Consider the following 57671-nt stretch of genomic DNA (forward strand, 5'->3'; position numbering starts at 1 on the left):
TCGTGTCCGGATTTTTAGGACCATATCAATTGTCTTGAGCTAACCTTTTGAACCCATTAGCACTGGTTGATTTGACAGGCTCAATGATAGGGACAATTTTACTTGTACGAGCGAAAACAGGTGCTAATTCGTGTAGGGCAAGCAGCTCAAATTGTCGGCCGCGTAGATATGGAAAATACATAGTCTGTTATGTGTAAGGGTGTGACTGTAAGCTTTGGGCGAGTTTACAGCATTGAACTTTTGTTAAATTTCTTTCTAAGAACAGTATTTTTAAGCTATAATTTACAGATTCGATGAGATTTATTTGATATTGACATAGTTGCCTTGTTCGGAGGGCATTTATAAAATAGGTTTGTACTTGATCTGTACTTAGTTCCTTAAACAGGGACAGGCACTCTGTAAATATCTTAGTGTTAGGCACTTGTGGAGTGTAGCCAAAGTGAGTATTGACTATATCTATATATTCGTTTTTTCTGAGTGCCGAAAAAATGTTCTCAATGTTAAACCTATGGATATTGGAAATAGCATCTCGCTCCGTTTCGATATTGTTGTTGCCGCTCAGTACTAGTATTCCCACTGCATCATCAACGATACCTTTAATCTTTTCTATATTCCTTTCGTGAGTAACAACATAGACTTTGTCAAACATCGATTGGTATGATTGCAGTTGCACGGGAAGCCTCTCCAGATTATCTAACTCTGTTTTAATTTCATAAGCAGTAGTTGTACCATTTACAATTAACACGTCTAGCTGCGATTGTACAGCACTAAATTCAGTAAATAGCTTGGCTTCACTTATGTGATGTTTGTTTATAAGTAGCTCATTAGCAATTGTATTTTTGTATATGTATTCTGATCTATAGTTTTTAGCTAGGTGGTTATAGATTTCAGATAATATCTGTTCAAGTGTATATTCTGCGGTAAAATACTTTTCTAGCTGAGAGATTTTTAACAGTTCAATTAACTTACTGTTGAATGTACCGTCTAGGCAACTTTTTACAAAAGAAGCAGTATAAAGAGTAGAGAGGAAATAGTTATGGCGTGATTCAACAGTTAAACACATGGTCTTTTTTCATGCATTATTATTATAGTTATATCTTTGCTTTGTATAGTTATATTTTGGCGGGGTCTATAATCGTGAAATAACTACAAAATTAATTTAAGAACAATATAGGAAAAATAAAAAAAATTTATACTAATGAAAGCTTTTAGAATGTGTTTGGGAATTTCTTACGCCTTATAAATCAATGCGTTGTAGCATAATTTGAATATTAACCAGCGTCAACCAATTCACTGAAGACGATACAGTATGTTCATAATCCTTGACCGTTCTTCTGAAATAATTCGTCCAGGCAATTGCCCTTTCCACTACCGCACGGGCGGCCCCGCCATCGCTTAGCCACAGGAACAAATCCCCCAACGTCTTATACACCCTTTCGGGAGTAAAGCCTTCCTAATCGAAGAAGTGGTCTATTGATACATACTGTCGCTTGTTGAGTCCGTAAGCCACGATACCGAGTCCTTCGACCGCTTGCCCTGAAAAAGCTTATACAAGTCTTCAACGAATAGGGAAATTGGTAATGGCATAATGTTTTGAATGGTAAGATGACGATGGACTGTACTCAAAAAATAACTGTTTTCGCCGATACACTTTTAAGCGTCCGAAAATGGCCGTTATGGCCTGAAAACGGGCCTTTGTCTGCATATACTTTTTTCGGTACACTTTCCGTAAGCTCAGACCGAGAAGGCATGTGCTTGTGGTCAGGGCCATAAGCATCGGATCAAAAGGATGATAGGGGGGGGTGAATACCCGTTCAGATAGTATGGGCAATGTTGGTAAAACGGGATAGGGAGATCCACTTTATCTTCATCATACACTCTTTGGCCTTCTATTTGTCTTCCAGATCAGCATTTTTCTGAAAGTACTTCATAACCAACGCCCCTGCCGATCCGGATGCGGCAAGCTTTAGCATGCTATCAATTTTCTCAAGCTGCACATCCGAAAGCCAAACACAGCTCGCAGGCAGAACAATAGACAGAAAACGGACAAAGGCAAAAATGGCACTAAGTCCGGAAAGCAAATACAATCCCCATACCATCAGGGAATTAAGTGTATTTTTAAGGGTCTGTTTTCTGGTGTGTTGATTATACATCGGGTAAATCAATTGGCAGTATGGTCCTGTTTTTTAGGCGCTTTAAGTGATTGTCGGGCTGCTTTTTTCTGTTGAATACCCTGCGATAAGTGGCCATAAACATTGACTCTGATGTTTGTGGCCGTAAACCTATCACCTGATATTGGAAGAAAAATGGTATCATGGCAGTAGCTTAACAGAACAGACTTAAAACGACTCTAACGGATTTGATACTAAGTTGATACCGGAACCAGTGAGACCAAAAAAGCCCGCAAATCATTTATTTACAGTCCATTACTTCCAATTTTAGCGGTCCGGACGGATCACAATCTGGCCTCAACCCTACCCTTCCGAAGGAAATCATCCAGATCCGAGCGCAGGATCCTGACAAATACATCATTATCCTTATGCCCCGTTTTAATGCGCGTTGCTGCTATCCAGCCTCTGTTTACGTAGTTCTTTACCGTCGACACTGATACGGACAGATATTTTGCAGCATCCTCATACGTCATCGGGCGGTCCTCCTCCATCTTCGTCCTCAGAAGCTGTAACATGGTTGACGTACCTTCAAGGGTTATGATAAGCTTCTTTAGAATGGCTTCATCGATGGCAATCAGCATGGTTAGTCATAGTTTATGCATATTTACGCTACCCTTTTTAAGCCAAGCATCTATATCGCCTTTAATGTACCAGATCTCTGCTTCTTTTCGAATATGAGGCATATTCTTAGCCTCACGACAATAACGGATTGATCTTGGTGTTTTTTTTAGGTGCCTGCAAGCATCTTCCTCTGACATGAGCGTCTTAGCGTCCATTTCCTCACGAAGTTGCTTTTCTCTGTTCCGTGCATGGCGCAACTCAATGGTTGCTTCATGTAACATGCTTTGGTACTCATTGAAGAGATCGGATAACACTTTGAATGTATCCATGGCTTCTCTGGCTTTAACCGGCCACATATCATATTGGCGGCACTAACTATGCCAGAATCTTTTATGAGGCGGGGAGTAGGATATAACTAGGAAGATCAGCCATTTTCGGCCGTTTATGTTGTTTTCAGACAAAACGGCCGAAATATTGATGTAATTTCAGTTATACAACTGAATATCAACTGAATTGATATTCACATTCATTAGCCAGATTATCATCCTCAACGGTCTGTTTTAAGCCAAAGCTGATATCGGTGAGACCGAGGGCACGTATTTAGGGGTGTCGTGGATACCGACACCATATATATCCGAAGCGAGTATGCTTCGAATAATAAGTGATTTGAATCAGAGTGTGACAATCTGCCTATTCATATAAACTGTATTCAAAGTCGCTAGCCACCCAGCTCCTCTATTCTTTTATCGAAGGACCTTATCACTTCATCACGGAGTTCTTTCAGGCGTTCTATTGTTACAACCGAGTCTATCTTTTCTCCGGTACCCGTTCCCGTTAATACATGCCATGCATCAAGGTCCGGATAAGCCTGCCAGATAGCGGCAAATTTGTCGACACCCATTGCTTTTACCCTGCCATACAAGATTTGCTGAAGCGTATCGTACTGTATACCCGTATCCCTTGACGCCTGGGCAATTGTAATCCGGTTTTTGAGCATGTAAGCGTAGAGTCGTTCAGCAATTGTTGAGGCAGCCATCAGTGTTTTAATTTTATAACACAAATGTATAAAACCTATGATTATATACAGTACAAATACCTATAATACACCGTATTTATACTAAAAATAAACAGCTATTCCATTTGTAGATTACTGTTTATTTACCGTAATTTGTTCAAATATTAAGCAGAAAAGGTATATAGTACTGTAGAGTTGCCTACCGAATGGTATGCTTAAAATGCAAACAAAACCCCGTACTGAGCAAGTTTGGCGACTGGCAGTACGGGGCCTGAGCTAACAATAAACTTTTCAGTTCCAATGTCAACAAGTCAAAACTACTTGGGGAAAGGGGGAAATGCAACCTTTTCCGGCCAAAAGGCCACAAAAGCCCGTTCAATGAATCCAAATCAGGATGAACGGCATGATCCGGCAACTGCTACATTGCCGCCCAGGCTACGCAGCTTAGAAGTCAACATCACCTTCTCTTTACAGGCCGATACACATGGTTCTTCTGAATTCAGTGTACTAAATGAAGCACTGGGCCACTATTCCAGCCACTTGGTTGATCTGATCATAACAAATGCAGAACGCGGTAATAAAGAGTACGTCCGGCAGCTGCGATCGCAATATGACCAGCTGGATGGCATACTTTCTGAGCTGATGTTTACGCTTTGTAATGACGAAAACGAGCGGGTAGCCCGGTTTAATCAGAAAGGAGGGTTAGCACGATGAATATCGATCTGAGTGTACGAACCGGCAACCAATTTCACCAGCTGTACTTTGCCCTAGTAGAACAACGGCAGGCTATGCTACGTGAAGCAGTGAAGCAATTAGGGCCTTACGATGATTGCCTTGAGCAGTTTGCCACATATATACAGGATGTCGAAGTAATTGATGATCTATTGAACAACATGGTCACCGCACTAAACTTCGCAGTTTCAAATGAGCAAAAAGGAGGTGATGGATTTAATGCTAATGATTGCCAAATGAACGAATGGTCTGCGCTCGTGAGTGAGGTTAAAGGTAACTTCAGCCAAACCAGCCAGCCGGCCTCAGCCATGCAGAAAGGAGGGCAGAAAAGTGAATAATGCTAAGTTTACCGGCTGGTTTGATATGGAGATCGACTGCCGCCCTGGCCAAACCCCGAATGGTAAATCTCAGGCCATGATTTTACTCAATGCTCTGTTTAACTACCGTGATCAGTTACTGGCTGCGATCGAAAATAAGCTGACATTCTGTGCGAATCCGGATGATGATACCGATGAGAAGCCATCGGTGTTTCTGAAAGCGATTGAGCAGCTTAACCCTCTTAAGGAAAGCCTGCATGAGCATGAGGGGATCGGTGAGAAGCTGGCAGAATTAAGCTGGATCAACGCACAAATCAACTTTGTGACTGACCAAATGTATTGGGAGCTCAAAGCTGCCTTAGAAAAGAAAGGAGGGCAGGATTAATGTGCACCAACGTTGCTACCATAAAGTTTACTCTGCCTTCTGATACACTGGCGCCACGGATTCCCAAAGGAGCTGAGCTACGCGGCCTGCCACTGGCTCTATCTACTTTGAGGAACAGCTTAACCCCTCGCCGGATCTACATCATAAAGGAAACCTCGGGAAATTACTGCATTGGCCGGCTCACGCATATAACGGCCGATGGCATAGAAATCACTCCCGATAATCCGGAGCTCAAAGCCGCCGGCTGCCGCCTGTTTCATTGGGATCAGCTATCGGAAGTATACCTGGTTAAATCCGGATCCTGGGAGTTGTAACCATGGCAGAAAAGCAAGAAATCCGAAAGCCGGTGGCCAATTTAGTCACCCGCTTCCGGGAGCCATATTCCGTACAGATTGAAATTGTCGACGAGAGCATGGTTCCGGATTTTCCGGTTGGCAGTATCGTTTACTGCTCCCCTATTAACCCTCATCGATTGAAAGAAGGGAAAGCATACGTCTTTGAAACCATGCACGGATTCCGGCTGGCGACATATGAATACCAGCATAAACGACTGATCCACCTCTCCTGCCTTAACAAAGCATACAGTTTTATAGAACCAATCCGAAGAGATCAGATGCTGAGGGTTTATAAGGTTGATCTTGTTGCCAGCAGAATGGAATATTAGGTTTTCGTGAGTAGCATTAGTTGTTACTCACGAATTCACATAATAGCGGATATAGAATCGCTGGTGAGTAGCTCCGGCCAGCTTATTAGTTGAAGGAAACAACATGAACAATATCACATACCGCTTTGAATTAGCCAGCCGTCCCAACCGTGACGGGCTCCATGTTATTTACCTGCGGATTACAGCAAACCGGAAGCATAAGCGTATCAAAACGCCGGTGGCTGTCAAAACCGCTGACTTCAATCCGTTCCCAAAGATAGTACCAAATCGCACACCGCAATGGATAAAAGGCGTGGGCCCGGCTGTTACGCAACAGAACGAACTGTTATACGGCGTCTGGAATAATGCCGTAAAGCAGCATGCTGAACTGGTAAAGGCAGGCGGAACGGAGACTGCTGAAACATTGGTAAACCATATCAAGCAGCCACCGTCGACGATCACTGTGGGCGTGTTTGCGGATCAGTTTTTAGAACTGGTGCAGCGCCACAGCATCGGGTATGAGAAGCAGGTCAAATCCAAGGTGAAGGCATTTGTGGCATGGATCGGACGAGAGGCACCCCTGAAAAATATCAGCCTGGATTTGTTACAGCGCTATGAGCTTTACCTGAACCAACAGGGGGTAAGCAAGACCAATCAGCATTATCACTTTTCCCGTATCAAGCGCATGACCAATGAGGCCATCCGTCTTGAGCTTCTGGAAAAGGATCCTTTTCTGCACTTTGAAATGCCGCCGGATAAGCCACAGCCAAGGCTGAAGCTGACGGATGCCCAGATACAGGCGATCGAGAATCTGGATCTGGGGAAAGGCCGGAAACGAACGGATGCAAAGGGGAGGAAATATGAACTGGGAGAATGGGTACCAGTTGCCAGGTCATTGTACCTGTTCAGCTTTTACAATGGGGGGATCCGTGCTTCGGATATTATCCAGCTGAGGTACTGTAACATTGTCGACGGCCGCTGTGAATACCAGATGAATAAGACCAGCAAGCTAATGTCATCAAAGCTGTCAGCAAAGTCAAAAGAGATCCTGAAACAGTTTCACCGTTCCGGAGCGCCGGCTTATGGCTTTCTGTTCGCCCTGCTGAGCGATGAGGCACCCTATGCCAAACAGGTGACCTATGATGAAAAGAAGCGCATGCCACGGGCAATACAGGTGCAGCTGGATAATGACGTGAGCAGCATTCTGGTCATGATCAACAGGGCCCTGAAAGACATAGCGAAACTCGCCGGCATTGAAGAGCGGCTTACCTTCCATACGGCCCGTCACAGTTTTGCCGATAAAGCCAGACGTAAGATGAAGGAGTCGAAGAACGTGAGCATCGATGATATCCGGAATGCCCTGGGCCATACACGTCTGGACACAACTCAACGGTACCTCAACAGCTTTGACAGGGAAGGCCTTGACAGTGCCATGGATGCCATCTTTGATGACTAACCCTTAACCCTGAGTCTAGCACGTTACTGTGTTTAGATACGTTTGGTCGTCAATTCTATACAGCAGATATAGACTGAAACTACCCCGACCAAAGGCCAATATATATTTGTTCAGTTCTGGAAATAGGTAGATTCGGCAAATATTATCTTCAATCAGTCAGTTAAAACAGGTAATGACCACAGCCACAATCCCGAATAAAAACTTTGGTTTTCTTATTATCATGAGTCCAGTATTTAGAACCAGGTTGAACATATACAAGATTCATAAGGTCATTCCAGTCATTTGAGGTCATCTTTAGGCTAGGCTGAATAGACAGCTGCCTCAGCCATTCATCAAAAGTGTTGACAAACAGCTCAAATTTGCCCCAATCAATATTATTACTGCCCATAAGTTGGTTTAGAACATTTACAGTAACCTCCTTATGCTGTACTCTTACCAGTGGATCATTCATTCTCTTTTTGTGAATAGCCTTTACCAATATTTGCTCCCGATGTTTTTCGACCATTTCCATAAATGGAATAACTGCTTTAGCTAATTCATCTGTATAACGCGAATATTCTGTACGAGTAACCTCAGACACTTGAAATTCTTCAGTATTTATCACTTCATCTAATTTCCTGTTCATCTGATCCCATCCTGGAATGCAGGATTTAAGATTGGAGAGCATTTTTATATACTCAACCGGCCATTCCCCAAAGTATTTCCTAGGGTATTGTTTAAAGGCTTTTACAGCATTACGAAATTTATTGTAATCCTTTAAGATATTGGGTGTACAACAAAACTCATATCCATTTATATAGGTGCCGATTAACTGCTCATCCTTTACGGATTCAGGTAATATCCTGCCATCCGACAGCATATACCAGATATTTATATCACAGATTATTGGTGTATTGGTGCTCATCACTGTTATTAGTCTTTAATCAAGTCGACTAAACTTCAACTTGATTGAATAATTATAAGCAAAGTTATGTCAAAAGTCAAAACAACGCTATTATCTGTAACATGTATACATCCTAAAAAATAACCCAAGAACTTATTAAAAAGAAAAGTTACTGATAATCAATCTATTAAAAAACATAAAACAAAAAAATCCCTTTTAGCTTGTGTATACAATATTATTTTTTTAATTTTGTATACATCAAACAAAGGCGATATGTTAAATACATTAGCAACCAATATTACCCGTGCTAGACAGCAGCTGGGGTTGACAATGGAGGAACTGGCGACGAAGGTGGGAATATCTAAGCAAGCAATAAGCCATTATGAAAATGGAGTGAGGCACCCTGATAGCACTACACTTTCATCTATTGCTAAAGTATTAGATAAAACTATAGATTACTTTTTCACTGCTCATAAGGTATCATTCCAGCTTAATAACGTAAACTATCGGGAAGGAATGGCTTTATCATTGCATCAGCGAGCTACAGTTGAGGAATTGGCAAATAACGCTCTGTCAGGATATATGGAGCTCGAAGCTCTTGCTAAAGAGAACAAGCCTTTCGAGAATCCTTTGAAAGATACTGCCCCTATTCAAACAGAACGCGATGCCGAAAAGGCCGCCACACTGCTTCGTAAACGATGGAAACTCGGCGAAGGGCCACTACACAATCTGGTCGATACGCTTGAAAAGAAAGGAGTTCGTATTATAAAAGTGAAATTTGGCTATCTCTACACTCACGAAGGTCTTTCTGGCTGGGCTGATGATAATAAATTCCCCGTTATCGTCCTCAACGACCGACCTCAGGACGTTTGTCGGGTCCGTTTCACCTTGCTGCATGAATTGGGCCATCTGCTTCTGATAATGGCCGAAGGGCTAACAATTGACATGGTAGAAAAGCTTTGTAATGTGTTTGCTGGCGAGATACTATTACCTAACGACATCTTGGTTGCTGAGTTTGGCCGTAACCGTACTGCTATTTCAATGATCGAACTTCTACGGATTAAGCAGCTCTACGGCATTTCGGTTCATGCTATTATGGTGGGCGCCCGACGAGCAAACCTAATTACCTTTGAAGCCTATCAAAGGTGGAAGGCCAGTGATCAGGATTATGAGTCCGGTTATTACTTGGGCGAAGAAGAACCGCAGCGTTTTCTACAAATGCTATACCGCTGCTTAAGTGAAAATAAAATTGGCTTTGATAAGGCAGCTCAATTAGCTGGTCGTAGTGAAGCCGAATTCCGCAACATTTACATTCAAAAACTAGTGTGAGATGAAGACTTTAGTAGTAACTGAGGTTGATTTACCGGTCAAGCTGCAGCGCTTTGGCATTCTTTCTTTTTTGAATACTAAGAGTGTCCAGTTTTATATCCCAGACTGGTGTTACGAGGCACAAAAAAATCGCAGCGATCTATCAAATGCTGATCTTTCTCTGGCAAAGCGGATGGTAGATGAGGGAAGTCTAAAGGTGGTTTCGCTGAGTAGCGAGCAAGTAGCCAATGTGATGAGATTAATGGCTGAGCAATGTTCTATTTTCTGCGTCCATTCGGTTGTGGCTGTGGTGTTTGCTAAAACGATGGGGTACACGCTCGTTAGTGAGAATCAGTTACTTCGGGTGGTTGCATTCCAGCAATTAGGGGTGTCGATTTCCCAGTACGAAAGTGTTGCGGCTGGGCTATTACAAGAAATCATTAGTCAAGGCATTAATCTTAAAATTGAACTCCTTCACGAGTTGGTTTAAAAAAAAATAACCAGGCGGAGACCACCCGGCTTGGAAAATTACCGAAGAAACGCGGAGCTTAGCGAGCTTCCCGGTAACAGAGAAATTGGACACTTCAAAGTTACTATCTTCCTTGATAAAATCCAAGTTTAGCTGTGGCTTAAACTATTGAACGGCCCTTTATCCGTTTGGTAGTGCCTGCATTGTTTCACTAACGTAAGTTGACGCTAAAAGAAAATTTGTAGCAATGGCTACGTGCCATTATCGACACCAGGTACTGCCTGGTGCGACAGTAGTTTCTTTATTCAACTTAAATGTTTACGACAATGTCGCAGACTAACAATGCCTTGGCTCAGCGTGAGCCGCAAGCGCCTTTTTTAGAATACATCGTTGAAGGAAAGCCCTTTACCACAAAAGAGCAGTACGTAACAGGCCGCCAGATTAAAATCGGAGCCGGTATTCCCATCGACACCGAACTCTTTCTTTCGGTAGCAAAGCCGTGGGTCGATGAGCCGATCGAAAACGATACCCGTGTGAATCTGGCAAGACCAGAAATCGAATATTTCTACGTCAAAAAGAAGCTGGAGTTGGCAATCAATGGGGTGGACTACCGTTGGTTCAAACAGTATATCTCGCTCGACGAGCTGAAGGAACTGGGCCAGATTGACGAGGAGGATGAAGTGTACCTGAAGATTGCCCCCCCGTTTGAAGACGAGTTAATCCGCCAGGGCGTGATTGTGAACCTTGCTCGCCCTAGTAAGGAAGAATTCTACGCTAAAGGACCGGCTCAGTATACGTTGATCGTGAACGCAACGCCCAAGCATTGGACGCAGAAAACGATTTCGTACGAACAGGTGATCGTGCTGGCCTTCGGGGCTTACACTCCTTCGGATGAGAAAGAGTATACGGTAGCATTCTCGAAAGGTCCAAAGCAAAACCCGAAGGGAACAATGGATGTCGGTAGCGTGGTAAAGGTTAAAAACGAAATGCAGTTCAATGCAAGCGCAACTGATAAGTCGTAGCCCAGACCTAAAGCGTCTCCGTGACGAGGGATATGAGATTGAGGTAAAAGGACCGTATTTGCTCGTACACCACATTCCCTACTTGAACGCGAACCAAGACCTCTGTTACGGAACGCTGGTAAGTTCACTTGACCTTAGCGGTTCAACGACCACACGGCCAAGTTACCACGTCATCTACTTTGCAGGCGAGTACCCGCATCGTGCCAACGGAAGTCGAATTACGGGAATCGAACACCAACAGTGCTTGCAAGAACTCTACCAAGGGGTAATTGTGCAGTACGCATTCTCTAACAAGCCGGCAGAGGGGTACGTCGACTACTACCAGAAGGTGTCGCGGTATGCCGATATAATTTCGGCCCCTGCTAAGGCGAAGTTCCCTGAAGCAACTGAGAAGACGCATAGAGTTGTAGCGACTGATGATGAAGATTCGCCCTTTCAGTATTTGGATACCAACTCGGGTCGAGCGAATATTTGCCAGTTAACGGCTAGATTTGAAGGCATGAAGATTGCGATTGTTGGTTTAGGCGGCACCGGGGCTTATGTTCTGGACCAGGTAGCCAAGACTCCAGTGGCTCAAATTCACCTGTTTGACGGTGACGTCCTGCACACCCATAATGCCTTTCGATCGCCTGGGGCAATATCCCTAGAAGAGTTGAGCGTAGAACCGATGAAGGTAGTGTATTACCGTGAGGTATACTCGAAGATGCACAAAGGCATTGTAGCTCACACAGCTTACGTTACGGCCGAAAATCTTGACGCGCTTGACGCCATGGATTTTGTGTTCATCTGTCTGGATCGTAATGACGCTCGTGGGCTAATTGCCAGCCATATTCGGCAGCGAGGCCAATCGTTTATTGATGTTGGTCTTGGGGTTAACCTGGTAGATGGGAAGCTAACAGGAATGGTGCGGGTGACAGCATCTACACCGGTTCAGAATGACCATCTGCATAAGCGTCTGCCTGTCGGAGAGCAGGGGAAAAACGAGTACGACGCCAACATTCAGATTGCTGATTTAAATGCGCTAAATGCACAATTTGCAGTGCTTAGGTGGAAAAAGCTTTGCGGCTTTTACCATGATCTGGAAAGTGAGCACAATGTACTGTACTCAATCAACAATTCGGAACTATACAATGAAGACCAAGTCCCTGCGGCACAGCTTCGTTAAGTATATTCCCGAAACGCTGGAAGACGGAGTGCTTTATATCTCCATTGACTATTGTACAGCCGCACATAAATGCGTGTGCGGCTGTGGCAATAAAGTCATTACGCCAATAACGCCTACTGATTGGGAACTTACTTTTAATGGGGAAGCTATTACACTAAGTCCATCTATCGGCAATTGGAGTTTCGACTGTCAATCACATTATTGGGTAAAGAATAGTGAGATACAATGGGCTGGAAAATGGTCTCGATATGAAATTGATGAAGGACGTCGAAATGATCAAATTAAAAAGCAGATACACTTCAGTAAAGTGGATAATTTAGCAGATGTCTCTGCCGAAAATGAAAAGAACATAACTAGGCAAGGCCACAGTCAAGGCTTCTGGCGAAAGCTCTTTCAAAGATTTGGGTTTTAAATTGAGCAGGGGTCACTGTACAAGAGCAATCGGTATTATCACACTTTTGTATACAAAGTCAGGGGGATTACAACTGAAAATTGCAATCCCCCTGCTTTACTTTGTGGGTGTGACAGGATTCGAACCTGCTAAGTCCGTAGACTCCAGATTTACAGTCTGGCCCAACCCTCCTGCGTTGGCGCACACCCGAACTAAGTGGTAACCCTGGTCAGATTCGAACTGACACTATCCAGATCCTAAATCTGGTGCCTCTTCCGGTTGGGCTACAGGGCTATAAAAAAGACTCTCAGCAATACCGAAAGTCCTTTATAATTCCCGCTAAAGAGTATTAATTAAAGACTTTCACCGTCTGAATTTCTTCAGTACGAGGTAATAATTCAGATGATATTTGTCAATATTCTTCATACTATTCAAGCCAGTTATTTTATTCAATTCTCCAGAAATAGTACATAGTTTTCCCGGCTCATATTCCGGGAAATATGTAATTATATTTTAATAAAAGCGGAGGTAGCAGGATCGCACGGGCGACCCCGTCGAACCTACAAGGGCCTTTCGCCCATGGCAGTTTTCAAGACTGCTGCCTTACCCGTTAGGCAGGCTATATCTCCGTATTCTATTCGTGCCGATCCGATAAGGCAGCAAATAACTACCTTAAAGTCAACACATAAGAGTCCCGTCGGGGAGTCGAACCCCGCCATACCTGTTTTGCAGACAGGCCCCAAACCGCATGAGTTACGGGACATTCAGGCAATAAAAAAGGGCCTCCCGGATGTACCAAGAGGCCCTTTTAATGAAATAAGTTTTCTATATACTTATTGCACATAAGCCCCTTGTCCTGCCTGTCAGCAGCGAACACGAATAGAGACAATATGTGCAGAGTGTTTTCATGCCGCAAATGTAAATCTAATTATAAATCACTTCCAAATATTTTCTGAAAATTTCCGGAAATATATTTTAAATAATTTGAAGATATTAATTACCTGTTTTGTTATTGGCTAACCCATCAGCCTTTTAGCTTTATCTCAATAGCCGGATTCACCTTCAGCAGTTCGCGGATAAAGCCAGCCTTGTCTTTGGGAGAGACCAGTACAAAATCGAACCGGTTGTAACGGATCTCAAGCCGGTCCAGCGACGTGGCCGGAGCTCCCAGCGGATTTCGGGTCTGCGTGACACTGCGGATTGATCCGATGTCGATGGTCTGATTAATAAAGAAGCTGCATTTTACCCGCAGTACGCTTCCCTCCAGCTGATACCAGGTTGTCAGAAACATATGGACGATAAATGCCGATACGGCTATAATTACAGCAATACCGCTCCAGTTACGGTCATAGGCAAACGAGATCAGCATCCCGCCGTTGATCAACGCCAGCGGAATGACTAATTCAGGACCTGGTTTTGAATAGAATCGTATCATATCATAATGTTTGGTTATACAGAGTGTTAATAACATATCCGGCAGGGTAAATAGCCGGATCCTGCAGCCTGCGCACGGGATACCCTGCTAACAGCCGACCGGCACCGGTTGAGGCCATGGCACATGTGGCCGTGATAAGCATACGCACTCCGGCTTTCACAGATCAGTACATAGCTTACGGCAGGCTCGGCCCGCTTAGGCTTTTTCCGGTGAAAGCGCCCGGAAGGGGCCTGAGTCGACAGGACCAGCAGCGGGCTTAACAGCAAGGCAAGGAGTGTGGCTCTCATACAGCAGGTTTAGTTGAGGTGTCAGGGTAGACTATCCCTCAAATATAATGTCTTACACAGGTAACTTTATTAATGTTTATTGGTATTTAGTGCTACTTGTTCTTTATTTGTTACAAATAAGCCATATTCATAAACAACTAGTTACCCTGCCATTTGATGAAACAACTGTTCCTCTGCCTTTTCCTGTTGATTTCGTTCTCCGTCCGCGCTCAGATTACCCTCACTACGCTTAAAACCGGCAATTGGAATGACCCTGCCGTCTGGTCCTGCGGCCGCATGCCGATGGCCGCTGATGCCGTGCAGCTGCTGCACACAATCACTATCCCGGCCGGCGTAACGGCAACCGCCTATACGCTCAGCTACGGTACCGGTAGCCGGCTCCTGTTTGCCGGTAGTGCTTCAGCACTTGTCTTTGCGCCGGCCAATCCGGCTATTGCGGCCATTATCCCCACGCGCGACGATCATCTGGCCATGGGTAACCCGTCGGCGGCCGTCAGCAGCACGCAGAGCGAGAATAATTACCTTATCCGCCGGCCGACCTACGCCGTCTCCTACAACCGTGCACGGGCAACGGCTAACTGGGCGTCGTGGCACCTGTCATCAGCTTGGAAAGGAGGTGTAGTCCGTTACTCCGGAAACTTCATTACCGATACCTCGCTGCCGTCAGGTTGGTATCAGGTCCGTCACTCCGATTATACGAATTCTGGTTTTGACCGCGGACACCTCTGCCCCTCCGACGACCGTGACAGTACGGTTGAAGAAAACCGAAGCACCTTCCTGTTGACCAACATCGTGCCCCAGTCGCCGGTCCACAATCAGCAGGCATGGCGGCTGCTGGAAGATTACTGCCGTGATCTGGTAGAGCAGGGTAACGAGCTTTACATTACGGCCGGTGTTTCGGGTACGGGCGGCATCGGCGCCAACGGCGCGGCCACTACCGTTGGATCAGGCAGGGTCACAGTTCCGGAAGTACTCTGGAAAGTGATACTGGTGTTGCCCGTGGGTCAGGATGATGTTTGCAGGGTTAATACAGCCACTCGGGTTATTGCGGTCTGGATGCCGAATCAGCAGGCAGTTGGCTCACAGCCATGGACGAATTTCCGCACGTCGGTCGATGCCATTGAGAATGCAACAGGCCTTGACTTTTTCAGCAACCTATCTCAGCCGGTACAGGCAGTCATAGAAAGTACGGTCGACATGCAGAAAGTGGCGGAGGTGTTCCTGTATCCGGCGTTCTGAAAAAATGAAATAGTTAAGGGATTCCTTACGCAAAAGAACAATCACCCCCTAGGGGTATAAAAAAACGGCATAGCACAGGGGGCAGAAGGTGTATCAGCCCCGTTCAGGCCGGTAATACATGACATACCGTATTGCCTGATTGAAGCTTCGGGGACTGTCCATATCGTAAAAAATTACAGTCAATGCCGGTTTTTCTCAGCAAAAAGACTATTTAACTGTAAACGAGCAGTTTATCGGTACAGAAAGGTGCAAAAAGCATATGTCTCTATAGAGCGATACAAAATCAGGCTTTTCGCTTGGCTTCAAATAACTTACTAAAAAAGGTAAGACCAGAAAATACAGTGATGGCAGGACGATTCTTCCGAATAAAACGGAACCGAGGCTATTTGATTAATCCGTTAGGCGGATTCGTTCGAAAAGGTTGCCACTTCACCTGCTTACAATGAGGTCTTCCTATATCCGGCGCTTAAAAGGTGCTAAAGAAGGTGCTAAGGTGTTTTTAGCACCTTTATGTCATAAATAGCGAACGGAGAGATTAAAGGCAAAACGAAGGTGCTAACTGCTAAAACCTATATAGGGGGCTTAGCAGTTAGCACCTTTATCATCCATGACTGCTTGCACACACATAAAAGCCATTCCAACTTGTAACAATATTTAAGTTAGCACCTTCACTTAGCAGGGTTTTAAAGTCAAAAAATTGATTATTTCCATATCACATGTACAGTCAGTCACAAAGCTAATGTTGACAAAAGCTAACACATAAGTCATTTTTCGCAGCAAAGGATAGCATTAGAGTTTTGTACACCAAAATGTACACCAAACGAAAAAGGGGTTACAGTTTTTAGCTGTAACCCCTTGATTTTCACTTGTGGGAGTTGAGGGATTCGAACCCCCGACCCTCTGCTTGTAAGGCAGATGCTCTGAACCAACTGAGCTAAACTCCCTTTTTTGTCCCGTCCCGTTGTCGTCGTTTGGGAATGCAAATATAGGGGGTGAAATGGCCGTTTTGCAAGTCTTTGCTTAAAAAAAAATCAATTATTTTTCCTCAAACCAAACAAGCCGCTCATGTTCAAATGGTTATATGCGAAAAAAAATTTTCACATTTACCCACCTTATTCAAAGTTGATGTAAATCGTGACACCGTGGGTTGTCAGTTTACGGATACCCAGAGAGGCCGTATTGTTCGTCGGACGGAACATGTTCGGGATACCGTGCGAAAAACGAATCTCCGGCGAGAACTTGAAGTACTCAAAAAACTGCTCAAACCCGATACCATACTCTACCGTAAAGTCGGTGGTATTGGTGCTGAGCCGTGTTGACCCGAAGGCTTCTTTTTTCCGCACGTTGGTTTCGATCGCAAACGAACCGCCCGCCAGCAGATACATCCGCGTGTTGTTGCGGCGCTGTGACTTGTACTTGATCAGCAACGGAATATCAAGCCATGCCGACTCCCGGGTCTCCGAACGGGACGTCCCTCCGGGGTAATCGTACTTTACTTCCCGGCTGTAGAGCGAAATCGATGGCGTCGTCCGGATATCAAAGGCATCCGTCAGATAAGCATTCGTCACGAAACCGACCCGGAACGATGTCTTGTTGGGCGAATAAATCCGGCTGGCCGAGTCGGCCGTTACAAAGGCATTGCTGTATTTAATGTTGAACCGCGTAACGGGAGCCGCGAAGAAAAAGCCATAATGAATGATTTTGTCGTCGTAATGCTCCAGATGCTTACGTGTATATGCATATCCCTGCGCATGCAGGTCTGTGCTCAGCACAAGAGCAAACAGGGCTCCTAAGAGGATTTTTGTCCGATGTAAATAGAGGCGATGCCGAACGTAAGAGGTATCCATTTTGTGTTTGTAAACCCGGCTGCTTTAAAAATGCCCAGAAAATCGGGGCCATCAGGAAACGCCTGTACCGATTCCGGCAGATAGCTGTATGCCGATGAATCTTTACTGATCATTCGCCCGATGAGCGGCAGAATCGTATTTGAATAAAAGCCGTATAACTGTTTGAACGGAAACGAACGGGGCTTTGAAAACTCCAGCACGACACACACACCACCCGGCCGCGTTACCCGATGCATATCCGTCAGGCCTTTCAACAGATTTTCGAAATTCCGTACCCCAAAAGAAACGATGACAGCATCGAATACATTGTCTTCAAACAATAATCGTTCGGAATCGCCCATCCGCATTTCGATGATGCTGTCGACGCCGCGTTTCTTCATTTTTTCCCGGCCTACGGCCAGCATCCCCTCCGAAATGTCGACACCAACGATTTTTTCGGGTTTCAGCGCCAGCGCTTCCAGCGCAAAATCACCGGTTCCGGTGGCAATGTCGAGGATTTTTTTCGGAGCAAACGGCCGTAAATAGCGGATCGCCTTTTTACGCCAGTAGATATCGACACCCGCACTAAGCACGTGGTTCAGCAAATCGTATTTCGGCGAAATGTTATCAAACATTTCTGCTACCTGCTCCCGTTTCGAAGTAGCTTTATCTTTATAGGGTACAACAGACATAATACATTGATGAATTAGCGATTGAGTGATTGCGCGAACGGCACTATTCACACAATCACTCAATCGCTCAATCGCTAATTGTTAGCAAAGTTACGACGATAACCGTGCGTTTCAGCATAAAGTTTTGGGGTTGCTTCCGGATTGCTTAGATTTCTGTTTCAAAGCCGGAAGCCCGTATTTTCTCAACAACTTAACCCGACGTGTCATGAACCCGTTTTTGCTTTCTTCGCTCCTGCTGTTTTCGTTTTCGCCGCCGAAAAAAGTGCAGAAACTTCATCAGCGCATCCTGACCCTGGATACGCATGCCGATGCCCCCATCAACATGATGAAACCAGGCTTCGACGTCGGGAAAGCCCATGATGTGAAAGCCGACGGCACCCAGATCGACTTTCCGCGCATGAAGCGCGGCGGCATGGATGCTATGTTTTTTGCCGTTTATCTGGCGCAGGGGCCACGAACGCCTGAAGGTCATGCCAGGGCAAAAGCCGATGCGCTGGCTATTTTTGACCGCATCCACAGCGCCCTGAAACAGTATCCGGAGCTGGCCGAGCTGGCAACGACGCCCGCCGATGCCTACCGTCTCGAAAAAGCCGGCAAACGGGCGGTATTCATCGGCATGGAAAACGGTTATCCGGTGGGTCAGGACCTGTCGCTGCTGAAAACCTATTACGATCTCGGTTGCCGCTACATTACCCTCTCCCACTTTGCCAACAACGTTATTTGTGACTCCGCTACCGACCCCGACGGGCCGTTGCACAACGGATTAAGCGCATTCGGCAAAGAAGTTGTCCGCGAAATGAACCGGTTGGGTATCCTTATTGATGTATCACACATTTCCGATAAATCCTTTTACGATGTACTGGCCCTGTCGAAAGCACCGGTGATTGCTTCTCACTCAAACGTGCGTGCGCTCTGCGACTTTCCCCGCAACATGACCGACGATATGATTAAGGCACTGGCGGCAAAAGGCGGAGTGATCCAGATGAATTTTGTGAGTGATTACCTGCGGAAGCCTTCCGAAGCTCACCGGCAGGCGCTTACCAAAATCCGGATGGCCAACGTAGGCCGGATCGATGCACCGGCACTGGAAGCCTGGCAGAAAGCCCGGACCGATTCGGTAAAAAAAGTCTATGCCCATGAGCGCGCTACCCTGAAAGACCTCGTTAATCACATCGACTATGTGGTTAAGCTGGCGGGAATCGACCATGTCGGGATCGGCAGCGACTTCGACGGCGGAGGCGGGGTTGTCGGTATGGAAGATGTCAGCGAAATAGAAAACCTGACAGCCGAGCTCGTCAGCCGTGGGTATTCCGAAAAAGACATTGCCAAAATCTGGGGCGGAAACCTGCTGCGCGTGCTGGGACAGGCGAAGAAAGAATAACCACCGGCCTGGCAGTAGCCGGATTTCCGTCTGAACTTTTACAACTGACGTCGAACTTACCTATGAACCGTTCCGAATTTCTGAAAACCTCGATTATTGCCGCCGGCAGTACGCTCGTTGGGGGCACCTTGTCGGCAGCACCCGGCATCATTACGCCATTTATTACCCGCCGGCCGCTTGCCAAATTCCGCACGGCCCTGATCGGCACCGGCTGGTGGGGCACCAATATTCTTCGCTGCGCCTTACAGGCCGGTGAATCAACCCTGGTTGCCCTCTGCGATGTCGACCAGCGGCAGCTAAAGAAATGCAGCGAAGAGGTGACCAAACTGACCAGTGATAAGCCAAAGCTCTACCGCGACTTCCGGGAGTTGCTGAATACCGAAAAACCGGATATTGTCATCGTTGCCACGCCCGACCACTGGCACCCGCTTATTGCCATTGCAGCTATGCAGGTGGGCGCTCACGTGTACGTAGAAAAACCCATTGGCCACACCATCAACGAAGGCAAAGCGATGGTAGCAACCGCCCGGAAATACGACCGGATTTGTCAGGTCGGCACGCACCGCCGCGTATCACCGCATAACGTGTCGGGAATGGAATTTTTACGGTCCGGCAAGGCCGGTAAAATCGGTATGGTCCGGGCATTCGTCCATTATGGTGGCGGCCCCGGCCAGCTGACGCCCGACGAAGAAATCCCGGAGGGCCTCGACTGGAACATGTGGTGCGGCCCTGCCCCGCTGCGCAACTACAACCGTACGATCACCCCGCGCGGCTTCCGCAATTACCTCGACTATGCCAACGGTACCCTCGGCGACTGGGGCATTCACTGGATGGATCAGATTCTGTGGTGGACCGAAGAAAAACACCCGCGCAAGGTATTTTCGGGCGGTGGCCGCGCTATCCGCCGCGACAATACCGACGCTCCCGATCATCAGATTGCTACCTTTGAGTTTGAAAGTTTTACGGCCGTGTGGGAACACCGCCAGTTTGCCGGTAACAATGCCGAGAAAACGCATCCGCAACAGGCTGTTGGCGCTTATTTCTACGGCACAGAGGGAACCTTTCATCAAGGCTGGCTCGACGGCTGGACCTTTTACCCTGTTGATCCGAAAAAACCGATTATTCATCAGGATGCCAAACTCGACAAACCCGACGACCAGAACATTGCTTTATTGTGGGCAAACTTTCTGGAATCGATTAAAAGTAACCAAAAACCGGTGTCGGACATCGAAACCGGCCACCGTTCAACTAATATGGCCTTGTTGGGCATGTTGTCGCTGAAGCTGGGGCGGAGTATCGACTGGGATGGTAACCAGATCCCGAATGACCCCGAGGCCAACAAACTCCTCAGCCGCGCCTATCGCGGCGAATGGCAGTATCCGACGGTTTGATGTACGAATGACGAGGTACGAATTACGATTTTAGCAGCCGCCCCGGCAATCGTAATTCGTACCTCGTCATTCGTACATTATTTCTTTTCTATCGGTACAGCCACCGTCTGCGTACCGGCTTTAAGCGCGATCATTTTACCTTTCCAGCGCAGGGTACCGGTCACGCCCTGCGGCAGGCTAACGGTACCTTTCAGGCCGCCTGCCGCCGTTTTTTCAAAGCGTACGGCGATGTCGCCGGCGGGATGCGGCATCTTCCCTTCCGCAAACTGTAAGTTGTTCAGGTATGGCTCAATACGAACCGAGCGGAAACCCGGCTCTGCGGGATTGATTCCACAGACGGTCGACAAAAACTCATACAACGGCGAAGCACTCCAGGCGTGGCAATCCGACCGGGTTGGTTCCGGGTTTTCAGCAAACGTCGTCAGGCCCATGCTCAGCATTTCCCGCCATGGCTTCAGTTGCGCCAGATACTGGTCGCCCATCCCCGTTTTTTTTATGGCCTGAAAAAGATAGAACTTAAAGTAAAACGTAGCCTGGATCAGGCTTTGATCGGTCATGACCTTCTGCAACAGCGCGGTTTGCTGCGCTACCGGAACAGCGTCGGTCAATATGGCCAGGATATTCGCATGCTGGCTAAAGCTTTTCTTTTCGGGCGTATCCGCCAGGAGCCCCCGGGTAGCATCCCAGCAGGTTTCGCGCACGGCCTTTTTCATCTGCGCGGCCAACGCCCGGTAGTGAGCCGCCTTATCGTTCTGCCCATAATGGGCGAATACTTCAGCGGCCCGCAGGAGTGTGTACGCCTGTTGCAGGGTCAGAATGCCTGACCCGCCGGCCTTAGCCCCCGCCGGTACACCGCCAGCCACCTCGCCTTTCGCTTCCCATTTCGACCAGTCAACGAAGTTCCACCACTCAAGCGGGCCGTTCAGGTAATTTTTGGCTAAACGGTCTTCGTGCCATGCCAGCACACCGGCCATTCCAGGCAACAGGTTTTTGATAAACGCATCGTCCTGGCGATGCATCCAGTAATCGTGCACCATGCAAACCCAGAACAGCGAAAAGGTAGGAATAACCTGAAAATCAGCCGATGGATAACGGCTCTGGGTTAGCCCGTCACTGAACCGGCTGTGGTCGTAATCGGTGATGGCTTTACGCATCAGCCGGTCGTCACCGGCGATGTAAAGCGAAAGCATCGCCTGAATGCGCGTATCGCCGGTATACTGTAGCTGTTCGTAATACGGGCAGTCGTAGTAAGTTTCACCGGCACACAGCCGGGCGGTCCGCCAGCCGACGTTCCAGATATTTTTCAGGGTTGTATCACTGCTGGCAAAGGAGGCTTTTTCTTCGAACGGGTAGGCCGTAAAGCGCCCGACCAGGTCGTCAAGCACCAAGGGTTCGTCTTTGGCATCGACCGTGATCTGCAGATACCGGTAGGTGCGGAACCAGAGCGGCCGGAAGGTGTGCTTACTGCCACCATCGGCAATAAACTGATCCTCGAAGCCAATCAATTTCCGGCCGTCAATGTCATTGCGGTTGCCTTTCTGCCGGTTGTCATTCATCATTGCTTCGGCATATCCCAGGGTAATGACCGCGCCTTTCCCCTTGCTAACCGTTAACTCCGGATAGGCGTTGGTCAGATACCCCTGGTCCAGCAGAAAAACGGCTTTTGTGTTAGCGGGAACAGTTACCGATTCTTTGCCTTGCAGGAAATCAACCCGCATACGGCCGTTTTCGGCCCGGCGTACGCTTGTCAGCCGCTGCGGTATATCGTCCATAAACGGAATAGTCCGCGGTACCAGTTGCCAGTTACCGTCCGTGCCCATGCCTCTGGGTTTGGCCACAAACCACAACGGTTTAGCTTCGGCCCATGCCTGATCGTTGTAGCCCGGCTGCTCCCAACCCCACGGATACTGCTCACCAGATACCCGGTCACCATCACCGGCAACGATATAGGTCCGGAGTTTGGCAATATCATTTTTAACCGGCGAATAGGCCGTGTTCTGAATGACTTTCCAGGATTTGTCGGTATTAACTATTTTTTCGGCATCGGTATCGCCCTGCAAAATAAATCCGGTCTGAAAGGTTACCTGAGCATACGGAATGCCTTCGCCCATATTCCAGACCAGAGCAGCCAGTGTATTGGAACCTGCTTTCAGGAAGGGCGCCAGATCAATAGTTTCGTAGTACCAGTTCTGTAAATCACTGCGGGCAGGCCCCAGCAAGACCGGATTTCCATTAACAAACAGGCGGTACCGGTTATCCGCTGACACATGAACCACAAACCGGCCGGGCTTGTCAGGCAGTTCTACCGTTTTCCGGAAGTGGTATATTCCATACGATTTTGCCGGTGCTGTCGGGTGGGCAATCCACTTTGCGGTCCAGTAGTTAGACTGCCAGTAGCTGTCAGGTAGTTTGGTTTGCCCAAATGTTACCTGATACAAAAAATAAATAACAAAAAAAATGTTACGTTTCATATGTCAGACGTATTAATGTATAAATTAGTTGTTACAGTTTTTTTCTATTTCAGATAACTTTAAATATATTTTCAGGCCATATCAAGCCACCTGACGCCGTAACTAAATAGTAACATTTGATTAAGTAAATATTTGATCTGGTTATCTTATGGTCAAACAAAACAGTACGATCATCGATTTACAGAGACGGTATATTACTTCTTCCACACCTCACCAAAGCACGAAATAAGCGGATTCTCCACACTTAATAGCTTATGTTGGCTTGCTTTTTCAGTAGCGAACGAATGCCTCTGAAAAAGAGAACATGACACATGAAACATTATTAAATAATGACAAAAGGAGCGTTTGATAATTCTTGCGTTTTTTAATGTCAGGTATAAATCTGATTTACAAGATTTATCGTAAAAGCATTTGCAACGGAACCAAATTCAACACGTATGAAAAACATGATTCAAGTAAACTCAAAAGACAGAAGTAACACTACGGTATCCATGACAGAAGGGCCGTTTGATAATTCGTAAATCTTTTGTTGTCCTTTTGCCGTTTTTAGTACAAACGTTTATGTAACAATCCCTAATCACGCACAATTATGAAAAAACTACTAGTCTTCGCGGGCTTATCGGCTACTATTGCCTTTACTACAAGCTGCACAAACGAAAATGCGCTGAGTCCGATTAGTAATTTCACTCCTCAAACAGTTGCCGAAAGTGCCTATCCGGGCCAGACAGGCGAAATCAGAAAAGCTTACTTTAAAAATGCTCCGATTAACTATCAGGTTATTAACGGAGAGTCCGTTTTCCAGAATGACATTATTTTACATGATCACGAGTTATCCGGCGAACCGGTAGCCAGCGAAGGTACGGGCCGGACACGTTCTACGGCAAAATGGCCGAACAAAATCGTTTATTATGTTATTGACCCTAACCTACCCAACCCGCAGCGGGTTTATGATGCCATGGCACACTGGGAGGCTAACACGTCAATCCGGTTTGTAGCCCGCACCACGCAGCGCGGGTATGTTCTGTTCCGAAATGGTAGCGGTTGCTCCGCAAACGTAGGCTATTCAGGCTCCCTGCAATACGTTAACCTGGGCGGGGGGTGCAGTGTCGGAAATACGATTCATGAGATCGGCCACGTCGTAGGCCTGTGGCATGAGCATACACGGGTCGATCGCAACAATCATATCACCATCAACTACGGAAACATTGCACCGGGTACGGAATATAACTTTGATACTTACGCGGCCCAGGGGTATGATGGATTTGACTACGGCAATACCATCGATCTGAATTCGGTTATGATGTATGGCCCTTATGATTTCAGCAAAAACGGGCTGCCAACGATTACCCGGAAGGATGGTTCGTTATTTTCCATCCAGCGTAACGGTTTATCACCGCTCGACATTGCTACCGTTCAGGCAATGTATCCGTAGTGCGGCATGTAACGGTTAACTGGTTTTCCGTGCAAATAAAAACGTCTCCGGCAGCATTGCTGCCGGAGACGTTTTTATTATAACCGGTCAGTTGTCTAAATCCGGTCAATTAATTCTTTCACCTTATGAATTTCGCGACCGGCAATGTGGTCGATAATCGCTTGAGCGTGCTCGCGGCCATTTTCGATAAATACCTTTTCGGTATAAATCCCCGCCATAACGGTTCCGCACACGTATAAACCCGGCACCGTGCTCTCAAACGTTGTTTTATCATACGCCGGAATCTGCGTGACCGGATCCAGTTCCAGACCACACCGGCGCAAAAAATCCGCATCGGGGGTATAGCCGGTCAGAATCAGGACAAAATCTGCCGGTAAGCCTTGTTCTTCTCCGGTTTGCGTATTCCGGACATAAACGCGTCCTTCTTCGATACGGGTCAGGCAGGCGTTGAAGGCTGTATGAATTTTTCCTTCTTTCACCCGGTTTTTTACGTCCGGAATAAGCCAGTATTTTACGGTTGGCTTAAAATCCTCTCCCCGGTGTATGACCGTCACGTGCACATCATGCCGGTATAGCTCCAGAGCGGCTTCAACTGCCGAGTTAGCGGCACCGATAATGACTACATTAGTAAACGAATAGCGGAATGGTTCGTCGTAATAATGCGAGACATGAGCCAGATCTTCCCCCGGAACACCAAGCCACCGTGGCCGGTCAAAGTAACCCGTTGCCAGAATCACCTTTTTTGCCTGATATACGGTTCCACTTATAGTTTCGACAGAAAACAGATTATCATTCTTTTTCACAACCTGCTGTACTTCCTGAAACAGCTTAAAGTTCAGCTTGTAATAGGCCGCTACTTTCCGGTAATACTGTAAAGCTTCGTTGCGGTTGGCTTTAACGCCGGAAATCGGGAACGGAATCCCGCCGATTTCTATGTTTTCGGCCGTCGAAAAAAAACGCATCATCTTAGGATACCGGCGGATTGACTCCGTCAGACTGCCCTTTTCCAGGATCAGATGCGAAAGTCCGCTCTTCGCTGCTTCAATACCGGCAGCCAGTCCGCATGGTCCTCCCCCAACAATCAGTACATCATACATTTGCGTGCCGTTCAGGTCTGCCATATCGTATAAATCAGGAATATTCTTTCCCTGCTAACACACAAAAAGCCTTCGTTAGTTTGCACTACGAAGGCTTTTTGTGGATATAGCTCAATTTAACGGATCCGGCGAATCACCATCGGTACACAAACCGGTGTCGGACACACACAGTTCGTCGGCGTTAAAATAACCGTATAGTCCTGATAACAATTACTTGCGTTCAGCACGCGGACGTAATAAGTAAGCGGACTGACCGGATTATTCAGCTGATTGGCAACAATCCCGTTCGACGGTATCAGATTCGCCGCTGTATAGCTAGCCGCCAGACCCGACGGTTGCGCGGCGATGCTGTACCGGTCTCCGGCACTAAAGCCGTTGATCACAATACTGCCGTTTGCTAACGCCATCGGGCCGGAGCACGTCGCAGGCCGGGCGGTTACCGTTAGACTGGGGCTGATGGCCGGTAAAACGTTTACTTGTATAAAATCATACGGACGACAACTAATATCTGCCGGTTCCGGATAAACTGTCGCATATATATATTTTGCGACCGGAGTTGTTCCGTTATTCACAAAAATCCCGTTTGTCGATGTCAGACTGACCGTACCAAGGTCATCCGGAGCCGCTAATGCAATGACCGTTCCGGAAGTAGATCCGTAAATAACTGCCGGATCGACCTGCGGGGTGTCAAACATGATATAGCGTATCTGGCTGCCAAAGCTTACGTTAAAGGTATTGGCAGTAATTGCCGTTGCCGAATTACCCGAACATATTGTTTGATCATCGCTCATAATCACCACTGGACAAGGATCGTCAATAATCGGCAATACCTCTACTTCCACCTGTTCACTCACTACGGTGCAGACCCCAACCTTTGCTGATGCGACTACGGTGTAAAAGCCAGCTCGTGTCACTTCTGGTGTATGCAAAGTGCTGGTGAAACTGTTAGGACCGCGCCACAGTACGCTGGCATCTGCCGGATCGGTTACTACCTCCAGCGTAACCGGGCAGGCAACACAAGGCAAGGCCCCACCATAAGCTTCCAGAATCACTGGGATTTGCGGTACCGGTGTAGCGACCACCTGTATTTCACCAACCGGCAAACAAGTCGTCCCTGCTGAAACATTTGCGGTACTGGTCACATAAATATACCAGCGTTGGTCAGTGCCGGTTGTTGCTGTCAGCGAACTTGTCGCCAGCGAAATCAAGCCGTTTGCTCCAGCCGTTGCGGTTCCTAAGTTTAGCCCCACACCAGCGCAGACATCCGTCAGGCTCAGTGGTATTTTAGAGGCCAGGAAGCGGACTGCCTGTGGCTGATTACCAGTAGCCAGCGTCAGCGTTGCCGGTTGACCGGCGCAGACTGTTGCCATAACCGGCACAAACACCAGGCCGGCATCAATCGTGCGGTTGGGCCGCGGACTAACCGGATCGGTAAGGCTTAGCGTTACAATCTGGCTGTAGCCATTCGCGTCGGCGTCGCTGTCCAGCTTATCATCACCTTGGTTGGCAACCGTTAACGTGCAGCCTGTCGGGAAAGTAGCCGGCACAAACCGTACCTGATAGTCGCCGTTACCCAGACGATCAAACAGGTATTTACCGGCACTGTCGGTTACTGTCGTGCTGACCGGCGAAGCGCTCCGCTGACCATTGGTCACCGTGTACAGTTCAACCCGTACGTTTGGAACACCCGGCTCACCGGCCTCCTGAATCCCGTTCTTATTAAAATCTTTCCAGACAAAATCACCTAAGCCCATTGGTGGGCCACCAATACAGAGCGGACTCGGATCAGGATAAAATACGACGGCTTCCGTCGTCGGGTTGATGCTGATGTGCACCACTACCCGTGGCCGCAGCCCGTCATCTTCCTGAATCCATTCCCCGTTCTCGAAACGCCAGCCCGGCCAGTCGGTCGGATCGCCGTTGCTGTCAACGGCGGCTCCCGGATACAGGAACGTACCACTTAACGGCTGATTTCTCATGACCAGTACCGTATCGCCGCCCACATATTTGGTCACCGTGATGGTGGCTCCGTTGGTTGGCGGCACAAAGTGCTGGGCTGCTATGGTATAGGAAATATACGGGGTATCTTTAATACAGATACTCGATGCCGTTACACTGATTGTTTTTGTGTAGACCTGTACTACCGCTACATCCCGAACAGTCCGGCAACCATTTGTATTTGTAGCGACCAGGGTATAGCTTCCTTCGCGGTCCACGTTCGGGTTAAGCTGGCTGCTGGTGAAGTTATTTGGTCCGGTCCAAAGCACCGTTGCAGTTGCCGGAGCCACTACCGCACTTAAGCTCCCTACACAGGTAGAACAAGACAATGAGGTACCAAAGGCTTCAACGATACTGACACTAACCGGTGACTCAGGAACCCGGTTTACCACAACCGTTGAAAAGTTCTGACCAGGGAACGCATTACAGATACCGGTTGATACCGCCACCGTATACGTCCCTTCTGTTGTCACGACCGGATTCGCGCTGGTGGATGTAAACCCGTTCGGGCCAGCCCAATAGTAGGTCCCGTTTGTGACAGGAGTACCATTTGCATAAGCCAGCGAAACCGAGAGCTGTGCCGTGGCAGACAAGCAAGACAAGGCCCCTGCCGTAATGGTAGCAATGGGTTTCGGTTTGATAACAGCCACCATAGACGTATAGGGCCGGCAATTCGGGTCGGGAATCGGCGGGTGAATAATCGCATAAATGTAATACACCTTTTCACCACCTACAGCAGCCGGTAAATTCGGATTATTAACAACAATCTGGCCATTGACCGGTTTATAGGTCCCCAGCACTGCCCCACCAGAACCATACATGGCTGTTCCCGACTGAGGTGTATCAAAATAGACGATCCGGACGGAATCATCCCGTGCGAAATTTCTTCCGTTGATCACCAGGCTACTTATAGTTGTACCGGCACAGGCCACCACCGTATCACTACCGGTCGACAGATTCGGACAGGCATATACAGACAAATCGAGCTGGTGATTACTCTCGCCAACATCTGTCGTAATGATGTTAATGACAAAGTAATCGTCAAACACAACCCCTTTCGAGTTAATCTGGTTTGATCCACTCACAGCATCGATCTGATTAGCTAATGACAGATAAAAGTTCTGACTAGCCAACGCGGCAGCCCGGCGACCTGATGCGGGTGTAAATGCCGCCAATTGTTGCGGATTCAGACGTATCTGATACCGGTGATTAGGCAATAGCTTAGGGGTTACGTTACTATTATTAAAATAATATTCTCCCGTTGAGCTCGTAATCGTCTGCCCAACCTGCACCCCACCGTTTTCCATATCGTGTAAGGTCAGTGTGATGTTAGGTATCCCCTTTTCGTATGGATCCTGAATCCCATTCCGGTTATCATCAAACCAGATCAGGTTACCAAGTTCAAACGGCGAGACTCCGCAGACAATCGCTAAATCGCCCAGACCGGAGGCCTTACCGAACGTACCGGGCTCATCGGCATACAGCACATAACCACGGTTACTACGCCCGTTCCGGTTAAAGACGGCACGGATACCACCTGACTGATACACATCCGTAAGCGGATCATAGGCCGTTGTCAGAATTTCACCTTTGCCGGGTACCAGGACCAGGCCTCCATTGAAAATTTCATCATGTCCGACAAACAGATTACCGTTTGAGGAGATCAGCCAGTAATCATCGCCATAGAATTCGCCGCCGCCCGGGCCCTGACCGCTGTTGACACCACTCCCCAGGAGCGGGCCAGCTAAACCGTTACGCTCCAGCCGATAGGTTCCGTTATTATTATAGGCGCGGAGCATATCACCGCTCGAGAACCCGTCATACAGTTTGGCGTTGTCGTTTTGGGTAGGCGCAAAGTTGTGCCGGCCAGACAAAAACCCAAACCGGTCAAGCATGCCGATCCCCATAGAACCGTCGACATCAAATACAACATCCGACAGTACCGGCTGCGGCCACATCACGTGTTTGTTGTTGTTACAACTTTTCGGGAACATGTTTGTCCACGGCAGCCAATACTTAAAGTTAGCGCAGCTATCGGTACCATCTGCATACCCACGCGTATAGGAAAGCGGGAAGGATAAGACCTCCGTTAGCTGTGCATTACGACCCTGTGCGGGATTGAATTTATAGATAACAGCCCGTAACGCGCTGGTATCGGCATAGGGCAATTTCGGATCTGCATTTTCGGCCGAACACACCCCTCCGACGTAGATATTCCCCCGGTAATACTGAATAGCCCAGGGACGGAACCCGCCCCTTACACAACCCGGATCAGGGATTTTCCATGAAATAGTATCGGCCGCAGTAGGCGTTATCGGCGAGCCGATAAAATTGCGGGCTGGTACATTGAGAGTAATTCCGTAAACTTTCTTATCATAAAGATTAACAAAATATAAAACTTTATCGTCTTCAGAAATAGTAATCCCCCCGATACCGACACGCCCGACAGCGTTCATAGCAACGGAGTCATAATTGGCCATCAGCTTGTCGCCAAGCAACCCGCTGTGCGGATTAGCGCCCGTGTTAATACCCAGTGTCTGTACATCCAGGTAAGGCCGCGTTTGAAAAGTGGCCATATCCGTCTGATAAATACCACCCGTCCCTAAAGGCCCCAAACCAGTATGGCGTTTAATAACAGCGGCTGACAGCAGTATATTTGACCGACGCTGATAGGCTACACCCCATAGAGCACCGGTTTCGGCACCAAAAGCAAGGTGAGTTGGCATCAAACCGGTTTTACCGGCTACACCCGTGGCTGTATACGGATACGCCACCAGCACATCGCCGGTTGCCGCCTGCTGACCTGGCGGAATGGGCCTGCCATCGTCGTAGGTCGTTTTGAGCGGATCACCATTGACATAACAAGGCGTAACCAGCGTCGGAATACTTTCGCAGTAATCAGCCGGATAATTGATGGCAACACTCATCCCGATGGCTGGTGCTACGCCAATCTGAACCGTTGTCCGGTTGTCAGTACCATGTGGTGTTGCAAAAAAGCCTGTGGGCAGATTGGTAAACTCAAGGCGGAACGCACTGCCCGCAGGCACTTGTGCTGCTGAAAAGGAATATCTCCCGTCAGAACCGGTTGTTGTACTAATAGGTTGTGTGGCACGATCAAGAAAAAGCCTGACGGTAATATTGGTCATACCCAGCTCAATAGGCAGAGTATCTGTCCGGACACCGTCGGCATTAAAATCACGATACACAAAACCACTAACCTGGGCGTGTGTTGGTAAAACAACAAACCACCCAAACCATATCATAATACCGACCAGGCAACTTCTGGAAAGCATTATTGAATAGAGTTTTTTCATATACATTAAGAGGCTGTTTTAAACGTATAAATTCTCTATCACATAGTGGGTAAATGTGTTAATAATCATATTCTTCGCGCTGAGTACCGGAAAGTAAAGAACTTGCTACGATCGAACATGAAATCACAGAGTATGTGTGCAAACTTCTTGCCAGGAATTCAACAGCCTTTCGCTATCTTTACTACCTGCGTCGCATTCAGCACAAATTGATTTAGTACCTTGCTAGAATTAACTTATTATCATTCGAACGAAGAAGAGCTCACATTCTTCGCAGAACTGATTCTGCCGATACCTGTACCAAAGCTGTTTACATACCGGGTACCCCGTGAATTAGTGGATATCATCAAAATTGGTGCCAGAGTTATTGTACCTTTCGGGAAAAAGCAGGGAAAAGTCTTCACCGCAGTCGTTGCCGGCCTGCACAATACCCCGCCAAGCCAGTATCAGGCCCGTTATATCCTTGAATTGCTGGATGAATATCCGCTCGTAACAGGTTATCAGCTAGAACTATTTCGCTGGATATCAGACTATTACATGTGCTGTATTGGTGAGGTTATGAACATTGCCTTGCCATCGGGACTAAAAATTTCGAGCCAGTCTAAAGTCCAGTATAACCCTGATTTTGATCATAAAGAGCTATTAACAAATTCAGAAGAAGAGTTACTAGAAGAACTAAAAAACCACCCTGCCTTATCTTATGATGAACTAGGAAGACTAGTCGGTGACATAAATGTCCCCTCTGTAATTAAGTCATTAGTGGGCAAAAAGGCGGTTATCATTTTTGAGGAAGTACGCGAGAAATACACCCCGAAAATGGTCCGGAAAATCCGGTTGCATACCGATTATGAGGATCAGACACAGCTCATGATGCTTATTCACCGGCTTGAAAAGCTCCCGAAACAGCAGGAAGTGGTGATGCGCTACCTGAGCCATATCCCCGTTCAGCGTAACCCGGAGCTAAACCAGAAGGGGCTTGATAAGGGGATCCTGAATCAGGACGATGAACTGTCTCAGTCGTCGCTTCAGACGCTGATTAAAAACAAGGTTTTTGAAACCTTCGACGTTATTCAGCCGCGTTTCAGCGAGATGCAGGCCACTCAGGCTGAAATCAAACTGACCGACGCCCAGCAATTGGCCGCGACTCAGATCATGACGCAGTTTGAGCAGCAGCATGTAGTTTTGCTGCATGGCATTACGGGCAGCGGTAAGACAGAAGTTTATATTCACCTGATCCAGCAGGCGCTCGACGGTGGTTCCCAGGCCCTCTACCTGCTGCCGGAAATTGCCCTGACGACTCAGATCGTGGTTCGCCTCCAAAAGGTGTTCGGCGATAAAATGGGCATCTACCACTCTAAGTTCTCCGACAACGAGCGGGTCGAAGTCTGGAAAGGCGTCTTGTCGGGCAAATACCAGTTTGTTGTCGGCGTACGGTCGGCGGTCTTTCTGCCGTTCGACAACCTGGGACTGATTATCGTTGACGAAGAACACGAGACTTCCTATAAACAACATGACCCCGCCCCCCGCTACCATGCCCGCGACGTGGCCATCATGATTGCACACTGGCAGCAGGCGAAAGTCCTGCTCGGTTCGGCTACGCCTTCAATTGAGACCTACTACCTCGCTCAGCAAGGCCGGTATGGTCTGGTGGAGCTGTTTCAGCGCTACGGCGCCGCAACACTCCCCGAAATTATACTGGTCGACACCAAACAGGAGAAAAAGCAGAAGACGATGAAAAACGAATTTTCATCGGCGCTGCTCCAGGCACTGGAGATGAATATGGAACGGAAAGAACAAAGCATTCTTTTCCAGAACCGCCGGGGCTACTCGCCCTACCTTCAATGCGAAGACTGCGACTGGACCTCAGAGTGCCCCAACTGCGCCGTCAGCCTGACCTATCACCAGCGGGCCGCCGAACTCCGCTGCCATTATTGCGGCCATAAGGAAGAGGTACCACGGCTCTGCCCGACCTGCGGCAGCACCAAGGTCCGTACGATGGGCTACGGCACCGAAAAGCTCGAAGATCAGTTACAGATTATTTTTCCGAACGCCCGCACACTACGCATGGACCTGGATACAACCCGTGCAAAAAACGCTTACCAGCAAATTATCCAGGAGTTTGAGCAGGGCGATATCGACATGCTCGTCGGAACGCAGATGATTACCAAAGGTCTCGACTTCGATAAGGTATCGCTCGTCGGGATCTTCGACGCCGACCGGCTGATTCATTTTCCGGAGTTCAGAGCAACCGAGCGGGCCTTTCAGATGATTACGCAGGTGAGCGGACGCGCCGGTCGCCGGGGAGACCGACAGGGGAAGGTCCTTATTCAGACCAGCAATCCGCAACAAAGTATCCTGCAAAAAGTCATTAACGGTGATTATAAGGGCTTATATACCGAAGAACTGCTGGAACGGGAGCAATACAGCTACCCGCCGTTTACGCGGCTGATTAAGCTGACGGTGCGGCATTTTGAGCAGGCAATATGCCGGCAAGCTGCCGAACGGCTGGCCGCCGAGCTTACCGACCGGCTGGGCAGCACCCGGGTACTGGGGCCTGAAGAACCGCTGGTAGAGCGTATCCGCAATCAGTTTCTGTTCGACATCATGATCAAGATAGAACGCGGCCCTGTGAATATGAAAGCAGTTAAAGCCTTCATTCAGGACCGTATCAACGATATTCTGACCGACAAGGGACTGAGACAGGTATCGATTGTAGCCGACGTAGACTGTATGTAAAAACGAAAAGCGGGGTAAACCCGCTTTTCGTTAATTTAAACCCATTGGATTGCTGAGAATCAGGTCATCATGCACATAATTATTGGTATGCCATGAGTAAGGCAAATGGGTGCGGGGTTCTTCCGGCTGCCAGTTAACCATTTCCGGCTGTTCGAGCAGCAGCAGTTGCGTCCGCCAGCGCGCCAGGTAATATTCGTATCGTTGCTGATAGTGCGCCAGCAAGCGATGGTGTTTTTGTACTAATCCGGCCGGTAGTTCAGCCGGTTCCTGCTGATCCCGAATGATCGTCTCAAACGTATTGATGTTACCAACCAGCAGCTGGTATTCATACCGTAGCTGACCCTCGGGACGGGTTTTGATTTCTTCAAGGTAAAAATCGTATGCAGTCTGGTTGACAGCCAGCCCTTTTGCTACCCATTCGCCCTCCAGCGCTTCTCCTTCGTAGCGGAAAAACTCACCGGTAAACAAACTTTCCAGCTGGTCCGGCGCCGATTCTGAGTAAAACAAATAGTTGTGGGCAGGTTCAACCCGTAACTGATACGTGGACAGCCCCTGAATGCTGATCCACTCCTGAAGCCGCAACGGACGTTCAGTGTTAATAAAGTAGTCGTATACCAGCTCACCCAGGAGCGGATCTTCGACCAGTGTAGCGACATGATACCCCCATGAAATCATACCGTCGACCGTAATGCTGTTCGGGTCGGGCAAACAGATGGCTTCGTAAGCCCCTGTTTTATAGCGGCATGGCGAAAAAAGCCAGACCTTCCGGTTAGGTACTCCCTGCTTGTTGAGTACCATGGATGCTACATGTGCTACGTTATGGCAATTGCCCTGCGGATACAGGTAAGTACCATGTAGGTGCTTTCTGACCTCTTTGAAAAGAGTGGTCATTTCGTCCGAGAAAGCATAAGCGGATGTGCTACATAAGCCTAAGTCGTTTGATGGCGTAAACAAGGGAGAAAGAGGCAGTTAAATTGCTTTTCAAAGTTCCAAAAAATCTCTCTTTAAGAACAGTTTTTTGGCATAAATAATTTTTCATAAACCTGTTTTCACTCAATCCGACCTTTTGTACTATAAATCTTTGCCGAAAAAGCGCTTTCAACTAATTTTCAGACCAGTAAAAACCAGCTTTCCGACTCATTTGCACCAGTGCCGACAGGGGGTAACCGGACGCTAAAGGTTGGCAGGCAGGAGCAATGTCTGCCCTGGCCAGCGTATGTTACTGCAAAATCTTTTTTGCTTCGTGCAACGCTGACGCTGAAAACATCATCTTTACCCCAAACGCTCATTTTCTGCCTATCGACAACACGTTTACGAAACAACAAATACGAACGAACAAATTGATTGACCACTGTATCAACCCGACTGCTATGGCCAGCCCGTTGACCAATTATTCCGTAGAAATGGAAGAGAGTGGACTATCCGGATGGGTAAACTACCGTGAGCCCTTCATTTCGCTACGCTTTGCGTACGAGCATTTCTTTAAAAGTGTTGTCATCTTTGTCCCCGGCAATGATCAGTGGGCGTTTTATTGCCGGGGTGCTAAGTCGAGACAAGCGAGTGACCGGCGCGCTGAAATTATGATCCGGATTGCCGATGAAGTCCGCCGGCAGCATGCGCCTCAGGCGGCAGTGAAGATCAGTGATTTTGGCATCGAGCTGACCTATTGACGTAACCTTTTTACTTTTTTTCTAAACTTTCTTGCCGGTAGGCTGTTTTATCTATAGTACTCAACAACAATAGACAAAATGGACAAGGCTAAGAAGTTCGAATTAATGAACAAAATTGTTCGTGAATTAGAAGATTTACAGAACAGCCAAACGGCTCTGATCGAAAAAATCACTAAGATCGAAGCCGACAACATGAACCTGAATGATTCGTATCTCGAAAAAACACTGGGCGATATGCACTCGAAAATTGCTGAGAATCTGGATACAATCGCCGAAATCTTTACGCATTTTGAAAGCCAGCGCGATGACTACGCAAAAGCGAACAATCTGAGTGTAGAAGAACCGGAAACTGAAACCGAATCAACGATTTAACGTTTGTGTGATAAGTAAGCAAACCCGCTATGGAACCCGTTCTGTAGCGGGTTTGCCGTTTTATAGCCTGACACATACCCGCTTACAGGCGGTAAAGCAACCTTAAAAAGGGCTTAAAGTTTAGTAAAATCGGGCATTTGCAAAAAAATTACATACAAATCCCGGGAAGCCCGTTATTTTTGCCCCTGTTTTTGGTACGTCTTGCCAATTTTCTCTTGCCTCCATGAATAAAAAAACCAAGATTGTTGCCACCGTAGGCCCGGCTTCCGAAGGGAAAGATCAACTGCTGGCACTGCACAAGGCCGGCGTGAACGTTTACCGGCTTAATTTTTCACACGGTTCTCACGAAGAACATCTTTCGCGCATTCTGCGAATCCGTGAACTGAACGATGAGCACGGACTGAACCTCTGCATTCTACAGGATTTACAAGGCCCTAAAATCCGGATTGGTAAGGTTGAAAAAGATGAGGGCGTTACCCTGTTGCCCGGCAGTAAGTTAGTCTTTACCAACGAGGAAGTAATCGGAACAGCCGATCGCGTAAGTACGCCGTACAAAGGCATGTACAGAGACGTTAAGCATGGCGAACGCATTCTGCTTGACGACGGTAAACTGGAAGTTAAAGTAATTGGTGTTGATGGAACCGATGTGATCACAGAAGTGGTCTATGGCGGCCCGCTGAAATCGAAAAAAGGGGTTAACCTGCCAAACACCCGGGTATCAATGCCATCCGTAACCGAAAAGGATTACGCTGACCTTGATTTCGGACTCGAAAACAACGTAGAGTGGATCGCCCTCTCATTTGTTCGCGAGGCGTCAGAAATCATTGAGATTAAAGAATATATCAAAGCGAAAGGCAAAAAGAGCCGCGTTGTTGCGAAAATCGAAAAGCCTGAAGCCATCGACAACATCGACGAGATCATTGCTGCTACCGACGGTATCATGGTTGCCCGTGGTGACCTGGGCGTTGAAATGCCGGCCGAAGTGGTACCAATGATCCAGAAAATGATCGTTGAGAAGTGTAACCGCGCTGCCAAGCCGGTTATCGTAGCCACACAGATGCTCGAAAGCATGATCGACGCGCCCCGCCCGACACGTGCCGAAATCAACGATATTGCCAATTCAGTACTCGACGGAGCAGATGCCGTGATGCTTAGCGCCGAAACGGCCTCTGGCAAATACCCGATTCTGGCCGTCGAAAATATGTCACGGACGATTGCCGAAGTAGAAGATAAGGCCGCACAGCTGTATTTCCGCTACCACGCACATGTCAACGAAGAACCTTCGGCTACTGTCCTCAATGATAATGTGGTAATGAGCGCCTGCCGCCTGGCCCGTGATACAAAAGCGAAAGCGATCATCGGTATCACCACATCGGGTTACACGGCCATTCGTTTATCACATCACCGCCCGAAAGCCGGCCTGTACGTTTGTACCACAAACCGTCAGCTGATGAATACCCTCGGCCTGTACTGGGGCGTTCAGGTATTACCGTTCCAGCCAAAAGAAGAAAGCACTGTCGATCAGACCGTTGATCAGATCAAGGCCCTTCTGGTTGAGCAGGGTGTACTGGCATCAGGCGACATTTTTGTGAATACCCTGAGCATGCCGCTGTCGCAGCACCGCAAAACCAACACGGTGAAGCTGAGTGTGGTTGACTAACACACGCTGAACTGCATAGAAAAAGCCGCGAAGCCAAATGGCCAATCGCGGCTTTTTATTTTTACTGAAAAATGGAAATCGTTATGCGTTTTCGCTGGCTTCTCCGCCTTCCGTTGCCTCTCCCTCTGTTGCTTCACCTTCCGTTGCTTTGGCTTCGAACAGTTCAGGGGCATACTGGCGCAGAATTGCATACCAGGAAACCAGTTTTTTAATATCTGACACCCGAACGCGCTCCCGGTCATAGTCAGGAACAGCCGCCGCCATAAAATCGGCCAGCTCTGCGTTCGAACCTTTAGCGTCTGTTGGCAGCTCATCACCAAATTTTTCGGCAACAGCCATCAACACATCAGCCAGTGGCACTGACTGCTCAGCGTTATCCACGTAAATTGAAATATCATGTAACACCGACACCCGTGCGGTCGGCCCCATCATTGTTTTTTCTTTCTTAGCATCCAGCGATTCAACAATCACACCGGCCCGGCTGGGCTTCAAAATCCGATACAAGCCGCTGTAACCGGCAATGTTGGCAATCTGTCGTAGACCTTCCATGTGTTATGACTCTAATCCTATAACGTCTATATACAAGACGTATTGTTTTTTAGTTGGCTAAATAAAGGCGCAAAGATACGCTACTTTGCGGTTGGTTGCGCTAATGCGGCTTGATTACAACGATTTAAACTCTTCGTTCAGGGGCTGAATAAACGACAGAATTTCTTTCCTGCCGAGGTTTGCGCTTGCCGATGTGACGAAAATTTCGGGAATATCATCCCAGCCCATTTCCTGCATTTTCTCCTTGTACCGGTCTTTCGCGTTCTGCAGTGCGCCCGATTTCAGCTTCTCGGTTTTGGTAAAGACAATCACAAACGGAATGCCCCGCTCACCGAGGTTATACATAAAATCGAGGTCAAGTTTCTGCGGTTCAATTCGTGAATCAACCAATACAAACGTACAGAGCAGATTCGGGCGGCCGGTCAGATATGAATCGATCATGATGGCGAACTTTTCCCGGTCTGTTTTGCTGACCTGAGCATACCCGTACCCCGGTAAATCGACCAGATACCATGTCTTGTCGATCAGGAAATGGTTAATTACCTGTGTTTTCCCGGGCTTACCCGAAATTTTTGCCAGAGCGTGCCGGCCCGTCAGCATATTGATCAACGATGACTTGCCTACATTCGAGCGACCGATAAAAGCATATTCCGGTTTATCCGGCTTCGGGCACTTCGTGATATCCGTGTTGCTGATGATAAATTCAGCGTTTTTTATTTCCATATGATTGACAGGCAACTACACAAAAAAGAGGCCGTCAGCGACTTCTGTTTGCCTTTCCGATACAAAGGTCGCAAAGATTACGGACAAACAAGGAAACGGGTTGCGGCAAGACACTGCAACCCGGCTGATTTTCCGGCGCGGTTACCGGTCGAACAGCACACGCCGGCCAGCCCGTTCGGCCAGAAACTGCCCGTTTTCGTAAACTAATTCGCCCGACACAATGGTATGTGTAACGGCTGCTTTCAGGGTCTGCCCTTCGAGCGGAGACCAGCCGCACTGAAACAAGACGTTGTCTTTAGCTACCGTTGTCGTCTGATCAAGGTCAACCAGTACCAGATCGGCCCAATAGCCTTCGCGTACGTAGCCGCGCCGGTCAATCTGAAAACAGTCGGCCGGCGCATGGCTCATTTTACGGACAACGGTTTCGATCGGCAGCTTACCTTGCTGTACAAAGTCGAGCATCATCAGCAATGAATGCTGTACCAGCGGCAACCCTGACGGTGCCTGCCAGTAAGGCTGCTGTTTCTCGGTCCATGTGTGCGGGGCATGGTCGGTAGCAATAATGTCGAGCCGGTCGTCCAGCAGTGCTTTCAGTAGGGCCTCTTTGTGGTGAGCCGCCTTAATCGCCGGATTACACTTAATCTGATTTCCCAGCCGGTCATAGTCGCTGGCATCAAACCACAAATGGTGTACACACACTTCTGACGTGATCCGTTTTTGGGTGAGTGGCAGAGAGTTATCGAACAGGCTCAACTCATCGGCCGTCGAAATATGCAGGATATGCAGCCGCGTATTGTATTTTTTCGCCAGCGCAATGGCCATTGATGAGGATTTGTAACACGCTTCTTCATTCCGGATGATCGGGTGAATATGTGCCGGAGCATCGTCGCCGTACTCTTCACGGTAACGGGCGGTATTGGCCCGGATGGTCGCTTCGTCTTCGCAGTGGGTTGCAATCAGCATCGGGCTTTGCGAAAATAAACCGCTCAGCGTGCTTTCGCTATCGACCAGCATATTACCGGTCGATGACCCCATAAACACCTTAATACCACACACCGTACGCGGGTCGGTCCGCAGCACTTCGTCCAGATTATCGTTCGACGCACCCATAAAAAAGGAGTAGTTTGTGAACGCCGTTTGGGCGGCAATCTGGTATTTGTCTTCCAGCAACAGTTGTGTCAGTGCGTTAGGTACGGTATTCGGCATTTCCATGAAGGTGGTTGTTCCACCAGCAACGGCAGCCCGTGACTCCGACCGGATCGTTGCCTTATGCGTGAGCCCCGGTTCCCGGAAATGTACCTGATCATCAATGACACCCGGCAACAGATAGTTACCATTGGCATCAATGACGCGGTCGGCCCGGCGCCCTGAAAGGTCAGGAGCGATCTGCGCGATCATTCCGTTTTCAATAAGAACGTCTGTTTCTGTAATGGCGCCTTCGTTAACGAGGCGGGTATTAAGCAATAGAATAGTCATAGCAGCTGTGCGAAAGAAGCCTTTTCGGCTGCAAAGATAGGAGGCTTCCCGCGAAGTCACTTGATCAACCGGTAATTCAGCAGAACTTCTCCGCAGCTATAGGCAGGTTTATGTCGCCAGAATATCAATGATTCGTACCGGATTATTGAGTTCGGCAAGGCGGATTAGTTTCAGCGTGGCGCCCTGTAAAAATGAAGGATTCTCGATTTTTCGGGCCAGCATCGCAATCCGGTTGTCGAGGCTCAGGATATACGGTTTCTGTCGGGCTTCGGTCATAAAGGCCAGATCGGTGGCCACCCGCCAGGCTTCCGCCCGGGCCACACCGATGCTGAAGTTAATCAGATCATCGTCGGCATTGCCTGTGATCCGGTCGAGCAACCGCATCGGAAACCAGATCTGGGTCAGCTCATCCTGAACGGTCCGGGTCAGAGAGGCAATTACCCCGTTGATCATGTTAAAGTCTTTTTCCAGGTCATGAATGGCTTCGCCGGGGCTCGTCAACGCGGCGGCAATGCCCAGATCGAGATTAATGTGTGCGTTAATTCCCAGCAACAGGTGCTGAATCACCGTAATTTCGTTTCGCCGGCAGGCTTCAAATGACACCCGCCATGCCTGCGTCATTGGTTGCTGCTGGCGGAACTGGTCGTAGGCCGTCAGATAGCGGCCGGCAAACAGCACGTCTAGCCGGGCCATGCGGTCGGCATTCTGAAACTTATTTGCCCGGATACCCTCCAGCACGGCTGCTGTCATGCGCCGGTAGAGCGACGCAAAATAGCCCACCGGCGACCGGTCGTGTTTGGCCTGCAGAATAATCTGATCGAGCGAATTAAGGACTTCATCAATAGTAGCCGGTAGGGTCATATTCGGTGGCAGTCGTTAAAACCAGTTAAAGTAAAAGGTAAGGTATATAGCGTCAAAAATAAACACTCTACCCTAAAACACTGAAAAACAGCCTATAAATCTTCACAAACAAGCCCTCAGCGATTATTTTTAGTTTGATTGAACATTTTTTTTAATTTAAATGTATCTACATTAAATGTATTTACAATATATTTGCAGAAACAATTAGAAACGCTTGACACTTTTAGATATATGGAAACGCTCATCACAGGACTTCACCATGTCACAACCATCGCTGGCGACGCTCAGCGCAATGTTGACTTTTACACCGAAATTCTTGGTCTTCGGTTAGTAAAGAAGACCATCAATTTTGATGCACCGGATGTCTATCACCTTTACTACGGCGACGAGACCGGTTCTCCGGGAACAATCATGACGTTCTTCCCGTATGGCCGGTTACCACGCGGCCGTAAAGGCACGGGCCAGTTAACCTACACTGCGTTTACGATCCCGACCGCTTCACTGAGCTTCTGGGTCAACCGGCTTGCCGAATTTCATATTGCGGTTGCCGGGCCATACCGCCGCTTCAACGAAACCTACATCCGCTTCGAGGATTTCGACGGTATGGGCGTTGAGCTGGTGGCCGATGATACAGACTTACGCAAAGGCTGGGCAACACCGGCGATATCGGCCGAAAACGCAATCCGTGGTTTTCATACCGTCACGCTTAATGAAGCCAAAGTCGATAAAACCATCGAACTGCTGACCGGCGCGATGAATCATATACTGGTGGCTGAAGAAAACGGTCGCTTCCGGTTCAAGGCAACAGCCAACGGCGGGGCAGGTACGTATGTCGACGTCCAGCATTCGCCAAACGAACTGCGGGGTGCGCAGGGAGCCGGTACGGTGCACCACGTAGCCTTCGCTACCGACAATGACGAGTCGCAGATTGCGATTCAGGAGAAATTAACGGAGGCCGGTTTTCAGCCAACGCAGGTCCTCGACCGGAACTACTTCCACAGTATCTATTTCCGTGAACCAGGCGGGATTCTGTTCGAAGTAGCGACCAATCCTCCGGGCTTCTCGGTCGACGAGCCGGTAAATTCGCTGGGAACAACCCTGAAATTACCGGAATGGTATGAACCACGCCGGGCAAAAATTGAAGCAGCCCTCCCTCCTATCCAGGTTAAATAACAAACTGATCGGGTTGCCGGCCAACCGGTGACCCGATCCTTATTCCTATGATTCATAACCCGAATAATATCCTGACGGCGGGCAAACCGCTGGAAGAAGCGACTAAAGTGATGGTGATGGTGCATGGCCGGGGCGGCTCCGCCCGGGACATGCTCTCGCTGTCGACCTATATCAACGACAAGGATTTTGCCTTTGTGGCGCCGGAAGCCAGCCAGCACACCTGGTATCCTTACTCGTTTTTGCAGCCCTTGCAACAAAACGAACCCTATTTGTCGTCGGCTCTCAATGTTCTGGAAATGCTGCGGGCCCGCTTACAGTCGGACTTCAACCTGAAGCCATCGCAGATTTACTGGCTGGGTTTTTCGCAGGGAGCCTGTCTGACACTGGAGTTCCTGGCTCGTAATCCAATGCGCTACGGCGGGATTTTTGGTTTGAGCGGTGGCCTCATCGGTCCGGAGGGCACTTCCCGCGACTATGCGGGCAGCTTTGAGCAAACGCCCGTATTTCTGGGCTGTAGCGATACCGACGCCCATATTCCGAAAGGACGCGTACTGGAAACGGAAGCGGTCTATCAGCGGATGGGTGCTGATGTCACAGCAAAATTATATCCGGGTTTTCCGCATACAATCAACGAAGACGAGCTAAAAATTGTTAACTCGCTGATAAGTGGTCAATAACCGGCCGGTGTTTGGGTAATGCACGGACCAATCGAACGTTATGTACAGACTACCGGTTATATAGAAGGGCCATTTACCTCAATCACTATGAGCCAATACATGATTGAATTTGAACTGCCGGCCAGTATGGACGCGGAGTTCATCCAGCGAATACCCGCACAACGACTGAAAATTAATGAATTGATGGAAAGCGGCAAGATCCTGTCGTATTCTCTTTCGGCCGACCGTCAAAAGCTATGGTGTATCCTGAAGGCAGAGTCGGAGGTCGAGGCGATGGAAACCATTGCCGAATTTCCGCTGATTGAATACATGGATCCAACCGTTACCGAACTTATGTTTCATAATATGGTAGCGGCACGGATTCCTCTCTTTTCGTTGAATTAAGTCTTTTTGATTTAACCAAAAGGCACTAAGGTAATAAAGAGCACAGCGTTTGTGTTTTTTATCACCTCAGTGCCTTTGTGCTTGTTAGCAAGACAGGGTTTTTCTTCGTGTATCTTCTTACCTTCGTGTCCTCGTGGTTAATTCTTTTTCTATGTCTTTACTACTACGTCGATGCTGGCGAATCTGGTTTTTGCTGGCTTATTTACTCATTGGCAGCAGCTGTCATACTTCGACCAGCTCCGGTTATGACAACCATCCGTCGGCTAATCAGGAGCAGAAAAGCCACCGGAAGCATAAGAAACACCGCAATCAGGAGCAGTACCGGCAGCAAAAGCAGCCGGCTCAGCGGCAATCTGATAGCCAGATCCGATCGGGTCAGCCCCCCCGGAAAGTGTATGACGTATTAGCGTATGTCAAACAAAACGGCCGTGCCATGGACGGCTATGTTGGCGGACGGCGTTTCGGCAATTACGAAGGGCACTTGCCCCGTCAGGATTTATCAGGCAGGCGCATTGACTATCAGGAGTGGGACGTAAATCCCAAAGTACAGGGCAAAAACCGGGGTACCGAACGGCTGGTTACCGGCTCCGACGGCCGCAGCTGGTACACCAATGATCATTACAACACGTTTATTGAAGTAAAATGACACCGAATATACTTATCAGCCAGTCTGAAGCAGAACTGGAAAAATTCTTTGGCAACGATTTTATTGCCCACATTGACGGTCAGAAAGCCAACACGTTACGGCTTTTTTATGAACAGATTGCCGATGTACTCGAATTCCCGGTTTTCGGCTTTAACCTCGACGCCCTCAACGATTCGCTCAACGACCTGCAATGGCTCGAAGATGTCCGGATTGTGCTTTATATTACCAATACCAACGATCTGATCAGCAAAGAGCGCGACCCGGCCAAAATGGGTAGTGTACTGAATATCCTCGACGCCACGGCCGAAGACTGGAAGTGGGCCGAAGATGATGAGCTGCTGGAGCAAAAGGAATTCATTATTGTTTTCGAAGACAGCCCCCGCATCCGGAAGTTCCTGACCGACGAAAACATTGACCACAAATTGCTGGCCGAGCTGAGCTGATCCGATGCGCGCCCTGATACGCTATATCCGCGACCACATTAAAGCTGATTTCAGGGCGGGGCTTTATGCCCTTACTGCCCTCTTTGCTGCCCTGCTCATCGGCCTGAACTACACCATCAACATTGAGCGGGGCTTTATTGATTCCTTTCGTGGCAGCTGGCTGCGGCCGGTACTGTATTTCGCGCTGTATGCGACGGCTTACTACGGGACGGCACTGATCTGGAACCACTTCCATCCGCAGCAACGGATTTTGCAGAAGCGGCGTTTCTGGCTGCATAGCCTGTTCGGCTTAGGCGTGTATTCGTTTTATGCCGGTTTCTATGCCTATAATGAGTGGAGCCGGCAACTGTTCGACGGGCAGATTTACTACTTTGCCTATAAATGCCTGAGTAACACCCATTCCGTCGTTACGCTGGTCTTACCACTTTACTTATATTACCGGATCCGGGATCGGGACTCTCCCGATTTTTATGGCATTACCCCCAAACGTGATGGCTTACAGCTTTATGCAACCATGCTCCTGATCATGATTCCCATTGTGACCATCGCTTCGTTTCAGGCTGACTTTCTGAGCTACTATCCAAGCTATAAAGATTCTAATGCAGATGAGGTACTAGGGGTTCCGCAATGGGTTACTGCCCTTGTTTATGAGCTTTGTTATGGCTGGGATTTTATACCAACCGAACTGCTGTTCAGAGGCTTTCTGGTCATCGGGCTGCAACGCGTTATGGGAACCGGCACGGTCTTACCAATGATGGTTACCTATGCCTGCATCCACTTTGGTAAGCCAATGGGCGAAACCATTTCATCATTATTTGGCGGATACTTACTTGGCATTCTGGCGCTCTACACCCGCAGTATCTGGGGCGGGTTATTGATTCACTTAGGCATTGCGTGGCTTATGGACAGTGCTGCTTTTTTGCAGAAAGTGCTGTAACATTAATTTTCGTTATCTTTGAAGAAATCAGTTTTCGTTATGGAAGCACTCATCGAACAACTTTCTTCGTACGAACTTGAACGCGGTAAACCAATGCCTACCCTACTTCATGGTGCCATCCAGTTTAATATAGGCTTTGAAATAAAGGTTAACTATCCCAACAGGTTCCGGATTGCCAGCGAAGTGTTATTGGATACCCAGCCGACCGGTAGTACTCCAGACCTGGTGTTATACCCGGCTACTCCTCTGGACTTTAAACATGACCCCTCAAGACGATCAGATGCACCATTGCTTGTCGTCGAGATTCAATCTGCTTCTCAGAGCACTAAAGAAATGGTTGATAAACCAGAAACCTATTTCCGGTTTGGTGTGGTTTCCTGCTGGATTGTTATTCCTGACCTACAAGCTATTCTGGTTTATAAAAACCCATCGGATTATGACTTTTTTCATGGAGATGTCAAACTAACCGATGCGGTTCTAAACATAGAAATTAACCTCAATAATGTATTTGCATAGCCACAGGGCTTATTGATTATCCTTATGCGTACTCTTTTTCTTTCCTTAGCCTTCTCAACAAGTCTAATCGGATCAGCAGCCCTGGCACAAAGCAAAAAAACGGGCCAGATGTTGCCCGAACAAAGCATTACCCAGGCCGAAGTCGAAGCCCAGACCCGTTTCCTGGCCTCCGACGAGCTGCAGGGCCGTCGCACCGGCGATCCGGGCAACTGGGTAGCCGCCCGCTACATCGCCGAGCAATTCCGCCAGCTGGGATTAAAACCCGCACCCGGCCAGGCCGACTATTTCCAGCGGATTCCGTTCGAGCGCGTTAAAGCCGCCAACTCCGGTATCCTGATTACGGATAAAGACACGCTCCGGCTGGGTAAAGACCTGCTGGTTATGGCGGGTGGTACCACCGACCTGAGCGGCCAGGTTGTATATGCCGGTTATGGCCTTACCGATGGCGAAGACGGCTACAAAGGTCGGGATGTGAAAGGTAAAATTGTGGTCGTTCAGGGCGGATCGCCGGAAGCCAAAAGCCCGGGCGAAATCTTCCGCGCCTCAAACAGCAAACGTAAATTAGCGACCGAAAAAGGCGTTGCGGCCCTGATCGAGTTATATAGTGAGTCGGTACCGTGGGGGCTGGTAGCCCAGAATTTTAACCGTGAGCAGATTTCTCTGGCGATGGCTGCTAACGGCCCAGCCGTAACACACGTCTGGATTAACAATCAGAACAATAAATACGGCCGTTTGAAAGAACCCAATGCCTCGGTTACGCTCCGGACTTCCGGCCGGATTAAAGTGGCTGCTGCTTCGGCAAACGTGGCCGGTGTTATCGAAGGTTCTGACCCCAAACTCAAAAATGAATACGTTGTGCTGTCGGCCCATTTCGACCACGTCGGGGTTGGTAAGCAAGGCGGTGGCAGCTATACACCCGAAGACAGTATTTTTAACGGTGCCCGCGACAATGCGATGGGTGCGGTATCCTTGTTGACGGCGGCCAAAGCGTTCAGCATCAAACCGGCCAAACGGTCTATTCTGATTCTGGCCCTGACCGGCGAAGAAATTGGTCTCCAGGGAAGCCGGTACTATTCCGAAAACCCGCTGATTCCGCTCAAACAAACCGTTTTTGACCTGAACTCAGATGGTGCCGGCTATAATGATACTACGATTGTGTCTGTTATCGGTCTGGAACGCACCGGAGCTAAAACCGAAATTGAAACCGCAGCCAAACAATTCGGCCTTGGCGTATTTGCAGAACCGGCTCCTGAACAAGGCCTGTTCGACCGCTCTGATAACGTTAGTTTCGCAGCAAAAGGCGTACCTGCTCCTACCTACTCTGCTGGCTTTAAGTCATTTGATGCCGCTATTGGTAAATACTACCATCAGGCGATCGACAACCCGGAATCACTCGATTTCGGGTACGTGCACCGCTTCTGTCAGTCATTTGCCTACGCGGGCCGGTTAATTGCGGACCGGCCAACAGCACCGAAATGGATTGCCGGTGATAAATACGAAGCAGCAGGGAAAGCACTTTACGGTAACTAAGTCATTTCCCGATCATTCCGGACTCTTCCTGCGTGATCGGGAATTTTTTTATAAAATTCAATGTATATACATTAAATACATAAACACGAATATTATGGAAACGCCACGTACGATTAGCCAGGTATTACCGGCACCAATGATGCATATGGGTAAATTACACGTACGGCAACCCCTGCCCTCTAACCGTTTACCTTACCTTGATCCGTTTGTGCTGTTGCACCATGCGCATACCATTGCCGATCCTGACCAACAACTTCAGAAAGCCGGTGTTGATCCGCATCCGCACCGGGGGTTTTCGCCGGTAACGTTTGTATTTAAAGGCGGTGTGCGCCATCGGGACAGCCGCCAGAATGATGGAACGGTGTACGAAGGTGGTACCCAGTGGATGAACGCCGGTATGGGCATCATTCACAGCGAACGCCCGTTGACCGCTGAACAAGAAATTATTCAGATGTGGGTGAACACACCGGCAGCCAACAAAATGGATCAGCCATCGTATTATCCGCTGACGAAAGAGCAAACTCCGGCAACCACCAGTCCCGACGGTAAAGTAGTCGTGAATGTGGTAACCGGTGATTTGTTAGGGCAGCAAGGGCCGATTCCGACATTTACGCCGATTAACTCCGGCACGATTCATATGCAGGCGGGCGGTACCATTGACATACCGGTTCCGGCCAGTCACAACCTGTTTGTTTATTTTCTCGACGGATACGCCAAAATCAACGACGACCGGCTCGTGACGGGCAAGAACATGGTTACGTTCAGCCATGACGGCGATTATATTACGCTTGAAGCCCTCGAAGACACCCGCGCATTGCTGATGTCCGGAGAGCCTATTGGTGAAGAGATCGTTGCGCAGGGGCCATTTGTCATGAACAGTGACATTCAGATCATGGAAGCCTACCGCGATTTCCGGAAAGGGAAAATGGGTATTCTGATTGAGGATTAACAAACATGGCTGGTACCAGGTAATACCAGCCATGTTTATTAGGCGCCGTAGTACGGAGTATCATTCCGTGTTACAGCTTTTTGAAGAGTCGCTTCGCGATGATGTTTGACGTAATAGTTGACAGTAAAATAACCGTCAGCGAGGTGGCCGGCATCAGAATGGCCGCCACAACCGGCGCCATGTGCCCTTGAACGGCCACGGAAATGCCGACGAAATTATAAAGCAAGGATATTCCGAAACAGAATTTCAGCACCCACATGCCGGCACGGGCCAGCTTGATGTATTGCGGCAAACGAACCAGTTGATCGCCCTGGACGATGGCATCACAGGCAGGTGAAAAAGTAGTCAGATCATCGCTGACGGCAATGCCTAACTCGCTTTGTTGCAGTGCCCCGGCATCATTCAGCCCATCGCCTACCATCAGCACCTGAGCTCCTTTTTGCTGCAGCCCCTGAATAACCCGCAGCTTGTCGTCCGGTTTTTGCAGAAAATGCAGATGGTCGGCTTTGCCAAACAAGCGGGTCAGGTAGGTCCGGTCGGCGTCGCGGTCGCCGGAGAGCACAAACTGCGCTATGTTTTCCTGATCCAGTTGCTGAACCAACCCCTCAACGCCATTGCGATACGGATTCCGGATGCTGAAATAGCCCAATACATACTGATCGACAGCCAAAAAGGTATGACTACCGGCGGTATCCGGTAAGGTGCGGTCATAACCCACAAAGCCGGCCGAGCCAAGCCGGATCAGTTGCCCGTCAACCATGGCTTCAATACCTGCACCAGCCACTTCGCGGAAGTTTTTCAGAGGAACGCGGCGCTGCCAGCCATCCAGCCAACCGGCTATCCGGCGACTGTACGGGTGTACCGAATGGCCGGTCAGTGCCCGGACAATGCTTTTCATCTCATCGGATAAATCGTCTTCTGTCTCTGTGCCCTCAGCCATGCTGACCCACTGCACTGTTGAGGCATTTGTCTGCGTCAGGGTCCCGGTTTTATCGAAAACAACGGCCGTTATCCGGGTCAGTTTTTCAATCACACCGGCTTGCCGGAGGTACAACCCATAGCGCCCGAAGATACCGACGAGGTTGCTATCCGTAAAGGTATGTGCCAGCAGCAGAATACATGGACAAACCACGATCAGCACGGCCGTAGCCGCATTTAAGCCCAGCAGCATCTGACCCTGTAACGTCCAGAACAGAAAACTACCCAGCGAAATGGTAAACACCGCCGGTGTAAAATAGCGGTTGATTTTATCCGGCAATGACGACCGGAGCCGTTTGGCTTCGGCATCGGCATCCTGATTCCGGAACGCATCGTGGTTCCAGAGTTGGGTCAGGTAGCTTTCCGAAACAGGCTTTACCACATCCATTTCGGCCGCCTGACCTACCAGCCGCCCACCGGCATAGAGCAACTCACCAACCTGGCGGCTTACCGGCTCCGATTCGCCTGTCACAAAACTGTAGTCAATCATGGCTTCCGGGCTCAGCAACCGTGCATCGGCGGGAATCAGTTCCTGGTTACGGATATACAGCCGGTCACCGGTCTGAAGTTCGGTTACGGGTACGCGACGTTCGGCAGGGCCCTGCTTCACGGTAGCTGCCAGCGGGAAGTAAGCGGTATAGTCCCGTTCGAACGACAGACGGGCATAGGTTCTGTCCTGTAAGTATCGGCCAATCAACAGGAAGAACACAATACCCGTCATCGAATCGAAATACCCCGGTCCCGTATGTGTCGCGACTTCGAACACACTGCGACTGAAGGTAATGAGTATAGAAAGCACAATGGGAGCATCGATATTCAGGTAGCGGCCCCGCAGTGCCTGCCACGCTGATCTGAAAAAGTCCTGCGCGCTGAACAGCAGCACCGGCAAAGACAACAACAGGTTCAGGTAAACAAACAGGTCGCCCAGCGATTTTTCTTTCGACCACTCTCCTACGGCAAAATACTCCGGAAAGCTCATCATCATGATGTTGCCGAACGCAAAACCGGCCACACCGATCTGCGCGAGTTTACGCCGCCGCTGCCGGCGTTGTTGTTTCCCGTCCAGATCTTGCAGGCTGATATAGGGCTCATAACCAATACGCGTCAGCAGATCGGCCAGCTGACTCAGGGGCAGGATTGCTTCCTGCAACAGGATACGTACTTTCCGCCCGGGAAAATTCACGACGGCCGAGAGTACACCCGGATGAAGCCGGTGCAGATTTTCGAGCAGGTAAATGCAGGAACTGCAATGCATACCCGGCGTATAAAACGTTACTGAGGTGCGGTTATCATCAGCAAAGTCGATGAGCTTTTCCCGTATCTGCGGTAAATCTACGTAGGCAAACTTACCCTCGTAATAGTCTTTATCAGGCGAAAGGCCCGGGTGCTGGTCAAAGCGGTAATACTGACATAACTCACTATCGTTCAATAGCGTGTAAACCGTTTTGCAGCCATCGCAGCAAAACGGTTTACCATCAGCGATCAGTAAGGGTTCAGGGCAGTCAGCACCGCAGTGATAACATTTTACAATAGCAGCGGTTTTCGGTTCAGTCGGCGAGGCAATCATGGGGTACAGGTGGTCAGGCAACCTCCACAGCTTGCTGCCGGGTTTCGGTTGCGGTTAGTGTCGGATCATATAAGGCAATAAGCGGAATCGTGATATGGTGCACAATCTGGCGGGTTACGCTCCGGCCCAGAATAGCATCGGCCCACGAACGGTGGCGAGGTACCGTTACCAGCAAGTCGGCCGTCGGGTTATCATTCAGAAACGTTTCAATGCCTTCAGCTGCGCTTTCATTCTCAACAAATTCGGTTACCAGCGATACTTCCCCGAAAAAGGCCCGTAACCGGAATTGAGCTTCCGGCGACGGCGGGGCTACTTTTTCGCCGGGCTTCAGCACACATAAAAGCGTAAGGTGAGCCTGATTATTAGCCGCCAGCAACCGGATTGGCTCAAAGACATCCGGCGAGGTAATGCTTTCGTAATCGGTAGCGATAACGATATGTTGCAGCGGCCGGATAATGGCCGTGGCCGGTACAACCATCAGATTGGTGCGGGCTTCCCGCAACAAATTAGACGAGGTGCTGCCAAGCCACGGATTCAGCCCCCGCCCGCTGGCCCCAACGATGATCCAGTCGTATTTTTCCTGTCCGCTCGCATGCTGAATAGCAGAAAGCGAATTGCCGGGATAAGTTTGCGGCGCAAACCGGTGCCAGCGATAATTCCGCTCTGCTTTCAGCTGCCGCCCGAGCGTACTGAGCATTTCCAGTGAACGCTGCTGCACAATGTCTGCCTCATAGAAAGGAGTATGTGCCGTTTCGAGCTGAATCGGGAAGGCATGTAGCAGAGTACAGTCGCAGGGTACATAACCAAGTATGTTTAATGCATACCGGAAAGCATGTTCAGAAGCATCAGAAAAGTCGGAGGCAAGCAAAATGCGTTTCATGACGGAGCGCTGGTTGATAGTGAAATGACCGGGACAAAGCTACAGACACCAAAGTAGCACAGACATGACTGCCAACCCCTCAATACCTGATTGTAAGCAGCCTCATGAGCGTATAAATTATGACTTCGGTCATATACACTTTTAGGTTTTCAGACTCTATTTGTAGTTAATTTGTAACAAACCAAGGTTACGACTAACTGTTTTATCGACGTCATGCAAACCTTACTGCTTATTGAAGACAACGACGCCCTTCGGGAGAATACAGCCGAGATTCTGGAATTGAGCGGCTATCAGGTATTAACGGCTGAAAATGGTAAAATCGGCGTTGAAGTCGCCATCCGTGAAAAGCCGGACCTGATTATCTGCGATATCATGATGCCGGTGCTGGACGGGTACGGCGTTTTGCATATGCTCCATAAACATGACGACACGGCCCACATTCCGTTTATTTTCCTGACGGCCAAAACCGAGCGGAACGATTTCCGGAAAGGCATGGAAATGGGCGCCGATGACTATGTAATGAAGCCCTTTGAAGAGATTGAGCTGCTGAATGCAGTGGAGAGCCGGCTTCGCAAGGCAGATCTGACCAAGAAACACTACGCTCCGACGCTTGAAGGCCTGGATGCCCTGATCCGCGACTCCGGCGGAAGTTCTGAGTTAAATAAGCTGATCGAAAACCGGGAAATCCGCACCTATCGCAAGAAAGAAGAAATTTATGCTGAAGGCCGGCCAAGCCATTATTTGTTTTTCTTACAGAAAGGCCGAGTTAAGACCTTCAAATCAAATGAGTTAGGCAAAGAACTGATCGTTGACTTGCTGGCCGCGCCTACGTATTTCGGGTACAAATCCTTGCTTCAGGAAACGTTTTACGCTGACACGGCGGTGGCAATGGAAGACGCTGAGGTATGCCTGATTCCAAAGCAGGACTTCTTTATGTTGCTCAATAAAAACGTAGAGGTTGCCCAGCAGTTTATCCGGATGCTGGCCGAAAACATTGACGAAAAAGAAGATCAGTTGATCAAACTCGCCTACAACTCGGTCCGGAAACGGGTAGCGGATGCCCTGCTGCGGTTCTATGAATCGGTAAAAGCCAACGGAACGACGAATCCCGGATTACCATTGCTGCGGGAAGACCTCGCCAATGCAGCAGGTACCTCGCTGGAAACTGCCATCCGGACGCTTAGCGATTTTAAAGACGAAAAGCTAATTGATATTCAGTCCGGTCAGGTTATTATTTTATCGGCAGACCGGTTGCGTAGAATGAAGAATTAGCAATAAAAAAGAGACAAGGCGGACCTTGTCTCTTTTTTTAAACCCTGCTCGTCGGAATTTCTGAATTCCGACGCACATGATTGCGGATTTGCAAATCCGCAGTTAACGGCATCCGGATTTAAAATCCGGATGAGCAACAACGCATTCTTTAACTAACGATTGCGTCAATAATCCAGGTAACAATCGATACAACGAAACTAAATAACAGCGCGGCAATAAAACCACTGACAGCGAAACCGCTAACAAGGTAAGCCGCCAGATACACCATCAATACGTTGATGACCAGGTAAAAAAGACCCAATGTCAGAATCGTAATCGGAATAGTCAGAAACACCAATACCGGTTTCAGGAATGCGTTGAGCAAACCCAATACGATGGCGACAAGCAATGCCGTTCCGAAACTGGAAACGATAATGCCGGGAATAAGCCGACTGGCGATGAACACAGCCACCGCACTAATCAATATGCGTACGAGCAGTCCCATGGTTGTTGAGAGTTGTAGTTTATGGTTCAGACAGGGCGCGCTGAGGCATAACCCTGTGCACACGAGTACTTGCGCAAACTACAAACTCTAAAGGTCAAACCAATGTTCAACTGTACTATTTTGCGTGGCGTTTTTTCAGCACCGCAATGACCTCGTCGAGGTCGATGTTTTTATGTTCGAGCAGCACCAGAAAGTGAAACAGCAAGTCGGCCGCTTCACCTTTGAAAAGATCGTCGTTTGTATCCTTCGCTTCAATCACTAGTTCGACTGCCTCCTCGCCTACTTTCTGGGCAATTTTATTGACACCCCGTCCGAAGAGCGACGTCGTGTAGGATTTCTCAGACGGATTCTGTTTCCGGTCACGGATGACAGCCTGGAGGTAATTCAGGAATTGTCCCTCGCCGGTGTTAGTTTCATTGAAGCACGTATCGGCACCGGTATGGCAGGTCGGTCCCGCCGGCAAAGCTTTAATCAGGATCGTATCTTCGTCGCAGTCGCCGAGAATTTCCTGTACATGCAGGAAGTTATTGGATGTTTCGCCTTTGGTCCAGAGGCGTTGTTTACTACGGCTGAAAAACGTGACGACGCCTTCAGCTTTGGTTTTCTCATAAGCCTCCTGGTTCATGTACCCCACCATGAGCACTTTTCCCGTATTAGCATCCTGAATGACAGCCGGTATCAGGCCATCCGGTGATTTATCAAAAGTAAGCATTGATTGAATGATTGAGTGGTTGATTGATTAAGCAGCGTGTATTGCATATGTAAAATACGGTCGCCCTCAACCGATCAACCTGCCGGATCGCCGGCAATGGTCAGTGCAAAGGTACAGAGTATGGGGGAAAGGATTACCAACGCATCGGGCGAAACTATGCTTTCTGTTCATTTTCAGCCTCCAGAGCAACTTCTTTATTTCGCCGCTGAATCAATACCGGAATGATGAGGAAGCTGATACTACTCAGGACAAGGTTTATGGCAAAGCCTATGGCGTGCATGAACGTAGCGACCACGGCCCCTTCGGCAGTACTCAATCCATAAAGCACCAGCGCCCGGCTGACGAAAAAATGAAACGTACCAATTCCCCCCTGTGTTGGTACAGCGAGGCCGCCAATGGAGGAGACGGCGAGAATGGTAAGGGCAGCAGATGGCGGCAGATGGCTGGTGATGTCGAGGGAAAGCAAGACAAGATAAGTGGCCAGCCACGTCATACCCTGCAGCGCCACTGTTAATGTAACAAATAAGCCCGGATTTGGTAAGTTTTTAATTGCGGAGAATCCCTGCCATAATCCGTTAGCAAAACGGATTATCTTTTTCATAAAAGTATGGTTTTGTACAGCTGGCAAACGGATAACAAACCATATGACCAGCAAACTTAAGACTCCCGCTAGTCCCAACCCTATCAGCAAAGCAGAAGGCAACTTAAGAGTAAGTTCCGCTAAATAAGCCTGCATACGAGCCAATTCTAACAAAAAAGCAAGTGACAAAATAAGTACAAGCATGAATAGATCCACCACTCGCTCAGCAACCACTGACCCAACTCCCTGTGAAAAAGGAACCCCGTCAGTACGTTGTAATGTCAGGCATCGGGTTACCTCACCAGATCCAATAACAATCATACTGGCAACGCTTCCGGACTGCATTGCTACAGTTGCTCTGAAGGCTGTTGGTGTATACCCTAAAGCCAGTAAGGGCTGCTGCCAGCGCCAGCCACGCATGTAATACGAAACGGCAATAATAATGCCCACCAGAACAATGTATGTGTAGTTAGCTTTATTAAATTGAGAAACAAAATCGGAGAACTCAATATCCTTCAAAGCGTATACAAGAAGTGTAACAGCGAGCAATAACGGGACACTACGCTTAAATAGTTTATTCATAAGCAATGACGAACATGGCGCAAGTTATAGAAATTTCACGTAAGGGGCATTTGGAGTAGATAAGGCATAGGTGTATTTTTGGCATTGTGTTTGTTTAATAAGATTTAAACCAACATAGTATAGCTAACCCCAGCATCATCATTTGAGTTAGGTTATGTCGAAGTCATTGAAGAAGAAATCTACCGTACCCGCTGCTAAACCTCAAACTACGCCATCGGTATCAGAAAATAAGGCTAATCAGCCTGTTATAAAAAATGTTGCCTTACCTAAAGTAAGCGATGTTGATACTACACAGGAATTTGAGTTGATTCGGTTTGATAAGCGTGTGAAGTGGTTTGTAGGGATTTGTATAGGATTATTTTTCTTACTGACATTGGCGAAAATTCATCCGGTTTCTTTAGCCGTCTGGAATCAGCTACTACCCGATGGAAGTGACCAAAGACGAGGCTTAATTTCAGGTGAACCACGAAGAATCCGAATGGATGACTATGCTGTTGGAACACCTTGGTTATTATCTCAGGCAAATAAAAACTTTCCAACAGAGAATGAAGTGATCGGCGGCTATAAAAGCCCTGTACTTATGCTACCAAGCCATCACTTTATTGAAATCTTCAAACCGTATGACTGGGGTTTCTTTTTATTGGATATTGAGCATGGATATGCTTTGGCATATTCGTTTAAAGCTATCTTCGCGCTAATATCAATTACATTCATGCTTTTATTGATAACTAAGAATAATTTCTGGTTATCACTTTTAGGAAGTTCCTGGTTATTTCTTTCGTCCGGTACACAATCATGGAATAACATACCAATGATGCTGATAGCGTATACTGGTGCCATGTTTGTAGCGACAATATATTTACTATACAGTCGTAATTGGAAAATAGTTTTAGGCAGCTCACTCCTTGTAGCCTGGCTATTAATTGGTTATATTCTATTATTATATCCTCCCTACCAGGTTCCTTTAGGGTATTTACTTTTAGCTTTAATGATTGGATTTATTCTGAATAATTTCAATTTAAAAGTATTACTTGATCAATGGGCTTTTAAAGTAGGTGGAGCGTTACTGATGATCGCAGTTATAAGTGTTTCTTTTTACTTTTTTTTCAAAGATGTTAAACCAACACTTGATGCGGTTGTAAATACTGTTTATCCCGGGAAACGAAGTGAATCCGGTGGAACCGGATTTATAGCAAACTGGTTTTCTGAATATTTTAGCTGGCAGTATACCGACACGAATCATCCGAAGAATTGGTTAAATCATTGTGAACTTTCACATTATATTACATTTGCGCCTATAATTATTCCATGCGCGCTCATTAGCTTTGGTTTATACAGAAAAATTGACTGGATCATCTTGCTTTTAATTTTCTTTATTGTAGTTGGATACATTTGGATAGAGATCGGCTTCCCAACATGGTTAGCTAAAGTTACTCTGTGGGATATGAGTCCGACCCGAAGAACACAAATTCCATTTGGTATTGGCAACGTTTTATTAACAGTTATATACCTGAACTACCTTCAAAATATCCCAATTCGAAAAAACACTCTTTTCACTGTACTCGGAATCGTAGCTATATTAGGCTATATGATTTATGCAATGAATGTAAATATTAATGATGCTGAAGGCTTTTTCAAGTCAACTCAGCTAATTGTCCCTACTATTTTCTTCATAAGTATTGCGTCTCTCCTTCTATTCACCTGGTCTCCTCCTTTTAGAAATGGACTCTTTGGTATAGCAATTACATTCTTTTTACTACCTAACATAAAGCTGAATCCCGTCTCTAAAGGGATGGCGCCCATTATTAATCATACTCTTTATCAAACCGTTCAGGAAATTGACCGGCAAGAGCCAAATGTACGCTGGGTAGTTTTTGGCAGTCAGTATATATCTTATTTGGTAACAGCTACCGGCGTTAACCTGATAAGTGGAGTCAAGTACGTGCCAGAACGAAGAATTATGAACGTACTTGATCCTTCTATGAAGCGAGACTCTGCCTATAACAGATATGCCCATACAGTCTATGGATCTTTTATTAACGGGCAAGATTCTGTAGTTATACAAAATACGTTTGAAGATGGTTATCAAGTATATATGGATCCTTGTTCGCCAAAATTTAAAAAGTTAAATGTCAAATACATTATTTTTGACAAACAGCCACAAGCTATTGAAACAAGATGTATGAAATTAGTGTCAACATTAGGTACAATTCAAATTTACCGTATCAATGACTAA

54 protein-coding genes, 5 tRNA genes and 1 pseudogene (1 of these 60 running past the window's edge) are annotated in these 57671 nt (G+C 48.1%); 30 read left to right on the top strand and 30 right to left on the bottom strand.

What is annotated here, in order from left to right; all coding sequences use genetic code 11:
- Positions 1–187 precede the first annotated feature (187 nt).
- The 6 genes and pseudogenes from BLX24_RS25125 to BLX24_RS25145 all read right to left on the bottom strand — a co-directional run bounded on the left by BLX24_RS25125 (position 188) and on the right by BLX24_RS25145 (position 3768).
- Positions 188–1063 carry a sce7726 family protein gene (locus tag BLX24_RS25125; RefSeq protein WP_071505986.1) on the bottom strand — a complete coding sequence of 292 codons (876 nt, stop codon included), beginning with the start codon at positions 1061–1063 and terminating at the stop codon, positions 188–190.
- Positions 1064–1237: 174 nt separating this feature from the next.
- Positions 1238–1415, bottom strand: a pseudogene (locus BLX24_RS34185) (IS5 family transposase); the annotation flags it as partial.
- Between the two features lie 474 nt (positions 1416–1889).
- The gene (locus BLX24_RS25130) at positions 1890–2153 is read right to left on the bottom strand and encodes a hypothetical protein (RefSeq protein WP_071505987.1); all 264 of its coding nucleotides are present in this window, start codon (positions 2151–2153) and stop codon (positions 1890–1892) included.
- A gap of 302 nt (positions 2154–2455) precedes the next feature.
- Entirely contained in the window at positions 2456–2752 is a 297-nt protein-coding gene (locus BLX24_RS25135) for a helix-turn-helix domain-containing protein (protein ID WP_071505988.1), read from the bottom strand.
- Positions 2753–2758: 6 nt separating this feature from the next.
- Positions 2759–3061 (bottom strand): helix-turn-helix domain-containing protein, encoded by a 303-nt coding sequence (locus tag BLX24_RS25140; protein WP_143092801.1) that lies wholly within the window; start codon positions 3059–3061, stop codon positions 2759–2761.
- Positions 3062–3450: 389 nt separating this feature from the next.
- A complete protein-coding gene (locus BLX24_RS25145; RefSeq protein ID WP_071505990.1) occupies positions 3451–3768 on the bottom strand; it encodes a hypothetical protein in 318 nt (105 codons plus the stop codon).
- 357 nt (positions 3769–4125) lie between these two features.
- Between BLX24_RS25145 and BLX24_RS25150 the strand changes: the two genes are divergently transcribed.
- Genes BLX24_RS25150 through BLX24_RS25160 form a run of 3 tightly spaced genes read left to right on the top strand, consistent with a single transcriptional unit; the run spans position 4126 to position 5181 of the window.
- Positions 4126–4461 carry a hypothetical protein gene (locus BLX24_RS25150; RefSeq protein ID WP_143092802.1) on the top strand — a complete coding sequence of 112 codons (336 nt, stop codon included), beginning with the start codon at positions 4126–4128 and terminating at the stop codon, positions 4459–4461.
- The gene (locus tag BLX24_RS25155; protein WP_071505992.1) at positions 4458–4817 is read left to right on the top strand and encodes a hypothetical protein; all 360 of its coding nucleotides are present in this window, start codon (positions 4458–4460) and stop codon (positions 4815–4817) included. Before BLX24_RS25150 ends, BLX24_RS25155 begins: the two co-directional genes overlap by 4 nt.
- A gap of 25 nt (positions 4818–4842) precedes the next feature.
- The gene (locus BLX24_RS25160; RefSeq protein ID WP_177225919.1) at positions 4843–5181 is read left to right on the top strand and encodes a hypothetical protein; all 339 of its coding nucleotides are present in this window, start codon (positions 4843–4845) and stop codon (positions 5179–5181) included.
- Between the two features lie 119 nt (positions 5182–5300).
- Here the strand turns inward: BLX24_RS25160 and BLX24_RS32830 are convergent, their stop codons facing one another.
- On the bottom strand, positions 5301–5441 hold the full coding sequence (locus BLX24_RS32830; protein ID WP_177225920.1) for a hypothetical protein: 141 nt from the start codon (positions 5439–5441) through the stop codon (positions 5301–5303).
- Positions 5442–5497: 56 nt separating this feature from the next.
- Between BLX24_RS32830 and BLX24_RS25165 the strand changes: the two genes are divergently transcribed.
- Positions 5498–5845 carry a S24/S26 family peptidase gene (locus BLX24_RS25165; protein WP_071505994.1) on the top strand — a complete coding sequence of 116 codons (348 nt, stop codon included), beginning with the start codon at positions 5498–5500 and terminating at the stop codon, positions 5843–5845.
- Positions 5846–5948: 103 nt separating this feature from the next.
- Complete coding sequence (locus BLX24_RS25170; RefSeq protein WP_071505995.1) at positions 5949–7280, top strand: tyrosine-type recombinase/integrase; 1332 nt, start codon at positions 5949–5951, stop codon at positions 7278–7280.
- A gap of 160 nt (positions 7281–7440) precedes the next feature.
- Here the strand turns inward: BLX24_RS25170 and BLX24_RS25175 are convergent, their stop codons facing one another.
- The gene (locus BLX24_RS25175; protein WP_071505996.1) at positions 7441–8184 is read right to left on the bottom strand and encodes a hypothetical protein; all 744 of its coding nucleotides are present in this window, start codon (positions 8182–8184) and stop codon (positions 7441–7443) included.
- 252 nt (positions 8185–8436) lie between these two features.
- Between BLX24_RS25175 and BLX24_RS25180 the strand changes: the two genes are divergently transcribed.
- The 5 genes from BLX24_RS25180 (at position 8437) to BLX24_RS25200 (ending at position 12539) form a co-directional block, all read left to right on the top strand.
- Positions 8437–9492: a helix-turn-helix domain-containing protein gene (locus tag BLX24_RS25180; RefSeq protein ID WP_071505997.1), complete on the top strand. Its 1056-nt coding sequence runs from the start codon at positions 8437–8439 to the stop codon at positions 9490–9492.
- Position 9493: 1 nt separating this feature from the next.
- Entirely contained in the window at positions 9494–9961 is a 468-nt protein-coding gene (locus BLX24_RS25185; RefSeq protein WP_071505998.1) for a hypothetical protein, read from the top strand.
- A 305-nt stretch (positions 9962–10266) separates the two neighbouring features.
- Entirely contained in the window at positions 10267–10962 is a 696-nt protein-coding gene (locus tag BLX24_RS31810) for a multiubiquitin domain-containing protein (RefSeq protein WP_083422173.1), read from the top strand.
- Positions 10937–12127: a ThiF family adenylyltransferase gene (locus tag BLX24_RS25195; protein WP_071505999.1), complete on the top strand. Its 1191-nt coding sequence runs from the start codon at positions 10937–10939 to the stop codon at positions 12125–12127. Before BLX24_RS31810 ends, BLX24_RS25195 begins: the two co-directional genes overlap by 26 nt.
- Positions 12093–12539: a ubiquitination-like system serine protease family protein gene (locus BLX24_RS25200; protein ID WP_071506000.1), complete on the top strand. Its 447-nt coding sequence runs from the start codon at positions 12093–12095 to the stop codon at positions 12537–12539. The genes BLX24_RS25195 and BLX24_RS25200 overlap by 35 nt, the downstream gene beginning before the upstream one ends.
- Before the next feature lie 104 nt (positions 12540–12643).
- Here the strand turns inward: BLX24_RS25200 and BLX24_RS32835 are convergent.
- The 6 genes from BLX24_RS32835 to BLX24_RS32285 form a co-directional block, all read right to left on the bottom strand.
- Positions 12644–12727: transfer RNA gene (locus BLX24_RS32835), tRNA-Tyr, on the bottom strand.
- Positions 12728–12735: 8 nt separating this feature from the next.
- Positions 12736–12812, bottom strand: a tRNA-Leu gene (locus BLX24_RS25205).
- Positions 12813–13041: 229 nt separating this feature from the next.
- Positions 13042–13147: transfer RNA gene (locus BLX24_RS32840), tRNA-Ser, on the bottom strand.
- A 61-nt stretch (positions 13148–13208) separates the two neighbouring features.
- Positions 13209–13280 (bottom strand) — tRNA-Cys (locus BLX24_RS32845).
- Positions 13281–13542: 262 nt separating this feature from the next.
- Entirely contained in the window at positions 13543–13953 is a 411-nt protein-coding gene (locus tag BLX24_RS25210; protein ID WP_071506001.1) for a PH domain-containing protein, read from the bottom strand.
- Positions 13954–13979: 26 nt separating this feature from the next.
- Positions 13980–14240 carry a hypothetical protein gene (locus tag BLX24_RS32285; protein ID WP_143092803.1) on the bottom strand — a complete coding sequence of 87 codons (261 nt, stop codon included), beginning with the start codon at positions 14238–14240 and terminating at the stop codon, positions 13980–13982.
- A 156-nt stretch (positions 14241–14396) separates the two neighbouring features.
- Here BLX24_RS32285 and BLX24_RS25215 point away from each other — a divergent pair, with 156 nt between their 5' ends.
- A complete protein-coding gene (locus tag BLX24_RS25215; protein WP_229201892.1) occupies positions 14397–15479 on the top strand; it encodes a DNA/RNA non-specific endonuclease in 1083 nt (360 codons plus the stop codon).
- Between the two features lie 869 nt (positions 15480–16348).
- Here BLX24_RS25215 and BLX24_RS25220 read toward each other — a convergent pair.
- The 3 genes from BLX24_RS25220 to ubiE all read right to left on the bottom strand — a co-directional run bounded on the left by BLX24_RS25220 (position 16349) and on the right by ubiE (position 17997).
- Positions 16349–16423: transfer RNA gene (locus tag BLX24_RS25220), tRNA-Val, on the bottom strand.
- A gap of 168 nt (positions 16424–16591) precedes the next feature.
- Positions 16592–17326, bottom strand: a complete 735-nt coding sequence (gene porT / locus BLX24_RS25225; RefSeq protein ID WP_071506002.1) for a type IX secretion/gliding motility protein PorT/SprT — start codon at positions 17324–17326, stop codon at positions 16592–16594.
- Positions 17269–17997, bottom strand: coding sequence for a bifunctional demethylmenaquinone methyltransferase/2-methoxy-6-polyprenyl-1,4-benzoquinol methylase UbiE (ubiE, locus tag BLX24_RS25230; protein WP_071506003.1), 729 nt, complete (start codon positions 17995–17997; stop codon positions 17269–17271). Before ubiE ends, porT begins: the two co-directional genes overlap by 58 nt.
- A 205-nt stretch (positions 17998–18202) precedes the next feature.
- Between ubiE and BLX24_RS25235 the strand changes: the two genes are divergently transcribed.
- Both BLX24_RS25235 and BLX24_RS25240 read left to right on the top strand, forming a co-directional pair.
- Positions 18203–19378: a dipeptidase gene (locus BLX24_RS25235; RefSeq protein WP_071506004.1), complete on the top strand. Its 1176-nt coding sequence runs from the start codon at positions 18203–18205 to the stop codon at positions 19376–19378.
- A 62-nt stretch (positions 19379–19440) separates the two neighbouring features.
- Positions 19441–20769, top strand: a complete 1329-nt coding sequence (locus tag BLX24_RS25240) for a Gfo/Idh/MocA family protein (RefSeq protein ID WP_071506005.1) — start codon at positions 19441–19443, stop codon at positions 20767–20769.
- Between the two features lie 77 nt (positions 20770–20846).
- Here the strand turns inward: BLX24_RS25240 and BLX24_RS25245 are convergent, their stop codons facing one another.
- Entirely contained in the window at positions 20847–23240 is a 2394-nt protein-coding gene (locus tag BLX24_RS25245; RefSeq protein WP_071506006.1) for a family 78 glycoside hydrolase catalytic domain, read from the bottom strand.
- A gap of 589 nt (positions 23241–23829) precedes the next feature.
- On the opposite strand from BLX24_RS25245, the gene BLX24_RS25250 reads away from it, so the two are divergent.
- Complete coding sequence (locus BLX24_RS25250; RefSeq protein ID WP_083422169.1) at positions 23830–24672, top strand: M12 family metallopeptidase; 843 nt, start codon at positions 23830–23832, stop codon at positions 24670–24672.
- A 95-nt stretch (positions 24673–24767) separates the two neighbouring features.
- On the opposite strand, the gene BLX24_RS25255 is transcribed toward BLX24_RS25250, so the two are convergent.
- Positions 24768–25793: a YpdA family putative bacillithiol disulfide reductase gene (locus BLX24_RS25255; protein WP_177225921.1), complete on the bottom strand. Its 1026-nt coding sequence runs from the start codon at positions 25791–25793 to the stop codon at positions 24768–24770.
- Between the two features lie 92 nt (positions 25794–25885).
- On the bottom strand, positions 25886–31081 hold the full coding sequence (locus tag BLX24_RS25260) for an SdrD B-like domain-containing protein (RefSeq protein WP_177225922.1): 5196 nt from the start codon (positions 31079–31081) through the stop codon (positions 25886–25888).
- Positions 31082–31300: 219 nt separating this feature from the next.
- Between BLX24_RS25260 and priA the strand changes: the two genes are divergently transcribed.
- Complete coding sequence (priA, locus tag BLX24_RS25265) at positions 31301–33814, top strand: replication restart helicase PriA (RefSeq protein WP_071506008.1); 2514 nt, start codon at positions 31301–31303, stop codon at positions 33812–33814.
- A 30-nt stretch (positions 33815–33844) separates the two neighbouring features.
- Here the strand turns inward: priA and BLX24_RS25270 are convergent, their stop codons facing one another.
- Positions 33845–34705 (bottom strand): protein-glutamine glutaminase family protein, encoded by an 861-nt coding sequence (locus BLX24_RS25270; RefSeq protein ID WP_143092804.1) that lies wholly within the window; start codon positions 34703–34705, stop codon positions 33845–33847.
- 449 nt (positions 34706–35154) lie between these two features.
- Between BLX24_RS25270 and BLX24_RS25275 the strand changes: the two genes are divergently transcribed.
- The 3 genes from BLX24_RS25275 (at position 35155) to pyk (ending at position 37516) form a co-directional block, all read left to right on the top strand.
- A complete protein-coding gene (locus BLX24_RS25275; protein ID WP_143092805.1) occupies positions 35155–35484 on the top strand; it encodes a hypothetical protein in 330 nt (109 codons plus the stop codon).
- 78 nt (positions 35485–35562) lie between these two features.
- On the top strand, positions 35563–35856 hold the full coding sequence (locus BLX24_RS25280; RefSeq protein WP_071506011.1) for a hypothetical protein: 294 nt from the start codon (positions 35563–35565) through the stop codon (positions 35854–35856).
- A gap of 223 nt (positions 35857–36079) precedes the next feature.
- Positions 36080–37516 (top strand): pyruvate kinase, encoded by a 1437-nt coding sequence (gene pyk / locus BLX24_RS25285; RefSeq protein ID WP_071506012.1) that lies wholly within the window; start codon positions 36080–36082, stop codon positions 37514–37516.
- An 81-nt stretch (positions 37517–37597) separates the two neighbouring features.
- Here pyk and BLX24_RS25290 read toward each other — a convergent pair whose 3' ends face one another.
- The 4 genes from BLX24_RS25290 to BLX24_RS25305 form a co-directional block, all read right to left on the bottom strand.
- A complete protein-coding gene (locus BLX24_RS25290) occupies positions 37598–38065 on the bottom strand; it encodes a DUF5606 family protein (RefSeq protein ID WP_071506013.1) in 468 nt (155 codons plus the stop codon).
- A 114-nt stretch (positions 38066–38179) separates the two neighbouring features.
- Entirely contained in the window at positions 38180–38788 is a 609-nt protein-coding gene (gene yihA / locus BLX24_RS25295; protein WP_071506014.1) for a ribosome biogenesis GTP-binding protein YihA/YsxC, read from the bottom strand.
- Between the two features lie 141 nt (positions 38789–38929).
- Entirely contained in the window at positions 38930–40264 is a 1335-nt protein-coding gene (locus BLX24_RS25300) for a dihydroorotase (RefSeq protein ID WP_071506015.1), read from the bottom strand.
- A gap of 108 nt (positions 40265–40372) precedes the next feature.
- Positions 40373–41125 carry a DUF5995 family protein gene (locus BLX24_RS25305; RefSeq protein ID WP_071506016.1) on the bottom strand — a complete coding sequence of 251 codons (753 nt, stop codon included), beginning with the start codon at positions 41123–41125 and terminating at the stop codon, positions 40373–40375.
- Between the two features lie 231 nt (positions 41126–41356).
- Here BLX24_RS25305 and BLX24_RS25310 point away from each other — a divergent pair, with 231 nt between their 5' ends.
- The 9 genes from BLX24_RS25310 to BLX24_RS25350 all read left to right on the top strand — a co-directional run bounded on the left by BLX24_RS25310 (position 41357) and on the right by BLX24_RS25350 (position 48380).
- Positions 41357–42298 carry a ring-cleaving dioxygenase gene (locus tag BLX24_RS25310; protein WP_071506017.1) on the top strand — a complete coding sequence of 314 codons (942 nt, stop codon included), beginning with the start codon at positions 41357–41359 and terminating at the stop codon, positions 42296–42298.
- A gap of 47 nt (positions 42299–42345) precedes the next feature.
- Entirely contained in the window at positions 42346–42975 is a 630-nt protein-coding gene (locus tag BLX24_RS25315; protein ID WP_071506018.1) for an alpha/beta hydrolase, read from the top strand.
- A gap of 87 nt (positions 42976–43062) precedes the next feature.
- The gene (locus BLX24_RS25320) at positions 43063–43359 is read left to right on the top strand and encodes a muconolactone Delta-isomerase family protein (protein WP_071506019.1); all 297 of its coding nucleotides are present in this window, start codon (positions 43063–43065) and stop codon (positions 43357–43359) included.
- Between the two features lie 151 nt (positions 43360–43510).
- Positions 43511–44005 (top strand): guanyl-specific ribonuclease, encoded by a 495-nt coding sequence (locus BLX24_RS25325; protein ID WP_071506020.1) that lies wholly within the window; start codon positions 43511–43513, stop codon positions 44003–44005.
- Positions 44002–44448 (top strand): barstar family protein, encoded by a 447-nt coding sequence (locus tag BLX24_RS25330; protein ID WP_071506021.1) that lies wholly within the window; start codon positions 44002–44004, stop codon positions 44446–44448. The genes BLX24_RS25325 and BLX24_RS25330 overlap by 4 nt, the downstream gene beginning before the upstream one ends.
- 4 nt (positions 44449–44452) lie before the next feature.
- Positions 44453–45385: a CPBP family intramembrane glutamic endopeptidase gene (locus BLX24_RS25335; protein ID WP_071506022.1), complete on the top strand. Its 933-nt coding sequence runs from the start codon at positions 44453–44455 to the stop codon at positions 45383–45385.
- A gap of 39 nt (positions 45386–45424) precedes the next feature.
- Positions 45425–45901, top strand: coding sequence for a Uma2 family endonuclease (locus BLX24_RS25340; RefSeq protein ID WP_071506023.1), 477 nt, complete (start codon positions 45425–45427; stop codon positions 45899–45901).
- Positions 45902–45925: 24 nt separating this feature from the next.
- Positions 45926–47431 carry a M28 family peptidase gene (locus BLX24_RS25345; protein ID WP_071506024.1) on the top strand — a complete coding sequence of 502 codons (1506 nt, stop codon included), beginning with the start codon at positions 45926–45928 and terminating at the stop codon, positions 47429–47431.
- A gap of 94 nt (positions 47432–47525) precedes the next feature.
- Entirely contained in the window at positions 47526–48380 is an 855-nt protein-coding gene (locus BLX24_RS25350) for a pirin family protein (RefSeq protein ID WP_071506025.1), read from the top strand.
- Positions 48381–48450: 70 nt separating this feature from the next.
- On the opposite strand, the gene BLX24_RS25355 is transcribed toward BLX24_RS25350, so the two are convergent.
- Both BLX24_RS25355 and BLX24_RS25360 read right to left on the bottom strand, forming a co-directional pair.
- Positions 48451–50925, bottom strand: coding sequence for a heavy metal translocating P-type ATPase (locus tag BLX24_RS25355; RefSeq protein ID WP_071506055.1), 2475 nt, complete (start codon positions 50923–50925; stop codon positions 48451–48453).
- 13 nt (positions 50926–50938) lie between these two features.
- Entirely contained in the window at positions 50939–51805 is an 867-nt protein-coding gene (locus BLX24_RS25360) for a universal stress protein (protein WP_071506026.1), read from the bottom strand.
- Positions 51806–52018: 213 nt separating this feature from the next.
- On the opposite strand from BLX24_RS25360, the gene BLX24_RS25365 reads away from it, so the two are divergent.
- On the top strand, positions 52019–53077 hold the full coding sequence (locus tag BLX24_RS25365) for a response regulator (RefSeq protein ID WP_071506027.1): 1059 nt from the start codon (positions 52019–52021) through the stop codon (positions 53075–53077).
- A gap of 148 nt (positions 53078–53225) precedes the next feature.
- Here the strand turns inward: BLX24_RS25365 and BLX24_RS25370 are convergent, their stop codons facing one another.
- The 3 genes from BLX24_RS25370 to BLX24_RS25380 form a co-directional block, all read right to left on the bottom strand.
- Positions 53226–53561, bottom strand: coding sequence for a phage holin family protein (locus tag BLX24_RS25370; RefSeq protein ID WP_071506028.1), 336 nt, complete (start codon positions 53559–53561; stop codon positions 53226–53228).
- 115 nt (positions 53562–53676) lie between these two features.
- Positions 53677–54273 (bottom strand): bifunctional phosphoribosyl-AMP cyclohydrolase/phosphoribosyl-ATP diphosphatase HisIE, encoded by a 597-nt coding sequence (gene hisIE / locus BLX24_RS25375; protein WP_374755019.1) that lies wholly within the window; start codon positions 54271–54273, stop codon positions 53677–53679.
- A 154-nt stretch (positions 54274–54427) separates the two neighbouring features.
- A complete protein-coding gene (locus BLX24_RS25380) occupies positions 54428–55435 on the bottom strand; it encodes a lysylphosphatidylglycerol synthase transmembrane domain-containing protein (protein ID WP_071506030.1) in 1008 nt (335 codons plus the stop codon).
- A gap of 154 nt (positions 55436–55589) precedes the next feature.
- Between BLX24_RS25380 and BLX24_RS25385 the strand changes: the two genes are divergently transcribed.
- Complete coding sequence (locus BLX24_RS25385) at positions 55590–57671, top strand: DUF7657 domain-containing protein (RefSeq protein ID WP_071506031.1); 2082 nt, start codon at positions 55590–55592, stop codon at positions 57669–57671.
- A protein-coding gene (locus tag BLX24_RS25390; RefSeq protein ID WP_071506032.1) for a glycosyltransferase family 2 protein crosses the window boundary here: on the top strand, positions 57664–57671 show its 5' portion. It continues 748 nt past the right edge of the window; the window shows 8 of its 756 coding nt (coding positions 1–8); the start codon lies at positions 57664–57666; its stop codon lies off the right edge, out of view. Before BLX24_RS25385 ends, BLX24_RS25390 begins: the two co-directional genes overlap by 8 nt.

Source organism: Arsenicibacter rosenii (assembly GCF_001870735.1).
GTDB lineage: Bacteria > Bacteroidota > Bacteroidia > Cytophagales > Spirosomataceae > Arsenicibacter > Arsenicibacter rosenii.

Coding starts and splice junctions, on each gene's coding strand:
- BLX24_RS25175 (WP_071505996.1), bottom strand. CDS start 8,184: ATGAGCACCAATACACCAATAATCTGTGATATAAATATCTGGTATATG.
- BLX24_RS25330 (WP_071506021.1), top strand. CDS start 44,002: ATGACACCGAATATACTTATCAGCCAGTCTGAAGCAGAACTGGAAAAA.
- BLX24_RS25195 (WP_071505999.1), top strand. CDS start 10,937: ATGCAAGCGCAACTGATAAGTCGTAGCCCAGACCTAAAGCGTCTCCGT.
- BLX24_RS25150 (WP_143092802.1), top strand. CDS start 4,126: ATGAATCCAAATCAGGATGAACGGCATGATCCGGCAACTGCTACATTG.
- BLX24_RS25160 (WP_177225919.1), top strand. CDS start 4,843: ATGGAGATCGACTGCCGCCCTGGCCAAACCCCGAATGGTAAATCTCAG.
- BLX24_RS25325 (WP_071506020.1), top strand. CDS start 43,511: ATGTCTTTACTACTACGTCGATGCTGGCGAATCTGGTTTTTGCTGGCT.
- porT (WP_071506002.1), bottom strand. CDS start 17,326: ATGGATACCTCTTACGTTCGGCATCGCCTCTATTTACATCGGACAAAA.
- BLX24_RS25135 (WP_071505988.1), bottom strand. CDS start 2,752: ATGCTGATTGCCATCGATGAAGCCATTCTAAAGAAGCTTATCATAACC.
- BLX24_RS25320 (WP_071506019.1), top strand. CDS start 43,063: ATGAGCCAATACATGATTGAATTTGAACTGCCGGCCAGTATGGACGCG.
- BLX24_RS25270 (WP_143092804.1), bottom strand. CDS start 34,705: ATGACCACTCTTTTCAAAGAGGTCAGAAAGCACCTACATGGTACTTAC.
- BLX24_RS25145 (WP_071505990.1), bottom strand. CDS start 3,768: ATGGCTGCCTCAACAATTGCTGAACGACTCTACGCTTACATGCTCAAA.
- BLX24_RS25345 (WP_071506024.1), top strand. CDS start 45,926: ATGCGTACTCTTTTTCTTTCCTTAGCCTTCTCAACAAGTCTAATCGGA.
- yihA (WP_071506014.1), bottom strand. CDS start 38,788: ATGGAAATAAAAAACGCTGAATTTATCATCAGCAACACGGATATCACG.
- BLX24_RS25215 (WP_229201892.1), top strand. CDS start 14,397: ATGAAACAACTGTTCCTCTGCCTTTTCCTGTTGATTTCGTTCTCCGTC.
- BLX24_RS25260 (WP_177225922.1), bottom strand. CDS start 31,081: ATGAAAAAACTCTATTCAATAATGCTTTCCAGAAGTTGCCTGGTCGGT.
- BLX24_RS25355 (WP_071506055.1), bottom strand. CDS start 50,925: ATGATTGCCTCGCCGACTGAACCGAAAACCGCTGCTATTGTAAAATGT.
- BLX24_RS25380 (WP_071506030.1), bottom strand. CDS start 55,435: ATGAATAAACTATTTAAGCGTAGTGTCCCGTTATTGCTCGCTGTTACA.
- BLX24_RS25340 (WP_071506023.1), top strand. CDS start 45,425: ATGGAAGCACTCATCGAACAACTTTCTTCGTACGAACTTGAACGCGGT.
- BLX24_RS25300 (WP_071506015.1), bottom strand. CDS start 40,264: ATGACTATTCTATTGCTTAATACCCGCCTCGTTAACGAAGGCGCCATT.
- BLX24_RS25130 (WP_071505987.1), bottom strand. CDS start 2,153: ATGTATAATCAACACACCAGAAAACAGACCCTTAAAAATACACTTAAT.
- BLX24_RS25290 (WP_071506013.1), bottom strand. CDS start 38,065: ATGGAAGGTCTACGACAGATTGCCAACATTGCCGGTTACAGCGGCTTG.
- BLX24_RS32830 (WP_177225920.1), bottom strand. CDS start 5,441: ATGAAACAGGCGGCAGCCGGCGGCTTTGAGCTCCGGATTATCGGGAGT.
- BLX24_RS25385 (WP_071506031.1), top strand. CDS start 55,590: ATGTCGAAGTCATTGAAGAAGAAATCTACCGTACCCGCTGCTAAACCT.
- BLX24_RS25310 (WP_071506017.1), top strand. CDS start 41,357: ATGGAAACGCTCATCACAGGACTTCACCATGTCACAACCATCGCTGGC.
- BLX24_RS25365 (WP_071506027.1), top strand. CDS start 52,019: ATGCAAACCTTACTGCTTATTGAAGACAACGACGCCCTTCGGGAGAAT.
- BLX24_RS25240 (WP_071506005.1), top strand. CDS start 19,441: ATGAACCGTTCCGAATTTCTGAAAACCTCGATTATTGCCGCCGGCAGT.
- BLX24_RS25305 (WP_071506016.1), bottom strand. CDS start 41,125: ATGACCCTACCGGCTACTATTGATGAAGTCCTTAATTCGCTCGATCAG.
- BLX24_RS25245 (WP_071506006.1), bottom strand. CDS start 23,240: ATGAAACGTAACATTTTTTTTGTTATTTATTTTTTGTATCAGGTAACA.
- ubiE (WP_071506003.1), bottom strand. CDS start 17,997: ATGTCTGTTGTACCCTATAAAGATAAAGCTACTTCGAAACGGGAGCAG.
- BLX24_RS25360 (WP_071506026.1), bottom strand. CDS start 51,805: ATGAAACGCATTTTGCTTGCCTCCGACTTTTCTGATGCTTCTGAACAT.
- BLX24_RS25210 (WP_071506001.1), bottom strand. CDS start 13,953: ATGATACGATTCTATTCAAAACCAGGTCCTGAATTAGTCATTCCGCTG.
- BLX24_RS25255 (WP_177225921.1), bottom strand. CDS start 25,793: ATGGCAGACCTGAACGGCACGCAAATGTATGATGTACTGATTGTTGGG.
- BLX24_RS25250 (WP_083422169.1), top strand. CDS start 23,830: ATGAAAAAACTACTAGTCTTCGCGGGCTTATCGGCTACTATTGCCTTT.
- BLX24_RS25140 (WP_143092801.1), bottom strand. CDS start 3,061: ATGGATACATTCAAAGTGTTATCCGATCTCTTCAATGAGTACCAAAGC.
- BLX24_RS25170 (WP_071505995.1), top strand. CDS start 5,949: ATGAACAATATCACATACCGCTTTGAATTAGCCAGCCGTCCCAACCGT.
- hisIE (WP_374755019.1), bottom strand. CDS start 54,273: ATGCTTACTTTTGATAAATCACCGGATGGCCTGATACCGGCTGTCATT.
- BLX24_RS25200 (WP_071506000.1), top strand. CDS start 12,093: ATGAAGACCAAGTCCCTGCGGCACAGCTTCGTTAAGTATATTCCCGAA.
- BLX24_RS25125 (WP_071505986.1), bottom strand. CDS start 1,063: ATGTGTTTAACTGTTGAATCACGCCATAACTATTTCCTCTCTACTCTT.
- BLX24_RS25165 (WP_071505994.1), top strand. CDS start 5,498: ATGGCAGAAAAGCAAGAAATCCGAAAGCCGGTGGCCAATTTAGTCACC.
- BLX24_RS25235 (WP_071506004.1), top strand. CDS start 18,203: ATGAACCCGTTTTTGCTTTCTTCGCTCCTGCTGTTTTCGTTTTCGCCG.
- BLX24_RS25350 (WP_071506025.1), top strand. CDS start 47,526: ATGGAAACGCCACGTACGATTAGCCAGGTATTACCGGCACCAATGATG.
- BLX24_RS25370 (WP_071506028.1), bottom strand. CDS start 53,561: ATGGGACTGCTCGTACGCATATTGATTAGTGCGGTGGCTGTGTTCATC.
- BLX24_RS25185 (WP_071505998.1), top strand. CDS start 9,494: ATGAAGACTTTAGTAGTAACTGAGGTTGATTTACCGGTCAAGCTGCAG.
- BLX24_RS25155 (WP_071505992.1), top strand. CDS start 4,458: ATGAATATCGATCTGAGTGTACGAACCGGCAACCAATTTCACCAGCTG.
- BLX24_RS32285 (WP_143092803.1), bottom strand. CDS start 14,240: ATGAGAGCCACACTCCTTGCCTTGCTGTTAAGCCCGCTGCTGGTCCTG.
- BLX24_RS25335 (WP_071506022.1), top strand. CDS start 44,453: ATGCGCGCCCTGATACGCTATATCCGCGACCACATTAAAGCTGATTTC.
- pyk (WP_071506012.1), top strand. CDS start 36,080: ATGAATAAAAAAACCAAGATTGTTGCCACCGTAGGCCCGGCTTCCGAA.
- BLX24_RS25280 (WP_071506011.1), top strand. CDS start 35,563: ATGGACAAGGCTAAGAAGTTCGAATTAATGAACAAAATTGTTCGTGAA.
- BLX24_RS25180 (WP_071505997.1), top strand. CDS start 8,437: ATGTTAAATACATTAGCAACCAATATTACCCGTGCTAGACAGCAGCTG.
- BLX24_RS25315 (WP_071506018.1), top strand. CDS start 42,346: ATGATTCATAACCCGAATAATATCCTGACGGCGGGCAAACCGCTGGAA.
- BLX24_RS31810 (WP_083422173.1), top strand. CDS start 10,267: ATGTCGCAGACTAACAATGCCTTGGCTCAGCGTGAGCCGCAAGCGCCT.